The organism is Actinomycetospora sp. C-140, from assembly GCF_054796175.1.
The window spans coordinates 334,571-392,241 of record NZ_JBTWNF010000003.1; the positions used below are offsets into that span (position 1 = coordinate 334,571).

The 57,671-nt window shown below is 76.6% G+C and carries 46 protein-coding genes (2 of these 46 running past the window's edge); 21 read left to right on the forward strand and 25 right to left on the reverse strand.

Features of this window, described 5'->3' with window-relative positions:
* A protein-coding gene (locus ACR9E3_RS07285; RefSeq protein WP_460379524.1) for a hypothetical protein crosses the window boundary here: on the reverse strand, nt 1-103 show its start. The gene continues 725 nt to the left of window position 1, outside the view; 103 of the gene's 828 nt are visible here — the first part of the coding sequence; the start codon lies at nt 101-103; its stop codon lies beyond the left edge, outside the window.
* Nucleotides 104-311: 208 nt separating this feature from the next.
* Between ACR9E3_RS07285 and ACR9E3_RS07290 the strand changes: the two genes are divergently transcribed.
* The gene (locus ACR9E3_RS07290; RefSeq protein WP_460379526.1) at nt 312-1,040 is read left to right on the forward strand and encodes a hemerythrin domain-containing protein; all 729 of its coding nucleotides are present in this window, start codon (nt 312-314) and stop codon (nt 1,038-1,040) included.
* 8 nt (nt 1,041-1,048) lie between these two features.
* Here the strand turns inward: ACR9E3_RS07290 and ACR9E3_RS07295 are convergent, their stop codons facing one another.
* Nucleotides 1,049-4,177 (reverse strand): BTAD domain-containing putative transcriptional regulator, encoded by a 3,129-nt coding sequence (locus ACR9E3_RS07295; RefSeq protein ID WP_460379528.1) that lies wholly within the window; start codon nt 4,175-4,177, stop codon nt 1,049-1,051.
* Nucleotides 4,178-4,281: 104 nt separating this feature from the next.
* Between ACR9E3_RS07295 and ACR9E3_RS07300 the strand changes: the two genes are divergently transcribed.
* The gene (locus ACR9E3_RS07300; protein ID WP_460379530.1) at nt 4,282-4,947 is read left to right on the forward strand and encodes a hemerythrin domain-containing protein; all 666 of its coding nucleotides are present in this window, start codon (nt 4,282-4,284) and stop codon (nt 4,945-4,947) included.
* Between the two features lie 26 nt (nt 4,948-4,973).
* Here ACR9E3_RS07300 and thiD (ACR9E3_RS07305) read toward each other — a convergent pair whose 3' ends face one another.
* The 6 genes from thiD (ACR9E3_RS07305) to ACR9E3_RS07330 form a co-directional block, all read right to left on the reverse strand.
* Nucleotides 4,974-5,801, reverse strand: a complete 828-nt coding sequence (thiD, locus tag ACR9E3_RS07305) for a bifunctional hydroxymethylpyrimidine kinase/phosphomethylpyrimidine kinase (protein ID WP_460379532.1) — start codon at nt 5,799-5,801, stop codon at nt 4,974-4,976.
* Nucleotides 5,802-5,861: 60 nt separating this feature from the next.
* Nucleotides 5,862-6,689: a bifunctional hydroxymethylpyrimidine kinase/phosphomethylpyrimidine kinase gene (gene thiD / locus ACR9E3_RS07310; RefSeq protein WP_460379534.1), complete on the reverse strand. Its 828-nt coding sequence runs from the start codon at nt 6,687-6,689 to the stop codon at nt 5,862-5,864.
* Nucleotides 6,686-8,299 (reverse strand): phosphomethylpyrimidine synthase ThiC, encoded by a 1,614-nt coding sequence (gene thiC / locus ACR9E3_RS07315; protein WP_460379536.1) that lies wholly within the window; start codon nt 8,297-8,299, stop codon nt 6,686-6,688. The genes thiD (ACR9E3_RS07310) and thiC overlap by 4 nt, the downstream gene beginning before the upstream one ends.
* Nucleotides 8,300-8,441: 142 nt before the next feature.
* On the reverse strand, nt 8,442-11,687 hold the full coding sequence (locus tag ACR9E3_RS07320; protein ID WP_460379538.1) for a BTAD domain-containing putative transcriptional regulator: 3,246 nt from the start codon (nt 11,685-11,687) through the stop codon (nt 8,442-8,444).
* An 88-nt stretch (nt 11,688-11,775) separates the two neighbouring features.
* Nucleotides 11,776-12,684, reverse strand: a complete 909-nt coding sequence (locus ACR9E3_RS07325; protein WP_460379540.1) for a S1C family serine protease — start codon at nt 12,682-12,684, stop codon at nt 11,776-11,778.
* 59 nt (nt 12,685-12,743) lie between these two features.
* Complete coding sequence (locus ACR9E3_RS07330; protein WP_460379542.1) at nt 12,744-13,331, reverse strand: peptide deformylase; 588 nt, start codon at nt 13,329-13,331, stop codon at nt 12,744-12,746.
* A 148-nt stretch (nt 13,332-13,479) separates the two neighbouring features.
* Between ACR9E3_RS07330 and ACR9E3_RS07335 the strand changes: the two genes are divergently transcribed.
* Together ACR9E3_RS07335 and ACR9E3_RS07340 are read left to right on the forward strand one after the other, a co-directional pair.
* Nucleotides 13,480-13,779 (forward strand): DUF3263 domain-containing protein, encoded by a 300-nt coding sequence (locus ACR9E3_RS07335; RefSeq protein ID WP_460379544.1) that lies wholly within the window; start codon nt 13,480-13,482, stop codon nt 13,777-13,779.
* Nucleotides 13,780-13,833: 54 nt separating this feature from the next.
* Nucleotides 13,834-14,556 (forward strand): LytR C-terminal domain-containing protein, encoded by a 723-nt coding sequence (locus ACR9E3_RS07340; protein ID WP_460379546.1) that lies wholly within the window; start codon nt 13,834-13,836, stop codon nt 14,554-14,556.
* 65 nt (nt 14,557-14,621) lie between these two features.
* Here the strand turns inward: ACR9E3_RS07340 and ACR9E3_RS07345 are convergent, their stop codons facing one another.
* The 4 genes from ACR9E3_RS07345 to moeA form a co-directional block, all read right to left on the reverse strand.
* A complete protein-coding gene (locus tag ACR9E3_RS07345) occupies nt 14,622-16,886 on the reverse strand; it encodes an AAA family ATPase (RefSeq protein ID WP_460379548.1) in 2,265 nt (754 codons plus the stop codon).
* Entirely contained in the window at nt 16,883-18,040 is a 1,158-nt protein-coding gene (locus ACR9E3_RS07350) for a CDP-alcohol phosphatidyltransferase family protein (RefSeq protein WP_460379550.1), read from the reverse strand. The genes ACR9E3_RS07345 and ACR9E3_RS07350 overlap by 4 nt, the downstream gene beginning before the upstream one ends.
* Nucleotides 18,037-18,807 carry a phosphatidylserine decarboxylase gene (locus ACR9E3_RS07355; RefSeq protein ID WP_460379552.1) on the reverse strand — a complete coding sequence of 257 codons (771 nt, stop codon included), beginning with the start codon at nt 18,805-18,807 and terminating at the stop codon, nt 18,037-18,039. Before ACR9E3_RS07355 ends, ACR9E3_RS07350 begins: the two co-directional genes overlap by 4 nt.
* Nucleotides 18,808-19,166: 359 nt before the next feature.
* Nucleotides 19,167-20,381, reverse strand: coding sequence for a molybdopterin molybdotransferase MoeA (gene moeA / locus ACR9E3_RS07360; RefSeq protein ID WP_460379668.1), 1,215 nt, complete (start codon nt 20,379-20,381; stop codon nt 19,167-19,169).
* Between the two features lie 209 nt (nt 20,382-20,590).
* Here moeA and ACR9E3_RS07365 point away from each other — a divergent pair, with 209 nt between their 5' ends.
* Nucleotides 20,591-22,261, forward strand: coding sequence for a serine/threonine-protein kinase (locus ACR9E3_RS07365; RefSeq protein WP_460379554.1), 1,671 nt, complete (start codon nt 20,591-20,593; stop codon nt 22,259-22,261).
* Nucleotides 22,262-22,454: 193 nt separating this feature from the next.
* The gene (gene groL / locus ACR9E3_RS07370; RefSeq protein ID WP_460379556.1) at nt 22,455-24,089 is read left to right on the forward strand and encodes a chaperonin GroEL; all 1,635 of its coding nucleotides are present in this window, start codon (nt 22,455-22,457) and stop codon (nt 24,087-24,089) included.
* 442 nt (nt 24,090-24,531) lie between these two features.
* Here groL and ACR9E3_RS07375 read toward each other — a convergent pair whose 3' ends face one another.
* Together ACR9E3_RS07375 and ACR9E3_RS07380 are read right to left on the reverse strand one after the other, a co-directional pair.
* Nucleotides 24,532-25,917, reverse strand: coding sequence for an MFS transporter (locus ACR9E3_RS07375; RefSeq protein ID WP_460379558.1), 1,386 nt, complete (start codon nt 25,915-25,917; stop codon nt 24,532-24,534).
* 95 nt (nt 25,918-26,012) lie between these two features.
* Nucleotides 26,013-26,633: a TetR/AcrR family transcriptional regulator gene (locus ACR9E3_RS07380; protein WP_460379560.1), complete on the reverse strand. Its 621-nt coding sequence runs from the start codon at nt 26,631-26,633 to the stop codon at nt 26,013-26,015.
* Between the two features lie 97 nt (nt 26,634-26,730).
* On the opposite strand from ACR9E3_RS07380, the gene ACR9E3_RS07385 reads away from it, so the two are divergent.
* The 6 genes from ACR9E3_RS07385 to ACR9E3_RS07410 all read left to right on the forward strand — a co-directional run bounded on the left by ACR9E3_RS07385 (nt 26,731) and on the right by ACR9E3_RS07410 (nt 32,895).
* Complete coding sequence (locus ACR9E3_RS07385) at nt 26,731-27,567, forward strand: MaoC/PaaZ C-terminal domain-containing protein (RefSeq protein WP_460379562.1); 837 nt, start codon at nt 26,731-26,733, stop codon at nt 27,565-27,567.
* A complete protein-coding gene (locus ACR9E3_RS07390; RefSeq protein WP_460379564.1) occupies nt 27,567-28,385 on the forward strand; it encodes an alpha/beta fold hydrolase in 819 nt (272 codons plus the stop codon). Before ACR9E3_RS07385 ends, ACR9E3_RS07390 begins: the two co-directional genes overlap by 1 nt.
* Nucleotides 28,382-30,034 carry an AMP-binding protein gene (locus ACR9E3_RS07395; protein ID WP_460379566.1) on the forward strand — a complete coding sequence of 551 codons (1,653 nt, stop codon included), beginning with the start codon at nt 28,382-28,384 and terminating at the stop codon, nt 30,032-30,034. The genes ACR9E3_RS07390 and ACR9E3_RS07395 overlap by 4 nt, the downstream gene beginning before the upstream one ends.
* Nucleotides 30,035-30,044: 10 nt before the next feature.
* Nucleotides 30,045-31,061: a zinc-dependent alcohol dehydrogenase family protein gene (locus ACR9E3_RS07400; protein ID WP_460379568.1), complete on the forward strand. Its 1,017-nt coding sequence runs from the start codon at nt 30,045-30,047 to the stop codon at nt 31,059-31,061.
* Nucleotides 31,062-31,126: 65 nt separating this feature from the next.
* Nucleotides 31,127-32,425: an MFS transporter gene (locus ACR9E3_RS07405; RefSeq protein WP_460379570.1), complete on the forward strand. Its 1,299-nt coding sequence runs from the start codon at nt 31,127-31,129 to the stop codon at nt 32,423-32,425.
* A 35-nt stretch (nt 32,426-32,460) separates the two neighbouring features.
* Complete coding sequence (locus tag ACR9E3_RS07410) at nt 32,461-32,895, forward strand: YccF domain-containing protein (RefSeq protein ID WP_460379572.1); 435 nt, start codon at nt 32,461-32,463, stop codon at nt 32,893-32,895.
* Nucleotides 32,896-32,949: 54 nt separating this feature from the next.
* On the opposite strand, the gene ACR9E3_RS07415 is transcribed toward ACR9E3_RS07410, so the two are convergent.
* Both ACR9E3_RS07415 and ACR9E3_RS07420 read right to left on the reverse strand, forming a co-directional pair.
* Complete coding sequence (locus ACR9E3_RS07415; protein ID WP_460379574.1) at nt 32,950-33,477, reverse strand: cysteine dioxygenase family protein; 528 nt, start codon at nt 33,475-33,477, stop codon at nt 32,950-32,952.
* A gap of 10 nt (nt 33,478-33,487) precedes the next feature.
* Nucleotides 33,488-34,063, reverse strand: coding sequence for a GNAT family N-acetyltransferase (locus ACR9E3_RS07420; RefSeq protein WP_460379576.1), 576 nt, complete (start codon nt 34,061-34,063; stop codon nt 33,488-33,490).
* Nucleotides 34,064-34,408: 345 nt separating this feature from the next.
* Here ACR9E3_RS07420 and ACR9E3_RS07425 point away from each other — a divergent pair, with 345 nt between their 5' ends.
* A complete protein-coding gene (locus ACR9E3_RS07425; protein WP_460379577.1) occupies nt 34,409-35,632 on the forward strand; it encodes an FAD-dependent oxidoreductase in 1,224 nt (407 codons plus the stop codon).
* On the opposite strand, the gene ACR9E3_RS07430 is transcribed toward ACR9E3_RS07425, so the two are convergent.
* The 5 genes from ACR9E3_RS07430 to ACR9E3_RS07450 form a co-directional block, all read right to left on the reverse strand.
* Nucleotides 35,609-38,134 (reverse strand): helix-turn-helix transcriptional regulator, encoded by a 2,526-nt coding sequence (locus ACR9E3_RS07430; protein WP_460379578.1) that lies wholly within the window; start codon nt 38,132-38,134, stop codon nt 35,609-35,611. The genes ACR9E3_RS07425 and ACR9E3_RS07430 overlap by 24 nt on opposite strands.
* A gap of 26 nt (nt 38,135-38,160) precedes the next feature.
* The gene (locus ACR9E3_RS07435; RefSeq protein ID WP_460379579.1) at nt 38,161-38,622 is read right to left on the reverse strand and encodes a GNAT family N-acetyltransferase; all 462 of its coding nucleotides are present in this window, start codon (nt 38,620-38,622) and stop codon (nt 38,161-38,163) included.
* Entirely contained in the window at nt 38,622-38,999 is a 378-nt protein-coding gene (locus ACR9E3_RS07440; RefSeq protein WP_460379580.1) for a hypothetical protein, read from the reverse strand. The genes ACR9E3_RS07435 and ACR9E3_RS07440 overlap by 1 nt, the downstream gene beginning before the upstream one ends.
* A gap of 12 nt (nt 39,000-39,011) precedes the next feature.
* Nucleotides 39,012-40,163 carry an NAD(P)/FAD-dependent oxidoreductase gene (locus ACR9E3_RS07445; protein ID WP_460379581.1) on the reverse strand — a complete coding sequence of 384 codons (1,152 nt, stop codon included), beginning with the start codon at nt 40,161-40,163 and terminating at the stop codon, nt 39,012-39,014.
* 113 nt (nt 40,164-40,276) lie between these two features.
* A complete protein-coding gene (locus tag ACR9E3_RS07450; RefSeq protein ID WP_460379582.1) occupies nt 40,277-40,849 on the reverse strand; it encodes an OsmC family protein in 573 nt (190 codons plus the stop codon).
* Nucleotides 40,850-41,096: 247 nt separating this feature from the next.
* Between ACR9E3_RS07450 and ACR9E3_RS07455 the strand changes: the two genes are divergently transcribed.
* Together ACR9E3_RS07455 and ACR9E3_RS07460 are read left to right on the forward strand one after the other, a co-directional pair.
* Nucleotides 41,097-43,688, forward strand: a complete 2,592-nt coding sequence (locus ACR9E3_RS07455; RefSeq protein WP_460379583.1) for an ATP-binding protein — start codon at nt 41,097-41,099, stop codon at nt 43,686-43,688.
* A gap of 20 nt (nt 43,689-43,708) precedes the next feature.
* A complete protein-coding gene (locus tag ACR9E3_RS07460) occupies nt 43,709-44,143 on the forward strand; it encodes an ester cyclase (RefSeq protein ID WP_460379584.1) in 435 nt (144 codons plus the stop codon).
* A gap of 9 nt (nt 44,144-44,152) precedes the next feature.
* On the opposite strand, the gene ACR9E3_RS07465 is transcribed toward ACR9E3_RS07460, so the two are convergent.
* On the reverse strand, nt 44,153-44,668 hold the full coding sequence (locus ACR9E3_RS07465) for a pyridoxamine 5'-phosphate oxidase family protein (RefSeq protein WP_460379585.1): 516 nt from the start codon (nt 44,666-44,668) through the stop codon (nt 44,153-44,155).
* Nucleotides 44,669-44,813: 145 nt separating this feature from the next.
* Here ACR9E3_RS07465 and ACR9E3_RS07470 point away from each other — a divergent pair, with 145 nt between their 5' ends.
* Complete coding sequence (locus tag ACR9E3_RS07470; protein WP_460379586.1) at nt 44,814-45,329, forward strand: hypothetical protein; 516 nt, start codon at nt 44,814-44,816, stop codon at nt 45,327-45,329.
* Here the strand turns inward: ACR9E3_RS07470 and ACR9E3_RS07475 are convergent.
* Nucleotides 45,282-47,858 (reverse strand): ATP-binding protein, encoded by a 2,577-nt coding sequence (locus tag ACR9E3_RS07475; protein ID WP_460379587.1) that lies wholly within the window; start codon nt 47,856-47,858, stop codon nt 45,282-45,284. The two genes, ACR9E3_RS07470 and ACR9E3_RS07475, sit on opposite strands and share 48 nt — an antisense overlap.
* Nucleotides 47,859-48,020: 162 nt before the next feature.
* Between ACR9E3_RS07475 and ACR9E3_RS07480 the strand changes: the two genes are divergently transcribed.
* The gene (locus tag ACR9E3_RS07480) at nt 48,021-48,446 is read left to right on the forward strand and encodes a MaoC family dehydratase (RefSeq protein WP_460379588.1); all 426 of its coding nucleotides are present in this window, start codon (nt 48,021-48,023) and stop codon (nt 48,444-48,446) included.
* Here the strand turns inward: ACR9E3_RS07480 and ACR9E3_RS07485 are convergent.
* A complete protein-coding gene (locus ACR9E3_RS07485) occupies nt 48,443-50,152 on the reverse strand; it encodes a DNA repair helicase XPB (RefSeq protein WP_460379589.1) in 1,710 nt (569 codons plus the stop codon). The genes ACR9E3_RS07480 and ACR9E3_RS07485 overlap by 4 nt on opposite strands.
* A 492-nt stretch (nt 50,153-50,644) precedes the next feature.
* Between ACR9E3_RS07485 and ACR9E3_RS07490 the strand changes: the two genes are divergently transcribed.
* The 4 genes from ACR9E3_RS07490 to ACR9E3_RS07505 are packed head-to-tail and all read left to right on the forward strand — an operon-like array spanning nt 50,645 to nt 57,173.
* On the forward strand, nt 50,645-55,459 hold the full coding sequence (locus ACR9E3_RS07490) for a sensor histidine kinase (RefSeq protein ID WP_460379590.1): 4,815 nt from the start codon (nt 50,645-50,647) through the stop codon (nt 55,457-55,459).
* Nucleotides 55,456-55,878 (forward strand): roadblock/LC7 domain-containing protein, encoded by a 423-nt coding sequence (locus ACR9E3_RS07495; protein ID WP_285650819.1) that lies wholly within the window; start codon nt 55,456-55,458, stop codon nt 55,876-55,878. Before ACR9E3_RS07490 ends, ACR9E3_RS07495 begins: the two co-directional genes overlap by 4 nt.
* A 22-nt stretch (nt 55,879-55,900) precedes the next feature.
* The gene (locus ACR9E3_RS07500) at nt 55,901-56,590 is read left to right on the forward strand and encodes a DUF742 domain-containing protein (protein ID WP_460379591.1); all 690 of its coding nucleotides are present in this window, start codon (nt 55,901-55,903) and stop codon (nt 56,588-56,590) included.
* Complete coding sequence (locus ACR9E3_RS07505; protein WP_285650814.1) at nt 56,571-57,173, forward strand: GTP-binding protein; 603 nt, start codon at nt 56,571-56,573, stop codon at nt 57,171-57,173. The genes ACR9E3_RS07500 and ACR9E3_RS07505 overlap by 20 nt, the downstream gene beginning before the upstream one ends.
* A gap of 142 nt (nt 57,174-57,315) precedes the next feature.
* Here the strand turns inward: ACR9E3_RS07505 and ACR9E3_RS07510 are convergent, their stop codons facing one another.
* Nucleotides 57,316-57,671, reverse strand: the 3' portion of a protein-coding gene (locus tag ACR9E3_RS07510; RefSeq protein ID WP_460379592.1) for a helicase-associated domain-containing protein. The gene runs 1,990 nt beyond the window's last position; 356 of the gene's 2,346 nt are visible here — the last part of the coding sequence; its start codon lies off the right edge, out of view — the gene reads right to left on this strand; its stop codon occupies nt 57,316-57,318.

The following is a 57,671-nucleotide window of genomic DNA, read 5'->3' on the forward strand; positions in this document are numbered from 1 at the left end:
TCCACGTCAGGACGGCCACGTCCGCGACGAACTGGCGGGCGCGCCGCCGCGGGCGCTCGGCGTACACCGGCCAGCGGGCCCGGCCGCGGTCCAGAACGGGCAACGGTTCGGCGTCGCGGGGCACGGCCGGTGTGTGCCCCCGGACCGCGGGGGACACACCCCGACCCGCAGCGTGACGATCGACTTGCAGGACATCACCCGGACGGCCCATCGGCCGGTCAGTCGGCGACAAGTGGACGACAAGAGGTGACGGTCAGGCTGGGCGCATCCGACGCAGAGACCGCGCGATCCCCGAGAACCAGGAGCCCGGCGTGACCCTCGCCCCGCCGTCCCCGACCCCGGCCCCCGGCGGGCCCGCGCCCGAGGAGCCCGCCACGGCCGGCGACCTCGTGCCGTTCGGCGTCGTCGACCGCGTGACGCTGCGGGACGTCGGTCGACTCGCCCGGTTCGCCGACGGCCTGGCCGCGGGCACCGTCGCGGTGACCGAGCGCCGGGCGCTGGCCGTCGCGGAGCGGATCGAGCGGGTGTGCGAGGAGATCCACCACCGCCACGGCGCCGAGGAGACCCTGCTGTGGCCGCTGCTGGAGCGCCACGCCGGGCGGGCCCTGGACCTCTCGGGCCTGCGTGACGACCACGTCGCCCTGCGCGGGCTGCTGGGCGAGGTCCGCCGCCTCGCACGGGGCGTGCTCGCGGCCCTGCTCCAGCGCCCGACCGCCCTGGCCACCGCCGAGGACTTCGGCCGCATGCGCACGCTCGCGCGCCGTCTCGCCGAGCTGACCGACCTGCTCGACGAGCACCTGCGCGACTCGGCCCGCGAGCTCACCGACGCCGTCGCCGCGGTGCCGCGGGACGCCTGGCGACGTGCGACCCGTGCCCTGTTCGCCACCGCCCCCGACCGCGTGTTCACCGCCGTGCGCGCCCACGAGGCCGCGACGCCCGACGAGGCACGTCCCCTCGCCGCCGCGCTGGGCCGCGGAGTCGCCGGTCCCTTCGCGCGGCGCGCCGTGCGCCGCCACGACCGGCTGGTGTTCGGGGAGTAGGCGCGGGCTCAGGCCGCCGGCCACGGCGGTGACCCGAGACGGGCGCCGAGCGCGGCGGCCGCGGCGCGGTGGCGCGCGACGTCGTCGTCGGGGTGGCCCAGCAGCACGCCGAGGTCCGCGAGCACCCCGTCCACCGGGCCGAACGTCGCCGTGCCCGACATCAGCCCGGCCATCCGGCCCGCCCAGGGCGCCAGGTCGTCGTGGCACCGGGCCGCGACGTCGCGGTCGCCGAGGCCGACGGCGACCTCGGCGCGCATGGCGGTCCACAGCGTCCACCACCAGTCGCGGCGCACCGGTACCTCCGGGCGCCACACCGCCCGGGCGTCGGCCGGGCGGCCGGCGGCGAGCAGCGCGCGGGCGTACGGGTCGGCGACGACCGCCCCGAACGCACCGTGCAGGGCCGCCAGCGGCGCCACCAGCTCGCCCAGACGGCCCTGCACGCGCCGCACCCCGAGCAGGCCTGCGAGCCGCAGCGCCTCGCCGTTGGCGAGGCCGCGGGCCGCCATCCCGGCCGCCGCCGCCTCGTAGGCGCGCTCGGCCTCGTCGGGGTGGCCGGCCACGAGCAGCGCGACCGCGTCGAAGATCGCCGACCACTCCAGCGTCGCCGCGAGCTGGCCGGTCGGCGCCTCGGCCAGGGCCGCCCGGGCGTGGGAGCGCGCCGCGTCGAGCTCGTGGCGGTGGCAGGCGTGCAGGAAGCGCGCATGGTGGCCGACGGTGCGGTGGCCCCACGACCCGGCGCGCCCGGCGGCCTCGAGGAGCTCGCGGCCCAGCGCGTCGAGGGCGTCCCACCGCTCGGGCACGAGCAGGCCCCAGAAGCGGGCGTTGAGGGCGACCGGCCGCAGCGCCGTGCCGTCGGGGACCTCGGCGAGCGCCGCCACCGCGGCCTCCGCGTCGTCGGCGGCGTGCTCGGGCGGCCGGGCGAAGGTCCGGGCCGCGAGGAGCCGGACCCGGTCGGCGGGCGCTGCCGGGCCGTCGAGCAGCCGGTCGACGGCGGCGACGACGGCGTCGTCCGGTTCCCCGCCCTCGGACAGCGAGAACGACACCGGTGCGTCGAGGCAGGTCACGGCCGTCGTGAGCAGCTGCCGGGTATCGGCCTCCTCGATCGCCCGCCGCCGGGAGCGCACCGCCTCGACGGTGCTCCCGGCGTGCGCGGCCGCGGCCGCGTGGGCGGCCCGCAGCGCGACGCGGCGGGTGGGGTCCACGGCGGTCCCGTCGGTGACGTCGCGGCGGTCCAGCGCGGCCGCCAGCAGGTCGGCGGCGGCGCGCGGGGCGTCCTGCCGCCGGGCCCGCGCCGCGGCGGCCTCGACGTGGTCGAGGACGCGGACCGCGTCGACGGACGACCCCGCGGCCAGCGCGTGGTGGGCGAGGGCACCGTGGTCGCCGGGACGGCGGTCGGAGAGCACGGCGAGCACGCGGGCGTGCACCCGCCCGCGGCGCAGGGCCGGGACGTCGTCGTAGAGGACCTCGCGGACGAGATCGTGGTCGAAGCGGACGCCGTCCGGCCCGGTCTCCTCGAGCAGGCCGGCGTCGACGGCCGCGGACAGGGCGTCGAGGACGCGGTCGACGTCGCCCTGCTCGAGCTCGACGAGCACGCCGACGTCGACGTCGCGCCCGAGCACCGCGGCGTGGCGAAGCACCGCGCCCGTCGCGGCGGGCAGGGCGGCGACCCGGCGGCGCAGGACGTCGCGGACGCCGGCCGGGACGGCACCGTCGCCGCCGCCCGCCCACCACCGCGCGATCTCGCGGACGAACAGCGGGTTGCCCCCGGTGCGGTCCTCCAGGCGCCGCGCGGCGTCGGCGTCGAGCGCGGCGGGGCCGCCGTGGCGGGCGACCAGCGCGGCGCAGGCGTCGGGCGCGAGCCCGCCGAGCTCGAGGCGTTCGCCGGTGACGGCGACGAGCGCGGCGATGGCGGCGTCGAGGTCGTCGTCCACCTCCGCGGGCCGGTAGGCCCCGACCACGAGCACACGCTCGACGCCCTCGCCCGCGACCGCGCGCAGGAGCCGGGCGGTGGCGTCGTCGCCGCGGTGGAGGTCGTCGAGGACGACGAGGACGGAACGCTCCCGCGCCGCCTCCCGCAGGGCCGCGACCAGCGCCCGGCCGGCGCGGAACGGGTCGTCCTCGGGGAGGTCGACGCCGAGGGCGGCGGCCACCTCGGTCCACGCCCACGCCGGGGGCGCGCCGTCGACCTCGGGGCAGCGCCCGCGGATCGTGCGCCATCCGCCGGCCCCGAGCTCGCCGCCCAGGGCGTCGAGCAGGGTCGACTTGCCGGCGCCGGGCTCGCCGCCGATCAGCGCGAGCTCGCCGGGACCGCTCGCCACCCGACCGGCCGTCGTGCGGAGCCTGCCGAGCTCGCCGTCGCGGCCGAGGAGGTCGGGAGGGGCGGTGAGGGGGGAGGGGGCCGGAGCGGGCTCGAGCTCCGGGTCCTGGGTGAGCAGGGCCGTCTCGAGCCGGCGCAGGGCCGGCGAGGGGTCGAGGCCGAGGTCGTCGGCGAGGCGGCGGCGGGTCGTCGCGATCAGCGCGAGGGCGTCGGCCTGGCGCCCGCCCCGGTAGCGGGCCCGGGCGAGCAGGAGCACCGCATCCTCGTCGAGCGGGTGCTCGTCGACGTGCGCGGCGAGGCGTCGTTCGGCGGCGGCGGGGTCGCCGGCGGCGAGCTCCGCGGCCCCGAGCCGGCGCACCAGTTCGGCGCGCCGGGTGTCCAGCCGGGCCACGGCGGGCGCGGCCCAGGCCTCGTCGGCGAACTCGCCGAACGCGGGGCCGTCCCAGGCGTCGAGGGCGCGGGCGAGTTCGGCGGGGTCGTCGGTACCGGGCAGCTCCGTCATGGCCGTGAGGTCCAGCCGAGCGCGCAGCGCGTAGCCCGGCGGAACGCTGACCAGGACCGTCGCCGCGGCGCGGGGTGCGCGGTCGGGCTCGAGGAGGCGGCGCAGGTGGGAGACGTGGGCCTGCAGCGCGGCGACCGCCCGGGGTGGGGGCTCGCCGCGCCAGAGGTCCTCGACGAGGCGGTCGGTGGAGACGACGCCGCCCTGAGCGACGGCGAGCCGGGCGAGCAGCGCCCGGCGCATCGGGCCGCCCACGTCGACCTCGACGCCGTCGACGAGAACGCGCACGGGCCCGAGGACCCGGACCTCGACCCGCGTCACGGCGTCGATCTTAGGGCGCTTGCCGGCGAGGCAAGTCGTTCGCAAGTCCGGCCGCCGATGCTCACGGAGCGCCGACCACGGCCTCACGAACGGAGCAGCACATCATGACCACCGCCGTCCCCACCCGCCGGAACGACCTCCTCGGTATCACCCTGGGTCACCGGGCGATGTGCGCCGACACGCGCCGCCTCGCCGACCTGGTCGCGCGCATCGCGACCGGCGCCGAACGCGTCGACCGGGCCCGCGGCGTCGCCCTCGCCCGGTGGATCGGCCGGGTGGCCGACGAGATCCATCACCACCACGAGGCCGAGGACGACGTGCTCTGGCCGGTCCTCGAGCGGCACGCCCGCGACCGCGTCGACCTCGCCGCGCTCACCGACGACCACGCCGCCCTCGACCCGCTGCTCGCGCGGGTGCGCGCCGCAGCGGACGACGTCGCCGGGGGTGGGCCCGCCGACGCGTTGGCGCAGCACCTCGGGGAGCTGGCCGACCTGCTCGCCGAGCACATCGCCGAGGAGGAGCGCGAGGTCTTCCCGATCATCCTGGCGCACGTGCCGCAGGCGGACTGGCACGCCGTCGAGGCCGCGGTGCGCGACCGGGGCGGGGACATCGGGTTCGCGCTGCCGAGGGTCGCCGCCGCCGCGACCCCGGAGGAGCTGGCCGACCTGCGTCGCGTCGCCGGTCCGGTGCTGATGGTCCTGCTGCCGGTCACCCGCTGGCGCCTGCGCCGCGCGGAGAAGCTGGTCTTCGGGGGCCCGTCGCGTCTCTGAGGTGCGGCTGCGCGCCGCAGGCGCACCTAGCGGTGCGCGTCGACCGCCCACAGGGGCGAGACCGGGCCGACGCCGGCGCCGAGGGGGTAGGACTCGGCGACGGCGCGGCGGATGTAGCGCTCGGCGGACGCCACAGCGTCGGGCATCGCGAGGCCCCGGGCGAGCGCGGCGCAGGTCGCGCTCGCCAGGGCGTCGCCCGCGCCGTGGACGTGCGGGGTGTCGATCCGCGGCCCGCCGAATTCCCAGGTCTGCTCGCCGTCGAAGAGCAGGTCGATCACGTCCGGCGAGCCGCGCAGGTGCCCGCCCTTGATCAGCACGTACCGGGGCCCCATGGCGTGCACGGCGTCCGCGGCCTCGCGGGCGGTGGCGGCATCCGTGACGGTGATGCCCGCGAGCAGGCGGACCTCGTCGAGGTTGGGGGTCGCCAGGGCGGCGCGGGGGAACAGCCGGGTCCGGATCGCCTCCATCGCGTCCTCGGCCAGCAGCGGGTCGCCGCGCATCGACGCCGCGACGGGGTCGACGACGAAGGGCACGGCGTCGCGAGACCGGCCGATGCCCACCTCGTCGACGACGTCGGCGACCGCGTCGATGATCTCCCGTGTCGCGAGCATCCCGGTCTTGGCGGCGCCGACGCCGATGTCGGTGACGACGGCGCGGACCTGCGCGGCGACGGTGTCCGGCGGCACGAGGTGCACCCCCGAGACGCCGAGCGAGTTCTGCACGGTCACGGCGGTGACGGCGACGCAGCCGTGCACACCGCACGCCGTCATCGCCCGCAGGTCGGCCTCGAGCCCGGCGGCGCCGCCCGAGTCGGAACCGGCGATCGTCAGCGTGCGCGGCGGGGTCTCGGCCATCGCGCCATCATCGCCGTCGTCGTCCGTGAGCAGTTGGCGCCCCTAGGGGGCGCCAACTGCTCACACGGGTTCCCAGGCCGCCACCGACCACAGGGCCGAGACCGGGCCGTGGCCGGCGCCGAGGGGGTAGGCGTGCTCGACGGCGCGGGTGATGTACGCCTTGCCCAGCGCCACGGCGTCGACCAGCGCCATGCCCCGCGCCAGCCCGGCCGTGATCGCCGAGGCCAGCGAGTCGCCGCCGCCGTGGCTGTGCGTCGTCTCGCGGCGCGGCGAGGAGAACACGTGCTCGGTGCCGTCGGCGGTGAGCAGGAGGTCCCGGACCTCGGGGGATCCCTCCAGGTGCCCGCCCTTGACCAGCGCCGCGCCGGCCCCGAGCCCGACCAGCGCCCGCGCCGCCTCGCGCGCGGAGTCGTCGTCGACGACGTCCACGCCGACGAGCAGGCGGACCTCGTCGAGGTTGGGCGTGACGAGCGTGGCGCGCGGGATCAGCTCGCCCCGCACCGTGTCCAGCGCGTCGGGGGCCAGCAGCGGGTGGCCGTGCATCGACGCCGCCACCGGGTCGACGACGAACGGGATCCGCGTGCCGAGCCCGACCTCGTCGCCGGCCGCGACGACCGCGGCGATGATGTCGGTCGAGGCGAGCATGCCGGTCTTCGCCGCGTCGATCCCCATGTCGCCGGCGACCGTGCGGATCTGGTCGGCGACGACGTCGGGCGGGATCGCGTGGAAGCCGGAGACCCCGACGGAGTTCTGGACGGTCACGGCGGCGACCGCGACGGCGCCGTGCACCCCGCACGCGGTGAAGGCGCGGACGTCGGCGGTGATCCCGGCGCCGCCGCCCGAGTCGGTGCCGGCGATCGCGAGCGCGACGGGCGGCGACCCGGTCACGACCCGACCACCGGCAGGTGGACGCGGCCCCCGCGCTCGGCGAACTCCGCCGCCTTCGACGCCATCCCCGTGTCGATCGCCTCCTGGGTGGTCAGCCCGTGCTCCTCCGCGTAGGCGCGGACATCGTGGCTGATCCGCATCGAGCAGAACTTCGGGCCGCACATGGAGCAGAAGTGTGCGGTCTTGGCCGGCTCCGCGGGCAGGGTCTCGTCGTGGAACGACCGGGCCGTGTCCGGGTCGAGGGCGAGCCGGAACTGGTCGTGCCAGCGGAACTCGAACCGCGCCGTGCTCAGCGCGTCGTCCCGGGCCTGCGCCCGCGGATGCCCCTTGGCGAGGTCGGCGGCGTGCGCGGCGATCTTGTAGGTGATGACGCCGGTCTTCACGTCGTCGCGGTCCGGGAGACCGAGGTGTTCCTTGGGCGTGACGTAGCAGAGCATCGCGGTGCCGGCCTGGGCGATGGTCGCCGCGCCGATCGCCGAGGTGATGTGGTCGTAGCCCGGCGCGATGTCGGTCGCGAGCGGACCGAGCGTGTAGAACGGCGCCCCGCCGCACCACTCCTCCTCGAGGCGCACGTTCTCGGCGATCTTGTCCATCGGCACGTGGCCGGGGCCCTCGATCATCACCTGGACGCCACGGTCCCGGGCGATGTCGGTGAGCTCGCCGAGCGTGCGCAGCTCCGCGAGCTGGGCCTCGTCGTTGGCGTCGGCGATCGAGCCCGGCCGCAGGCCGTCGCCGAGGGAGAAGGTGACGTCGTAGCGGCGCAGGATGTCGCAGAGCTCGGAGAAGTGCTCGTAGAGGAACGACTCGCGGTGGTGGGCGAGGCACCAGGCGGCCATGATCGACCCGCCGCGGCTGACGATCCCCGTGACGCGATGCGCCGTGAGCGGGACGTGGCGCAGCAGCACGCCGGCGTGCACCGTCATGTAGTCGACGCCCTGCTCGCACTGCTCGATGACCGTGTCGCGGTACGTCTCCCAGGTGAGGTCCGCGGGCTCGCCGACCTTCTCCAGGGCCTGGTAGATCGGCACGGTGCCGATCGGCACGGGCGAGTTGCGCAGGATCCATTCCCGCGTCTCGTGGATGTCGGCACCGGTGGACAGATCCATGACGGTGTCGGCGCCCCAGCGTGTCGCCCACACCATCTTCTCGACCTCGTCGGCGATGCCACTGGTCACCGCGGAGTTCCCGATGTTGGCATTGATCTTCACCGCGAAGCCCTTCCCGATGATCATCGGTTCGGTCTCGGGGTGCCGGTGGTTGGCGGGGATGACGGCGCGGCCCGCCGCGACCTCGGAGCGCACGGTCTCGGCCGCGACCCCTTCGCGCACGGCCGCGAACCGCATCTCGGGCGTCGTCTCGCCGCGCCGGGCCCGCTCCAGCTGGGTGGCCCCGGAGCGCCACGGCGTCCGACGCGGGTCGAGCCCGCGCTCCACGTCGATCGCGACGGCGTCGTCGGTGTACGGCCCGGACGTGTCGTAGACATCCACCGACGCACCGGTGGTCAGCCCGATGCGACGGACCGGGACGTCGACCCCGTCGGGGCCGGGCAAGTACGCCTTCCCCGACCCGTCGATCGGGCCGGTGGTCACGGTGCTCGGCACGCGCGTCAACGCGATCTCCTCCCTACGCCGGCATTACCCGGTCAGGTTCGGCGGTCGGCGGCCCAGGTCCCGTGGGGACCAGCCGCCCTCTCAGCCCGCTGTCCGGCGAGCTCCCGCGAGGTGCCACCGGTGATCCGGTGACGCCCGGACGCTAACCGCGCGCCTCGACGGCCAGCAACCCGTGCTCGGCGTCGACCTGCGCCCGCCACGGTCCTTCGTCGCCGACCACGGTCGCCGCGCCCGCCAGGTGCGCCGTGACCGCGTCGTCGCCGTGGCCCAGCACCCGCGCCAGCCGCGCCAGCACCAGGTCGATCGGCGCGAACGCGAGGATCCCGGTGACGGACAGCCCCCAGCGACCCGCGAAGGGGGCGAGCGCGGCGTACGCCTCCGCCCCGCGCTCGCGGTCACCGAGGCGGGCCGCGACGAGACCCTGCACCGTGAGCAGGCCGCCCCAGCTCCAGTCCCGTGGCACCGGCAGGCCCTGCGCCCACACCGCGCGGGCCTCCTCCTCCCGCCCGGCGTCGAGCAGCGCGAGCGCGAGGAGGTCGTGGACGTACCGGGGGAACGCGGCGTCGATCTCCCGCAGCGCCGGCAGCGTCGGGGCGGTGTCACCGCGGGCGAGCGCGAGCGTGAAGCGGGCGACCTCGACGAGCACGACCGCGTGCGGCACCCCGGCCGCGGCCAGCCGCCCGCCCTCCTCGGCGTAGGTCCGTTCGGCGGCGTCGGTCCGGCCCGCGGTGAGCGCCAGCATCGCGTCGTGCAGGCCGACGAACGCGAGCGTCATCTCCAGCTGCCCGTCGGTGGCCGCGGCGAGCGCGGCGGCGGCCTGGCGGTGGGCCTCGGCGAGGTCGTCGCGGACGACGGCCGCGCAGAACAGCACGTGGTGGGCCTCGGCGCGGTGGTCGGTGTGCCCGCCGGCCCGGGCGACGGCGAGCATCTCCCGTCCGACCGGCTCGATGCGGTCCCACCACTCGGGCTGCGAGTTCACGAGGAAGACGGTGTTGAGCGCGCTGCACTGCAGCCGGGTGTGACCGAGAGCCCGCGCACGCTCCAGCGCCTCGTCGGCGAGGGCCGCGGAGCGGGCGGGCTCGAGGAACTCCACCTCGCGGGCCAGCGCGAGCAGCAGGCCCGTGCGGGTCACGGCGTCGGGGTGCCAGCCGTCGGGCCGGACGGGGTCGAGCAGCTCGTCGAGCACCGGGGCCAGCCGCCCGCCCGTGCCCCGGACGGGCCACGGCATGGGGGCGTCGAGGCTGGTCAGGGCCCGGGCGACGAGGGCCGGGTCGCCGGTCGCGCGCGCCGCCTCGACCGCGGCCCCGCGCTCGGCGTGGGCGTGCTCGCCGGCCCCGGAGGCGGCGAGGGCGGCGACGAGGTCGCACCGCAGCGCCACGACGGCGGGCGCCTCCGGCCCGCCGGCCACCCGGGCCAGCGCGCCCCGGCACAGCGCCACGGCCGCCCGGAACGCGCCGCGGGCCATCGCCGCGTCGGTGGCGGCCGCGACGTGGGCGAGCACGCGCTCCCCGGCGACGCGGTCGCCGGCGGCGAGGGCGTGGTGCGCCAGCTCCCCGGGCCCGGCGCCGTGGCGCTCGAGGACGTCGAGGATCAGCGCGTGGCGGCGGGCCCGACGCAGGCGCGGCACCTCGTCGGCGACGACCTCGCGCCACAGGTCGTGGCTGAAGCGCACCACCCGCGCGCTCTCGTCGTCGACGAGGACGCCGGCGGTGACCGCCGACTCGAGCCCGTCGAGGACGTCGTCCTCGGAGCCCTCGCCCGGCGAGACCTCCGCCTGCACCGCGACCACGACGTCGACCTCCGCCGCGCGCCCGAGCAGCGCCACGTGGGCGAGCACGGCCCGGGAGCGCCCGGGCAGGTCCCGCATGCGGCGGCGCAGCACGTCGCGGACCCCGGCCGGCACCGCGCGGCCCTCCCCGTGCGGTCCGGTCGTCGCCGCGAGCCGGGCGACCTCGCGCACGAACAGCGGGTTGCCGCCGGTCCTGTCGGTCACCGCGGCGGCCGCGGCCGTGTCGGTGCGCAGACCGTGCCGCGCCATCAGCGCGCCGACCGCGTCGACGTCGAGTCCCCCGAGCGCGAGGCGGTCGGCGACGACCGTGGCCAGGGCCGCCCAGGTCGCGGTGAGGGCGGCGGGGTCCTCCTCGGTGCGGTGGGTGCCGACGACGAGCAGCCCCGCGTCCGCGCCGGTCGCCACCATGCGCAGCAGGCGCAGGGTCTCGTCGTCGGCGCGGTGCAGGTCGTCGAGGGTGATCAGCACCGGGGCGCGGCCCGCGAGGGCGTCGAGCACGGCCCGGCCGCGCGCGAAGGGGGTGGCCGGGTCGCCGTCCGCCGGGAGCGCGTGGAGGATCTCGGTCCACGGCCAGGCGACCGGTGCGCCGTCGACCTCGGGGCAGCGCCCGCGCGCCACCGTCCAGCCCTCGGCGGCGCGGCGGTCGGCCAGCGCGTCCACGAGCGTCGTCTTGCCCGAGCCCGCCTCCCCGGCGACGAGCACGAGCTCGACGGCGCCGCCGGCCACGCGCGCCGACGCCGCGTCGAGCCGGGCGAGCTCGGCGTCGCGGCCGAGCGGGGCCTCCGCCGGCGTCCCCGCCGGCGTCCCCGACGGCACCCCCGCCGGCACCCCCGACGGCAGGGGCGCCGGCGCCTCCGGCGTCAGCACCTCGGTCTCCAGGCGGACCAGCGCGGGCCCGGGGTCGAGCCCCAGCTCGTCCCGCAGGCGTGCGCGGGTGCGGCGCAGCAGGTGGAGAGCCTCCGGTGCCCGCCCGCCGCGGTGCAGCGCCGTCGCGAGCAGGCGCACGCCCTCCTCGCGCAGCGGGTGCTCGCGGACGTGACCCTCGAGAGCGGGGACGACGTCGAGGTGGGCGCCGAGGGCGAGCTCGGCGGCGGCGAGGCGTTCGCGCGCGGTGAGGAGGAGCTCGGCGAGGCGCGCGCTCTCGGCCTGCGCCCAGCGCAGGTGCAGGAACTCGGCGTAGGCCGGACCGCGCCAGAGGGCGAGCGCGGTCCGCAGGGTCGCCGCGGCCGCCGCGGGCGGTTCCGCGCGGGCCCGGGCGACGAGCGCCGTGACCCGGGCGGCGTCGAGCGCCTCCGGGTCGTCGAGACGCAGCGCGTAGCCCGGCGGGGCGGAGACGAGCACCCGGGCGGGCGTCCGCGGCGCCCGGGTGGGCTCGAGGGCCCGGCGCAGGTGCGAGACGTGGGCCTGCAGCACGCTGAGCGCTCCGCGGGTGGGCACGCCCTCGGCGAGGTCGTCGAGCAGGCGATCGGTGGCGACGACCTCGCCCGCGGCCAGGGCGAGACGCGCGAGCACCGCGCGCCGTCCCGGCCCGCCGAGGTCCACGGACGCGCCGTCGACGGTCACGGACAGCGGGCCCAGCACCCCGATCGCGACGGTCACCGCGCGCGGCTCCGACGTACCCCCATCGGCCGAGCCTAGGTCGTTCCTCCGGCCCTCGGCACCCTGGACCGGGCGGGTGAGCGGGGTCTCAGGCGTCCGCGAGCTCCGAGGGCACGGCGATGACGTCGACCATCGCGGAGCCCCGCAGGACCGTCACCGGCATCTGCCGCCCGATCGAGGTCGCGAACAGTCGCCGCTGCAGGCCCTGGGCGTCGCTCACCGCCTCCCGGTCGGCGGAGACCACGAGGTCGCCGGCGTGCAGCCCCGCCCGCGCGGCCGGGCTGCCGGGCACCACCTCGGCCACGCGCAGTCCCCGCGGGCGCCCGAGGCGGGCGGCGATGTCGGCCGGCAGCGGCGCCGGGGCCCCGACGAGCCCGAGGTAGCCGCGGCGGACCCGGCCCTCGGCCCGCAGGGTGTCGAGGATGCGGCGCGTGGTCGCCGTGACCGGGACGGCGAGCCCGAGGCCCACCCCGGCGACGGCGGTGTTGATGCCGACGACGCGGCCCGACGCGTCGGCCAGCGCGCCGCCGGAGTTGCCGGGATTCAGCGCGGCGTCGGTCTGGATCACGTCCTCGACGACCCGGCCGGCCTTCCCGCTGCGCACCGGCAGCGCCCGCCCGAGCCCGCTCACGACCCCGGCCGTCACCGAGCCCGCGAGCCCCAGCGGGTTCCCGACGGCCACGACGAGCTGGCCGACCACCAGGCCGCCCGCGTCGCCGAGCTCGAGCGCGGGCGGCGTCGGGTCGGGCGTGACGAGCACGGCGAGGTCGGAGAGCGGGTCGGTGCCGCGCACCGTGACCCGGCCCTCGGTGCCGTCGGCGTAGGCCACGGACCCGTCGCGGTTCCCGGCGACCACGTGCGCGTTCGTCACCAGCACGCCGTGGTCGACGACCACGGCCGACCCGCTGCCCCGCCCCGCGCGCACCGCGGCGACCGACGGGCCCACGGCGGCCGCGACCGTGCTCACGGTGCGGGAGTAGGCGTCGAGCTCGTCCATGCTTCCGTGCTTACACCGTTGCACCAGCCCTGACTGCCGTGTCCGCTGTGGGCGGAACCTCAGTGGCCGAAGGGGTCCGGGTCGACGCCGGGGAGCCAGGAGTGGCCCGGGACGCCCCAGCCGTGGTCGCGGACGGCGCGTTTCGCGGCGCGGCGGTGCCGGCCGACGAGGCGGTCGAGGTAGAGGTGGCCGTCGAGGTGGTCGGTCTCGTGCTGGAGGCAGCGGGCGAGGTAGCCGTGCCCGCTCACGACGATCTCGGCGCCGTCGACGTCGACGCCCCGGACCTCGGCGTACTCGGCGCGCCCGGTCGGGAAGGACTCGCCGGGCACGGACAGGCAGCCCTCGTGGTCGTCGTCGGGGTCGGGCATGGCCTCCGAGGGGGCGCCCACGGTGAGCTCCGGGTTGACCACGACGCCGCGACGGTGCTCGCCGTCGAGCTCGGGATCCGGGCAGTCGTAGACGAAGACACGCCGGTCGTCGCCGATCTGGTTGGCGGCCAGCCCGACGCCGTTGGCGACGTCCATGGTCTCGAAGAGGTCGTCGACGAGGGTCTTCAGGGACTCCCCGCCCAGCTCCTCGGGCGTGACCGGGCGGGTGGGCCGGTGCAGCACCGGCTCACCGACGATGAGGATGGGCCTGACGGTCACGGCGGGCACCGTAGTGCCCCCCGCTCGCGGGTTCTCCACGGCTGGAGTCACCGCGCTGTCGGGGCCTCGTGCTGTAATGGACGGGCCCGAATGACAGGCGTGTCATTCGCGGTCAGCGGGACGCCGTGGTGGGCAGGAGGCGAGCAGCGTGGCGGACGCCGTACGAGCGCATGCCCCGCAGGACGAGCCGTCGGACGGTCTCGACCGTCGCGATCGGGAGATCCTCGCGTTCGAGCGTCAGTGGTGGAAGTACGCGGGCGCCAAGGAGCAGGCGATCCGCGAGCTCTTCGACATGTCCGCCACCCGCTACTACCAGGTGCTCAACGCCCTGGTCGACCGCCCGGAGGCCCTCGCGACCGACCCGATGCTCGTGAAACGCCTGAGGCGCCTGAGGCAGAGCCGGCAGCGCGCCCGTGCGGCGCGTCGCCTCGGTGTAGAGCCTCGTTGATGGTCTCCTGATCCCCGTCGCGGCAGCGATCACCGCCGCTGAGGGGAGCAGGAGATGACAGGGCCCGGGTCCGCCGACGCCTCGCGCATGCGCATCGCGGGCATCGTGCTGCTCGCCGTGGCGGGCGTGGCCGCCGTCATCGGCCTCCTCGCTCTCGGCGGGGAGGGGCCCGCGAGCCCCACGGCCGCGCCCGCGAGCCCCACCGCCGCGCCGCTCCCTGGCGCGAACGGCGCGACACCGACCCCCCCGCCGCCGAACCAGGCCGCCGTCCCCGGAGCCGGACAGCCCGGTGGCCCGGCGCTGGCCCCGGTGCCCGGCGGCGTCCCCGGCGCGGGCGCCGGTGCCCCCGCCGGTGGGGCCGGAGGTGGCGGGCCGCTCGTCGGCGCCCCGATCGTCCCCGGAGACGCCGGCGGCGCTGCCGGCTCGGGCGGCTCGGGCGGTTCCGGCGGCGGCTCCGGAGGGGGCGGCGGAGGCAGCGTGCAGTCCGCGGCCCAGGTCCGGGTGTTCAACAACTCGACCATCCAGGGCCTCGCCGACCGCGCCGCGAGCGAGATGCGCGGGCAGGGCTGGAACGTCGTCGAGGTCGGCAACTACCCGAACGGCGTGATCCCCGAGAGCACCGTCTACTACCGCCCCGGCACCGGCGAGCAGGGCGCCGCCGACGCCATCGCCGGCGAGTTCGGGCTGCGCTCGATGCCTCGCTTCGACGGCATCCAGAACGCCTCGCCCGGCGTCATCGTCATCGCGACCAACAACTGGGGCCAGAACCGCGGCTAGCGGGCGGTGCGCGGCGAGCGTGTGGCGTGACGGACGCCCGGTGTCAGCGGTGGCCCCGCTGACGGTCAGTTCCGGTCCGCGTAGGCCTCGAGCGCCGCGAGCTGGGCCGGGTCGAGCGACGGTCGCACGGCCTCGCGGGCCGTCGCCAGGTCGCTCGCGGTGACCTCGGTGGAGTCCAGCGAGGCGCGCATCGCCGTCAGCGCCGCCTCCCGGATCAGGGCCGCGCAGTCGGCCGCCGAGTAGCGGTCGAGGTCCTCGGCGAGCGCGTCGAGGTCGACGTCGTCGGCGAGCGGGGTGTCCCGGGACGACGCCCGCAGGATGTCCGCGCGGGCCGCGGCGTCCGGTGGCGGCACGTAGACGCGCCGTTCCAGGCGCCCGGGCCGCAGCAGCGCGGGGTCGATGAGCTCGGGGCGGTTGGTGGCACCGAGGACGACGACGTCGCGCAGCGGCTCGGCACCGTCGAGCTCGGTGAGCAGGGCAGCGACGACGCGGTCGGACACCCCGGCGTCCGTGGAGCCGCCCCGCCGGGGCGCGAGGGCGTCGATCTCGTCGAGGAAGACCAGCGCGGGCGCCGCGGCCGCGGCCCGCCGGAACAGCGCCCGCACCGCGCGCTCGGACTCGCCGACGAACTTGTCCAGCACCTCGGCGCCCTTGACGACGAACACGTTCAGCGCGCCGGTGCCCGCCAGCGCCCGCACGAGGAACGTCTTGCCGCACCCCGGCGGGCCGTAGAGCAGCACGCCGCGGGGCGGGTCGACGCCGAGGCGGGCGAACGAGTCCGGGTAGCGCAGCGGCCAGAGCACGGTCTCGGTGAGCGCCTGCTTGGTCTCGACCATGTCGCCGACCCGCTCCAGGGTCAGCCCGCCGGACGACAGCGTCTGCGACCCCGACGACAGCGACGTCGGGCGCACCGACGTCACCGCGCCGAGCAGGTCGTCGGTCTCGAGCGTCGGGTCGCCGTCCGCGTCGGGGCCCACCCGCAGCGCCGCGCGGACCGCGGCCTCCCGCCGCAGGGCGACGAGGTCGCCGGCCACGAACCCGGGCGTCCGCGCGCCGACCGTGTCGAGGTCGACGTCCTTCGCGAGCGGCACGCCGCGCAGGAGCACCCGCAGCAGCTCGGCGCGTTCCCGGTCGCCGGGCGCCGGCAGGGTGAGCTCGCGGTCCACGAGGTCGGCGCCCCGGATGCGGGGGTCGAGCGCCTCGGCCCGCGACGAGGTGACGACGAGCGCGACGCCCGCCGTGTTCGCGGCGCGGCCGAGCGCCTCGAGCACGAGCGTCGACAGCGGCGGCGGGTCGGCCGCCGGCAGGAGCACCTCGGCGTCGGTCACGAGCAGGACCCCGGGGGCGGTCGACATCGCGTCGTCGACGCACTCGCGCACGCGCGCCGCCGCCGCACCCGCCTCGATCGCGGCCGCCGCGGGCCCGTCGAGGCGGACCACACGGGCGCCCGCCGCCGCGGCCACCGAGCGCGCGAGGGTCGTCTTCCCGACGCCCTCGGGGCCGCTGACCAGCACCCCGAGCCGGGCCGCGGCCCCGAGACGTTCGAGGAGCTCGGGCCGGCGGAAGACGAGGTCGAACCACTCGCCGAGGCGCCGGGCGGCGTCGCCGTGCCCGACGAGGTCGCCGACGGCGACGGCGGGCTCGGCCGGGGTCTCCTCCACGGCGGGACGTGCCGCGGCGACCGGGGCGGCGGCCACGCGGGGGGACGTGACGGCCGGCGTCGCGGGGGGTGCGGTGGTGCTCGCCCCGTTGCGCCAGCCGACGACCGTGGTCGGCCCGACGGCGAGGGCGGCGTGCGGCTCGGCGCCCGCGGGCGGGTCGGCGGCGGTGACGGTGACCAGCTCGGTGGTCCACGTGCCACCGAGCGCGGCCGCGAGCCCGCGCCGCGCACCGGCGGCGTCGGCGCCCGGGACCGGGGACAGGTCCTGGGGCAGCAGCGAGAGCGTGTCGCCGGGGAGCAGGACCTTCCCGGTCAGGGCCAGGCGCAGCGTCTCCGGGGCGAGCGCGGCGGTCGCCAGGCGGGATCCGGCCAGCTCCACCTGGCGGGCGAGGACGACGGGCGCCGCGGTGACCCCGACCGTCGAGCCGTCGACCACGCCCGCGTTGACCATCGTCGTCTCGTCGAGCACCGCCGTGCCGGGCCCGGCGGGGTCGGCGGCCGGGGCGACGAGCGCGGCGGTGGTGCGCACGCCGGTGACCCGGACCGCGTCCCAGGACTGCAGCCCGAGCGCGGTGATCACCTCGGGATGCAGGCGCACGACGCCGCGGCGCGCGTCGCCCGCGGACGTGCCCAGGCGGGCCAGGAGGTCGACGCCGGTCGGGGCGCTCACGGGCGGTCGTCCCGCGGTCGGTCCTCGCGCGGTCGGTCCTCGCGCGGCCGGTCGTCGCGCTGGCGGCGCAGCCCGAGCCGTCGCGACCCGCGGGGGCGCGGGCGGCCGTCACCGAGCCTGTCCGCGGGGCGGCGGCCGTTGCGGTCGCCGGTGCGGCCGCCGGCGCGTTCGGGGGACCGGTCGGCGGGACCGGTCGGCGGGCCCGGCGGGGGCAGCGGCGCGGTCGGCTCGCCCATCTCGCCGGCGCGCCGGTCCCGGTCGCGGCCGATGTTGCGGGCGGCGGTGCCGGCCCGGGCGGCGGCGCCGGCGACGCGGCGGCGCAGGTTGCGCCGGGGCGGGGCCAGGCCCAGCCGGCGGTGGGCGCGGCGGACCGCGCGGCGCTGGCGCGGCGGCACGTGCCACACCTCGGGGTGCCGCCCCAGCCAGCGATACCGGCTGACCGCCCAGGGGATGTGCACCAGGTAGACCCCCACGGCGACGGCGTAGACGACGAAGGGGAACGTCACGAGCGCCGCCGCGGCGAACGCCACCGCGACGAGCAGGGGCGCCACGAATCGCGACGGCACGCGGACGCTCTTGAGCGACGCGGTCGGCACGCGGCTGATCATCAGGGTGCCGACGAGGACGGTCCACACCGCGACGACCGCGGGCAACGACCAGAAGCCCGGACCGAGCTGGATCTCGAGGGCGAGGGGCGCCAGGGCGACGAGCGCGCCGGCCGGGGAGGGGACGCCGACGAAGAACTCGCCGGCGTAGGGCGGCGCCTCGTCGTCGTCGGAGAGCGTGTTGAAGCGGGCCAGACGCAGCGCCGCGGACACGACCATGACGAGCGCGACCACCCACCCGATGCGGATGTCGTGCAGCGTCCAGAGGAAGAGGATCAGCGCGGGCGAGACGCCGAAGGACACGCAGTCCGACAGCGAGTCGAGCTCGGCGCCCATGCGGCTCGTCGCGTCGAGCAGGCGGGCGAGTCGGCCGTCGAGCGCGTCGAACACCGCCGCGAGCGCGATCGCGGCGAGGGCCGCGACGCGGTTGTCCGAGATCATGAACTGCACGCCGGAGAGCCCGGAGCACAGCGCCAGCACCGTCACCGCGTTGGGCAGGAGCCGCACCCCGCGGCCCCCGCCGCGTCCCGCCGCGGTCTCGGGCGTCATCGTGTCCCAGTTTCGCCCGGAATGGGCAGATCGGCCAGCACCGTCTCCCCGCCGACGGCCCGCTGCCCGGGTTCGACGTGGATGGTGCTGCCCGGGGGCAGCAGCAGGTCGACGCGGGAACCGAAGCGGATGAGGCCGTAGACGTCGCCCGCGCGGACCTCGTCGCCGGGGGCCGCGTCGCAGACGATCCGCCGCGCGACGAGCCCCGCGATCTGCAGGACGGCGAGGTCGTGGCCCTCGGTGCCGTGCACCCACATCGCGGTGCGGGCGTTGGTGTCGCTCGCGGCCGGGAGGTCGGCGGACAGGTAGCTGCCGGGGCGGTGCTCGACCGCCCGGACCTGGCCGTCGACCGGGACCCGCTGCACGTGCACGTCGTAGACCGAGAGGAAGACGCTCACGCGCGGGCGCGGCCCGGGCGGCAGGCCACGGGCGACGAGGTCCTCGGGCGGCTCGGCGGTGTCGACGAGGCTCACGGTGCCGTCGGCCGGGGCGACGGCGATGCCGGCGCGGCGCGGCGTGGTGCGGTGCGGTGCGCGGAAGAACGCGGCGACGCCCGCCGTCACGGCGAGACCGCCGAGCGTCCCCCGCCCGCGCAGCGCGCGCAGGCCGAGGGCCGCGGCGGCCACCGCGCCGATCACGGGAGCGCCGCCGGGGTGCAGCGGAGGAAGGGTCTCGCGGACGAGGGCGAGCGCGTGGCGCACGGTGCCGCCGGGCGGACCGTCGTGACGACCCGGAGCCTGCGTGGGGGAGTGGTCGGCCTGGACCATCGTCGGTGCGGTTCCCTCTTCTCGACGGCGCGCGCGGGCAACCTATCGGCCGGACCGTGTGGGCGACGAGGTGGGAAGGACCGGGATGGGGCCGGGGCCGCCAACCCCCGAGTCGGCGACCCCGGCCGGGAACCGCTCGTCCGCTCCCCAGCGACAAGCGGTTGGTCCTGTGAGAGGCCCACCCGGGGAGGTGCTCTGCGGGCGCGTTGCGTCGCCCCATGACACCTGTCACACATGGTGCCCGATGACGCGCGAGGGCGGAAGCCCGGGTCGCCCCAACGGCGCAACGGGGCCGCTCGACAGGACGGACATCGGGGCCTCGATCGGGCCGTGAGGGGCTCCATCGAGCCCCTCGGGCATCACCCGTCCAGGAGCCAGACCTCGACGGACTCCCCGGCCTCGACCCGGGTCACGTCCTCGTCGACGACGACCAGGCAGTCGGCGTGGGCGAGCGCGGCGAGCAGGTGCGACCCGGCCGCACCGACCGGCGCCACCGTCCCCGCGACCGCGTCGATCCGGCCGCGCCGGAACTGCCGGCGCCCGGCCGGGGACGTCAGCGCCTCGGCGACGCGTGCCCGCACCCGCGGGCGCTCCGGCTGCGGATGGCCGAGCACCCGGCGCAGGACGGGACGCACGAAGACCTCGAACGACACGAGCGAGCTCACCGGGTTGCCGGGCAGCGTCACGACCGCGACGTCGCCCGTCGGGCCGCGGTGGTGCCCGACGCCCTGGGGCATCCCCGGCTGCATCGCGACCTTGCCGAAGGTGACGCCGCGCCCCGAGAAGGCGTCCTTCACGACCTCGTACGCCCCGGCGCTGACGCCGCCGGAGGTGAGGACGAGGTCGACCGGGTCGTCGGACCGGGCCGCCAGCGCCTCGTCGAGGGTGCGGGTGAACTGCTCGACGTCGTCGGGGACGAAGCGCAGCAGCTCGCCACGCGCGCCCGCGTCGTCGACCGCCGCCGCGAGCATCGGCCCGTTCGACTCGTGGATCTGGCCGTGGCGCAGGGGCTCGCCCGGCGCCACGAGCTCCGAGCCGGTGGAGAGCACGAGCACGCGCGGGCGCCGCCGCACCGCGAGCGAGCCGGCCCCGACGGCGGCGGCCAGGCCGATCTGGGCGGGACCGAGGAGCGTGCCGGCCGTCAGCACCACCTGCCCGGGCGTGACGTCCTCGCCGGCGCCGCGCACGTTCTGGCCGGCGTCGACGGCCCGGTCGACGCGCACCTGCTCGGTGCCGGCGTCGGTCCACTCGACCTGCACCACCGCGTCGGCGCCCTCCGGCATCGCCGCGCCGGTCATGATCCGGTGGGCGGTGCCCGGCGCCAGCGGCGGCCCGTCGGTGCGCCCGGCCGGGACGTCGGCGGCGACCGGGAGCTCGGCGGGGACGCCGGTGAGGTCGGCGCTGCGCACGGCGTACCCGTCCATCGCGGAGTTGGCGAACGGCGGCAGCGCGTGCGGCGAGACGAGGTCGTCGGCGAGCACCCGACCCCGCGCCGCGGCGAGGGGGACGGTCTCGGCGGGCATCGGGGCGAGCAGGGCGGCGACCGCCGCGGCGTGCTCGGCGACCGGCCGCATCGCCGACGGGTCCCCGTGGTCGTGCCCGTGACCCTCTGCCTGGCCGTGCCCGTGTCCCGTCACGGCGGGCATCGTGCCGCCCGCCGGTCCCGCGCGCATCGGAGCCCTCGGCGGACGTCTCGGGCGGTCGATCGTCACCGGGTCGCCGATCTCGTGAGGCCGCCGCGTTCCGCCCCGATCCGGGTGATGTGCGGCGTTAGGGTTCCCGCGTGGGTGACCGGAGCGCGCAGGACCTGACCGGGCAGCGGCTCGGTCACTTCCGCGTCGACGGTGTCATCGGGCGCGGCGGCATGAGCGTCCTCTACCGCGCCACGGACACCCGGCTCGGCCGCCGCGTCGCGCTGAAGGTCATCGACGAGGCGCTCGCCGCCGACCGCGAGTTCCGCGAGCGCTTCGTCGACGAGGCCCGCAACACCTCCGCGGTCGACCACGCCCACGTCGTCCCGCTCTACGACTTCGACGAGACCGACGGCCACCTCTACATCGCCATGCGGCACGTCGAGGGGCCCGACCTCGCGAGCGTCATCGACGGCAGGCCGCTGACGGTGGCGCGCACGCTGCGGCTGCTCGGCCAGGTCGCCGACGCGCTGGACGCGGTGCACGCGCGCGGTCTGGTGCACCTCGACGTCAAGCCGGCCAACGTGCTGGTGACGACGCGGGAGTCGGCGGGCGAGCACGTCTACCTCGCCGACTTCGGCCTCACCCGCCGCGGCGCGACCGGTCACCGCACCTCCGGCGGCGACTTCCTCGGCTCGCCCACCTACGCCGCCCCCGAGCACCTGCGCGGCGAGCCCGTCGACGCCCGCACCGACGTCTACTCGCTGACCTGCGTCCTCTTCACGTGCCTGACGGGCCGGGCGCCCTACCTGGGTTCGGTCACCGAGGTCATCGACGGCCACCTGGCGGGCGACGTCCCGTCGGCCGCCGACCTCGCCGGGCTCGACCCGCGCATCGACGACGTCGTCCACCGCGGCATGGACCCGGACCGGCCGCGCCGCCACGAGTCCGCGAGCGCGGTCGTCGAGGCCGCCCGCGGCGCCCTCACCGGCCCGGCCCTCGCCCCCCTCGTCGGGCCGGGCCCCGCGACGGGTGTGCCCTCGGGGCCGTTCGCGGCGCCCGGGTCCGGGGCGACCGGACGGACCGGACGGCCCGGACGCCCGGTGGGGCGGGCGCCGGGGGCGCCGCGACGCCCGGTGCCGCCGGTGCCACCGGCCGGTCCGGTGCCGCCGGCCCCTCCGGCGCCGCGCGTCGGCCCGGTGGCGCCCGTGGCCCCGGTGAGCGGGTCCTCCCCACCCTCCCCGGTGCCGCCCGTCGGCGCCGTCACGCCGGCCGGCGGGGTGCCGGTCGAGCCGCGCGGCCCGTCGCCGCAGCACGCCGATCCGCCCTCCGCCGCCGCGCCCGGCGCGGAGGAGCGCGCCGGGGAGACGTCCGGGTCGACGAGCAACGGGACGAGCGCTCCGCCTGCTGCCGTGCGCGGGCCCGGGACGCCGCCGACGACGCCGCCACGGGGGGTCGACGGGGCGGGAGTCTCCGCGGACCCGGCCGCTCCTCGGAGACCCGGTGCGCCGGGTCCGCCACCCGGTCCTCCGCCGTCGGGCCCGTTCCCCGCACCCACGGTGAGGCCGTCCGGACCGTTCCCGACGCCGTCGGGGCCGTTCCCCGCGCCCGGACCGCCGACCGGACCGCAGGCCGGCCCTCCGCCCGGTCCGCTGACGCGCTCGTCGGTCGCGCCGCCCATGCGCCTGCGCGACCCGATGCCGCCCGACCGCGACGGCTCCTTCGAGCGGAACGCCGGCGGCGTCTCCGCGCGGGTGATCCTGATCATCGCCGGGGTGGCCGCCGTGGTGCTGATCGTCCTGCTCGTGCTGCTGCTGGGCTGAGCGGCACCGGGGGGCCGACACCCCGGTGGGGGTTCGGTTGCACTCCCCTGACCCGAGTGCCAACATGGATTTGGCACTCGGTATCGTCGAGTGCCAGGTCGGGACGGTGAGGCCGGCGGTCTGGATGCCGGTCGTCCGTCGCGGGCACCGCGCCTGGCCGAGCACACGTGTCTCTCATCGGAGGACCACCCGCATGGCCAAGATGATCGCGTTCGACGAGGAGGCCCGCCGCGGCCTCGAGCGGGGCATGAACAGCCTCGCGGACGCCGTGAAGGTGACCCTCGGCCCCCGCGGCCGGAACGTCGTCCTGGAGAAGAAGTGGGGCGCGCCCACGATCACCAACGACGGCGTCTCGATCGCGAAGGAGATCGAGCTCGAGGACGCCTGGGAGAAGATCGGCGCCGAGCTCGTCAAGGAAGTCGCGAAGAAGACCGACGACGTCGCCGGTGACGGCACGACCACCGCGACCGTCCTCGCCCAGGCCCTGGTGCGCGAGGGTCTGCGCAACGTGGCCGCCGGTGCCAACCCGATGTCGCTGAAGAAGGGCATCGAGAAGGCCACCGAGGCCGTCTCGCAGCAGCTCCTGAAGTCGGCCAAGGAGGTCGAGACCAAGGAGCAGATCGCCGCCACCGCGTCGATCTCCGCCGGCGACGCCCAGATCGGCGAGCTCATCGCCGAGGCGATGGACAAGGTCGGCAAGGAAGGCGTCATCACCGTCGAGGAGTCGCAGACCTTCGGGCTCGAGCTCGAGCTCACCGAGGGCATGCGCTTCGACAAGGGCTACATCTCGCCCTACTTCGTCACCGACCAGGACCGGATGGAGGCGGAGCTCGATGACCCCTACATCCTGCTCATGTCCTCGAAGATCTCGTCGGTGAAGGACCTCCTCCCGCTGCTGGAGAAGGTCATGCAGTCCGGCAAGCCGCTGGCGATCATCTCGGAGGACGTCGAGGGCGAGGCCCTGGCCACCCTGGTCGTCAACAAGATCCGCGGCACCTTCAAGTCGGTCGCCGTCAAGGCCCCCGGCTTCGGTGACCGCCGCAAGGCGATGCTGGCCGACATGGCCATCCTCACCGGCGGCGAGGTCATCTCGGAGGAGGTCGGCCTCAAGCTCGACACCGCCGACCTCAGCCTGCTGGGCCGCGCCCGCAAGGTCACCGTCTCCAAGGACGAGACCACGATCGTCGACGGCGCCGGTGCCGCCGACCAGATCCAGGGCCGCGTGCAGCAGATCCGCTCCGAGATCGAGCGCAGCGACTCCGACTACGACCGCGAGAAGCTCCAGGAGCGTCTCGCCAAGCTGGCCGGTGGCGTCGCGGTGATCCGCGCCGGTGCCGCCACCGAGGTCGAGCTCAAGGAGCGCAAGCACCGCATCGAGGACGCGGTCCGCAACGCCAAGGCCGCGGTCGAGGAGGGCATCGTCGCCGGCGGTGGCGTCGCCCTGCTGCAGGCCTCGGTCGGCGACGTCTTCTCGGGCCTCGGGCTCGACGGGGACGAGGCCACCGGCGCCAACATCGTGCGCACCGCGCTCGAGGCGCCGCTGAAGCAGATCGCCCACAACGCCGGCCACGAGCCCGGCGTCGTGGCCGAGAAGGTCCGCGGCCTGAACACCGGTGAGGGCCTCGACGCCGCCACCGGCGAGTACAAGGACCTGATCGCGGCCGGCATCATCGACCCGGCCAAGGTCACCCGCTCGGCGCTGCAGAACGCCGCGTCGATCGCCGCGCTGTTCCTGACCACGGAGGCCGTGGTCGCGGACAAGCCGGAGAAGGCCGGCGCCGGCGCCGGTGCTGACCCGACCGGCGGCATGGGCGGCATGGACTTCTGATCCACCGCTGGCCAGCAGCGAAGGGCCGCATCCCCTCGGGGTGCGGCCCTTCGTCGTTCGCGGGAACCGGTGCGCGGACGAAGATCTGGAGTTGGTGAGCGAATGCTCCGGTGAGCGGAGCGTCCGCTCACCAACCCCAGATCTTGCTGCGGGCGGCCGCCGACCCGGGCGTGTGCCGAGATCACGGGCACCTGGTCCACCGGCGGCGCGCCGTCGAGGTGCATGACGCGCTCGTGATCTCCGTCGAGGGAACCGCGCCGCCCCGACGCACCGACCCCCGCCGAACCGCGCTGCCCCGACGCAGCGAGGGACGCCTTCGCTGCATCACACGCAGCGAAGGCGCCCCTCGCTCCCCAGGACCCGCCCCGCGCCCCGACGCGAACGGGGAGTTCGTACGCATAGAAGCAGCGAACAGCCCGTTCGCTGCGACAGACCCCGGGCCTCAGCCGGTGGGAGCGGAGGCGGAGGTGGAGGCCGGGGCGGGGGTGCCGGCGTCGACGCCGTCCGAGGTCTCGTAGAGGTCGCGGCGGAAGCGCTCGTGGATCGTGATGACGGCGACGAAGGTCAGGGCCGCCGTGCCGATGATGTAGAGCGAGACCGACCAGGAGGCGCCGGTCGCGGCGAGCAGCGCGGTCATGACGAACGGCGCGAGGCCGCCCGCGAAGACCGAGGCGAACTGGTAGCCCAGCGAGGCGCCGGAGTACCGGACGTCGGCCGGGAACATCTCGGAGTACAGCGTCGCCTGCGGCCCGTACATCGTCGCGTGGATCGTGAAGCCGACGAGCAGGGCGAGGAAGACGAGCGGGACCGAGCCCGAGTCGATCAGCCAGAACAGCGGGAAGGCCCAGATCGCCATGCCGACGGTGCCCATGAGGTAGAGCTTCTTGCGCGAGCCCATCCGGTCGGTGAGCGCGCCGAAGAACGGCATCGTGATCACCTGGGTGAGCCCCGCGCCCATGACGCAGAGCAGGATCGAGGTCCGCGACATCCCGACGGTCTTCGTCGCGTAGTCCAGGACGCCGGAGATGAGGATGTAGAAGGTCGCGTTGACGACGAAGAACGCGCCGGTCGCCTGGAGGATCTCCTTCCAGTACCGGCGGACGGCCTGGAGCAGCGGTGCCTTGCTCAGGCCGGCCTCGCGCCGGGCGGCCGCCGAGCTCGCCGACAGTGCCTTGAACACCGGCGTGTCCTCGATCCGCATCTGCACGTAGAGCCCGATCAGCACGAGCACCAGGCCCGAGAGGAACGGCACCCGCCAGCCCCAGCTCGTGAACTGCTCGTCGGACAGGGTCGCGGTGAGGATGAGGAAGAACAGGTTGCCGGCGACCGCGCCGAGCACGGCGCCGGTCTGCACGAGGCTGCCGTAGAACCCGCGACGCTCGACCGGCGCGTGCTCGGTGAGCAGCAGCGCCGCCCCGCCCCATTGCGCGCCGACCCCGAGGCCCTGCACGAGCCGGGCGACGACGAGCAACACCGGCGCCCAGATGCCGATGGTCGCGTAGCCGGGCAGCACGCCGATCGCGAACGTCGCGAGACCCATGACCAGCATCGCGACGACGAGCGGGGGCTTGCGGCCGTACCGGTCGCCGGCATGGCCCGCGATGATCCCGCCGAGGGGCCGGGCGACGAAGCCGACCGCGAAGGTCGCGAACGACGCGAGCGTCCCCGCCACGGGGTTCGACGACGGGAAGAACTGCGGTCCGAGCACCAGCGCGGCCGCGGTCGCGTAGATGAGGAAGTCGAACCACTCGAGCGTCGTCGCGAAGACGGCCGCGGTCGCGAGCCGGCCCATGCGCGGGCTCCCGTCGGGATGGGTCTGGGTGTCCACGGCGGCTGCCCCTCTGGTCGCGTCGTCGCGAGGTCGATACGAACGATCGTTCGTACCGTAGAAGGGCGGGGCCGCCCGCGGCAAGGAGGACGGCGTCAGCGCGCGAGCGGGCTCTCGAGCAGCGCCAGCGCGTACCGCGCCTGCTGCTCGGCGAGCTGGCCGCGGCCCAGGCGGCCGTCCGCCCGGTACCAGGCGGCGACGCCGGCGAGCCCGGAGAGGATCGTGCGCGCGGCGTCGGCAGGGTGCGGCGTGCGGAACTCCCCGGACGCGACGCCCTGGGCGACGATGTCCTCGAAGACGGCCTGCGTCGCGTCGCGGTCGGCGACGAGGCGCTCGCGGTCGTCGCCCTCGAGGTAGCGCACCTCGTTGGTCGACACCACCATCGCGAGCTGGTGGTCGACGACGAACCGCACGTAGGCGCGCACCGCCTCGCGCATGCGGGGCGCGGCGTCGTCGCCGGCCTCGTCGAGCGCGACGTGGATGCGTGTGACCAGCTCCGCGTTCGCGTGGCGCAGCACCTCGGCCAGCAGCCGGGACTTCGAGGGGAAGTAGTTGTAGAGGTTCGACAGGCTGGTGCCCGCGCCCTGGGCGATGTCGCGCATCGAGGCGCCGTGGAAGCCCTTCGCGCCGAACGCCGCGAGCGCGGCGTTGAGGATCGCCGCTTCGTTGCCGCGGCCGGTGTCGCCGACGAGCGCGGTGGTCGAACGGGCGTTCATGTCACCCACCCTAGAGGCGTGGCCGACCCCGGCTTGACGACGCGGCGCCACGGGTGATGGATTGATGCACGAACAGTCGTTCGTGTGAAGGAGACCCGTGACCGATCTCGGCGAGCGGACGGGCGCCCCGCCCCTCGACCCCGCGCACGGCCGCTCCTTCGAGGACTTCGCCGTCGGCGAGCGCTGGACCGCCGGCCCGCGCGTCGTCACCGCCGACGACCTCGCGGCGTTCACCCGCCTGTCCGGCGACGACCACCCGCTGCACACCGGGCCGGACGCGATCCTCCAGGGTCCCTTCGGCGTCGCGATCGCGATGGGCCTGCTGCAGGGCCTGGGCATCCATGGCGACGCGGTGCTCGGGCTCCTCGACACCCACTGGGCCTACCGCCGCCCGGTCCGCGTCGGCGACGCCCTGCACCTCGAGGTCACGATCGTGCGCTGCCGGCGGACCTCGCGCGGCGACCGCGGCGTCGTCACCCGCCACCTCCGGCTGCGCGACGACGCCGGCGCGACCGTCCAGGAGGGCACCACCACCGCGCTGCTCGCCGCGCGGGGCCCGGGCCCCGACCCGGCCGGACGGGCGTTCGGCACCGTGCCGTGGGCCGAGGCGCTGGTCGCGCGGCTCGGCGACGGGCTCACCGAGGACCTCGCCACCTGGGACGGCACGGTCGCGCTGCGCAGCGGCGACGACGAGGTCGCCCTCCGGATCTACCGGGGCCGGGTGCTGGAGACCGTCACCCGGACCCCCCGCGGCGCGACCTTCGTCCTCGGCGCGGACCCGCTCACCTGGCTGGAGCTGGTCGAGAGCCCCGACAACCCGTTCATGCGCCTGGCGATGGCCGGCCGGTTCACCGTGACCGGCGACGGCTACGAGTACCTGCGCCTGACCGGTGCGCTCCACCGCCTCGCCGACGCCGCCCGGGAGATCGCCTGATGCGTGCCGACTACCTGACACTGCGCGGCAGCCTCGCCTTCGTCGAGCAGCACGGCGACGAGACCGCACCGCCCGTGCTCTGCCTGCACACCGCGGGCCAGAGCGGCGTGCAGTGGCGCCACGTCGCGCCCGCGCTGGCCGCGCGCGGGTACCGCGTCGTCGTCCCCGACCTGCCCGGGCACGGGCGGTCCGAACCGGCGCCGGACGGGCCCGTCCAGGACCTCGGCGACTACGCCGCATGGTGCCTGGAGCTGATCCGGACCCTCGGGCTCCGGACGCCCACCGTCGTCGGCTGCTCGATCGGCGGCAAGATCGCCCTCGACGTGGCGGCCCGGGCGTCGGACGAGCTGAGCGGTGTCGTCGCGATGGCCGCCGACGCCCACACCGGCGGCCGACCGTCGGCGAAGGGTCTGCGCCGCGAGCTCTCCGACGTCGCGGCGCCCGCTCGCACCGACCGCACCCACCTGGGCACCCTGGCGGTGCTCGGGCGCAGCGTGCCGCCGGCGCGCGCCGAGCTGATCGCGACGATGCACCGCCGGGAGGACCCGACCGTGTCCACCTCCGACCTGCTGGGCTGGACCGCCCACGACCTGCGGGAGTCCCTGGCCCGGATCACCTGCCCGGCGCACCTCGTCGTGGGCGACGACGACCTGTGGCTCGACGTCGACCGCGTGCGCTGGGCCGCCGCGCGGATCCCGGGCGCACGCTGCACCGTGCTCGCCGGCGTCGGGCACTACCCGATGGAGGAGATCGAGGGCTTCGACGCCGTGCTCGACGGCTGGCTCGCCGAGCTCACCTCCGTCCCCGCGGCCTCGTGAGCGAGCGTCCCGCGGTCGTGCCGCACCCCGTCAGCGCCTTCCCCGCGCCGGGCGAGCGGCCCGCCGACCTGCCCGACCTCGTCGCCCGTCTCGCCCGCCGCGATCAGGACGTCACCGCCGTCATCGACACCCTGCCGGACGGGACGACGCGCCCCGTCGGCCGCGGCGAGCTCTGGCGGCGCACCCGCGCGCTGGCCGCCGAGCTGGCCGGGCACGACCTCGGACCGGGCGACGCGGTCGCGGTGTGGATGCCGAACTGGAGCGACGCGCTGGTCTGGCAGCTCGCCGTCGCCGCCCGCGGCGCGCACGTCGTCGGGATCAACACCCGCTACGGGGTCGAGGAGGTCTCGCACGTCCTGGAACGGGCGCGGCCCCGGCTCGTCGCGCTGGCGCAGGGCTTCCACGGCCTGGACCTGCTCGACCGGCTGCGCGCGGCCGTCGAGCACTCGGGCGTGGTGCCGCAGGTCGCTGTGGTCACCGGTCCCGGCGGCCCGTCGCCGGACGTCGGGCCGTGCGACGTCGGCGGGGGCGTGTGGACGCCCACGCGCGACGACGGGCCGGAGCCGGCGCGCTCCGACCCCGACGCGCTGGCCGTCGCCTTCACGACCTCGGGGTCGACCGGGCTGCCCAAGCTCGCCGCGCACTCCGCCGCCGCGGTGCTCGGCCACGCCGTCGCCGACGCCGCCGTCCTCGGTCTGGCCGAGGGGGACGTCGTGCTCGGCGCGCTGCCGCTGTCCGGCGTCTACGGCTACAACGCGGTGATGGCCGGCCTGGCGGCGGGCGCGGCCGTGCTGCTGGAGCCGGTGTTCGACGCCGACCGGGTGCTCGACCACGTCGCCGCCCACCGCGTCACGCACGTCGGCGCCGGGGACGACATGGTGCTGCGGCTGCGGGAGGCGCACGAGCGGCGTCCGCGGGACCTCTCCAGCTGGCGGTGGTGGGGCGTCGCGGACTTCCAGGGCCGCTCGCACGAGCTCGCCGCGTGGCTCACCGCCGAGGCCGGGACACAGGTCACGGGCGTCTACGGCTCGTCGGAGGTCTTCGCGCTCACCACCGCCTGGCCCGCGGACGAGCCCGCACCGGGCCGGTGGGCCGGTGGCGGGCGCGTCGTCGGTCCGGACATCGCGGTCCGGGTGGCCGATCCCGACACCGACGCCGTGCTCGAGCCCGGCCGCGAGGGCGAGATCCAGTTCCGGGGGCCGAACGTCGTCGACGCGTACCTCGGTGCGGACGCCCCGGACGTGGTCACGGCGGACGGCTGGTTCCGCTCCGGAGACCTCGGCGTGCTCGTCGACGAGGGCGCGTTCGTCTACGTGTGCCGCCGGGGCGACGCCCTGCGCCTGCGCGGGTTCCTCGTCGACCCGGCCGAGATCGAGCGGCGGCTGGCCGCGCACCCGGACGTCGCGACGGCCAAGGTGGTCGGCGTGCCGGGCGAGGACGGGGCGACGCGGGCGATCGGGTTCGTGGTCGGCGCGGCGGGACGGGCGCCGACGGGAGAGGATCTGGTGGCCTGGTGCCGCGAGGCGCTCGCGGGGTTCAAGGTGCCGGCGGCGGTGCACGTCGTCGACGCCATGCCGACGACGTCGGGCACGAACGGGACGAAGATCAAGGCCGCGGAGCTGCGGCGGTGGGCGGCCGAGAGGGGCTGACGTGCGAGGCGTGTACCTGCCGGGTGGACGGCGCGTCGACCTGCGGGAGGTGCCCGATCCCGAGCCGGGCCCGGGGCAGGTCGTCGTCGGGATGCGCGCCTCGACGATCTGCGGCAGCGACCTGCGCGCGATCTACCGCGAGCACCTCGGCGAGGGCCCGGAGGCCTACCAGGACGTCATCGGCGGGCACGAGCCGTGCGGCCAGGTCGTCGCCGTCGGCCCGGAGGTCGAGCGCATCGGCGTCGGCGACCGCGTCGTCGTCTACCACATCAGCGGCTGCGGCCAGTGCGACGAGTGCCGCCGCGGCTACCAGATCAGCTGCACGTCCCCGCGCCGCCGGGCGTACGGCTGGCAGCGCGACGGCGGGCACGCGGAGCAGCTGCTGGCCGACGAGCGCGACCTCGTGCCGCTGCCCGACAGCCTGACCTTCCTCGACGGCGCCTGCGTCGCGTGCGGCTTCGCGACCGCGTACGAGGCCCTGTGCCGGGTCGCGCTGGCCGGCGGTGAGCAGGTGCTGGTCACCGGGCTCGGGCCCGTCGGGCTCGCCGCCGGGATGCTGGCCGCGGCCATGGGCTCGCCGTGGGTCGTCGGCACCGACCCGTCGCCGGAGCGCCGCGCGCTGGCCCGCGAGCTCGGGGCCGTGGACGTCGCGGTCGAGGGCGACGACGAGGAGCTGCACGACCTGCTCGGCGACGGCGCCGAGGTCACCGTCGACTGCTCCGGCGCGGGCGTCGCCCAGCTCACCGCGCTGCGCCACACGCGGCGCCACGGCCGGTGCGCGCTGGTCGGCGAGGGCGGGACGCTGACGGTCGACGTCAGCGAGGTCCTCATCCACCGCCAGCTCACGGTGCACGGCTCGTGGGTGGCGCCGACCTGGCGGATGGCGGAGCTGCTCGAGCGGCTCGCGCGCTGGGACCTGCACCCCGAACGGGTCGTCACCGACCGGTTCGCGCTCGACGACGCGGCCCGCGCCTACGAGGTCGCCGACGCCGGCGCCCGCGGCAAGGTGGGAATCGTCCGCGACTGATCCTGTACCCGGAGCACCCGGTCGCCTACGGTGCGTGGCACCGGGGGCGAGCGGAAGGAGCGCGGATGAGCCAGGTGTCCGATCCGGCGAGCACCGAGCGCCACCGGCTGCCGGTGCGCACGCTCGTCGCGGCCAGCATCGGTAACGCGATCGAGTGGTTCGACTGGACGATCTACGCGACGTTCGCCGTCTACTTCTCGTCGCAGTTCTTCGACAAGTCGAGCCCGACGCTCGCGCTGATCGGCACCACCAGCACCTACGCGCTGGCGTTCTTCTTCCGCCCGCTCGGCGGGATCCTGCTCGGACGGCTCGCGGACCTGCGCGGACGCCGCTGGGCGATGCTCGTGACGATCCTGCTGATGGCGGGCGGCTCGGTGATCATCGCCGTGCTGCCGACCTACCAGGCCGTCGGCTGGCTCGCCCCGATCCTGCTGCTGCTCGCGCGCATCGCGCAGGGGCTCAGCCTGGGCGGCGAGGTGTCCAACGCGAGCGCCTACCTCGGCGAGATCGCCCCGTCCGCCCACCGCGGGCGGTACTCCAGCTTCTTCTACATCTCCACGGGTGTCGCGCTGCTCGCGGCGAGCCTGCTCGGCCTGCTGCTGACGACGACGCTCACGCGACCCCAGCTCGAGTCCTGGGGCTGGCGGATCGCGTTCCTCGTCGGCGGCCTGCTGGGTCTGGTCGGGCTCTGGCTGCGGCGCACGCTGACCGAGACCGAGCAGTTCGCGGAGAACGTCGAGCGCGCCCGCGCCGTGCGCAACCCGCTGCTGCTGACCCTGCGCGAGCACCCGAAGGCGGTGCTGCAGCTCTTCGGGTTCACGCTGCTCTCGACGCTGTGCTTCTACACGTTCTTCAGCGCGCTGACGCCGTTCGCCGTCCAGTTCCGTGACGCGTCGGGCGGCGACGTCTTCCTCGCGCTCTCGATCGGCACGGTCGTGTTCATCGCCCTGCAGTACCCCATGGGCATCGCGGCCGACCGCTTCGGGCGCAAGCCCCAGCTGCTGATCTGGTCCGGGCTGATGACCGTGATCACGGTGCCGATGAGCCTGCTGATCGTCGAGCGCACGCCCCTGATCAACCTGATCATCGTGTTCGTCGTCGGGCTCGGGCTCTACACGTTCATGTCCTCGATCGCGCCCGCAATCATGAGCGAGCTCTTCCCGACCGAACTGCGGGCCCTGGGCATCGGCGCCTGGTACAACCTGACGGTCGCGCTCTTCGGCGGCACCGCGCCGCTGCTGATCTCGGCGCTGTCGGCCGCGGACCGCCCGCAGCTGTTCTTCTGGTACGTCTCCGGCGGCGCGCTCATCGCGTTCCTGATCATCCTGACGCTGCCCGAGACCAAGGGCCGGGAACTGACGTAACGGACGTACCACCGCGGTGGTGGCATTCTGGTGTCATGGAGCTGCTCCGGACCCTGCTCAACCTCGTGTGGCTCGTGCTGGCCGGCGTCTGGATGGCGCTGGGCTACGTCGTCGCGGGGATCCTCTGCTGCGTCCTCATCGTCACGATCCCCTGGGGCATCGCGTCGTTCCGGATCGCGCTGTTCGCGCTGTGGCCGTTCGGCAGCCGGATCGAGCGCCGGGCCGACGCGGGCGTGGGGTCCACGCTGGGCAACGTCATCTGGTTCGTCGTGGCCGGGTGGTGGCTCGCGATCGGGCACATCGTCACCGCGATCCCGCTGGCGATCAGCATGGTCGGCATCCCGTTCGCGTGGGCGAACCTCAAGATGATCCCGGTGTCGCTGACGCCGCTGGGTCGCCGGATCGTCGACACCGACGACCCGGGCTTCGCGGTCGGCGACCACCGCGCGGCGGTCCCGGCGCGCCGGTGATCGAAGTACCGATACGGACGCTCAGTGTCTGCGACGGCACTTCGCTGACAAACCTCAGCCGCGGACGGGGAGGTCGTAGCGCCGGCGGATGCTCGAGCCGAGCCTGCGGACGTCGACGCCGTAGACGTGCAGCGAGATGGTCGTGTTCGGCGCGGTGTTCGTGACCCGGTGGATGTCGCCGGGCGGGAGCAGGCCGGTGACGGTGCCCGGCCCGGCGACGTCCTCGCCGTCGACGACGAGGCGGTCGGCGACGCGCCGATAGCGGGTCTCGTGCTCCTCGCCGGTGTGCACCCCGACCACGCACCACGAGAGGTGGTCGTGGATCGGGGTCGACTGGCCGGGCAGCCACACGAGCGCCACCAGCGAGAACGCGCCGTCGTCGGCGACGTGCAGCAGGTGCTGGCGGTAGTGCTCGGGGTCGCCGACGCACTGGGCAGGCGAGAGCAACCGCGGATCGCCCAGGTACGGGGCCAGGGCCTCGCCGACGGCGTCGACACCGGCGAGCCCGGGTGCGGCGTCGCGGACGGCGGCGTCGAGGTCGGCGGTCAGGGCGGCCAGCGGGGTGATCAGGGCGGTGGTCATCGGAGGCTCCTCAGGCGGCGGTGCGGGCGGGGACGGCCTCGGTGAGGTCGGCGACGAGGGTCGTCTCGTAGCCGTCGGTCTCCACCGAGAGGATCGGGAGCACCGACGCGAGCAGGGCGCGCATGCCGGTGTTCTCGGTCAGCACGTCGGCGACGAGGCGCGAGTAGCGCTCCTCGCGGCCGCGGGCGGCGACGGCGGTCAGCAGCCGGCGCCCGACGCCGCGGCCCTGCCAGGCGTCGACGATCTCGATGGCCAGCTCGGCGTCGCGCAGACCCAGGGAGACGAGCCGGGCGATGCCCACGGGCGCGCCGTCGGGGCCGAACGCGGCCACGGCGATGTGCCGGCGGCCGTCGACCGCGGCGAGGGTCCGGCGCACCGCGCCGGTCAGGCGCGGCGTCGCGCCGTGGAAGCGCAGGTAGCGACTCTGGTCGGACAGGCCGGCGAAGACGGCGTCGAGGACGTCGGTCTCGTCGGGGCCCAGCTCGCGCAGGGTCACGGTGGGTGGGCGACCGGAGGCCCGGAGCCCGGGCGGTCGGCCCGGCGCCACGAGGGTCACCGGGGTCGGGCGCAGCGTGGTCGTCGTCATGGTGGGTCCTTCCCCGCGGCACCGGACCCGTCGTCCGGCGACGGGATCGAGCCTGGCTCGGGACCCCACGTCGCCTCGTCGGTGAGACCTCCCCATCTCGGGTGCCGGCGGTACCCATGCCGCGCCGCCCAGCCCTGGGCGCCCCGGCGATCACGAGCGCGTCGTCCACCCCGGTCGCCTCTCGGAGATGCACCGCACGCCCCTGATCCACCGCCCCCGTCGCGCACACCACCACGGACCCCGACCTGGGCAGTCGCCCCGCCCGGATTGGGCAGGCGACGCCGATGGGCGCGGCCGCAGGTCTCCCTAGCGTCGTCGGCGACGACGAGGACGAGGAGTGCGGCGATGGACGTGATCGTGATCGGTGCGGGTCAGGCCGGGCTGGCGATGAGCCGGTGCCTGCGGGAGCGCGGGCTCGGGCACGTGGTGCTCGAGAAGGGGCGGGTCGGCCAGCGGTGGCGCCACGAGCGCTGGGACTCGTTCACGCTGCTCAGCCCCAACTGGCAGACGCGGCTCCCGGGCCGGCAGTACGCCGGCGACGACCCGGACGGCTTCATGACCGGCCGGGAGGTGGCCGCCATGCTCGCGGACTACGCCGCCGAGACCGGTGCCGACGTGCGCGAGGGCGTCACGGTGCGGGCCGTCGACGCCGACGCCGACGGCTGGCGCGTGCGCACCGACCGGGGCGAGCTCACGGCACCCGCCGTCGTCGTGGCCACCGGCGACCTCGACCGCCCCGTGGTGCCCCCGGTCGCCGCCGAGCTGCCCGCCCGGATCCACCAGCTCCACACCCGCGACTACCGCAACCCGGGCGCATTGCCCCCGGGCGGCGTGCTCGTCGTCGGCGCGGGGCCGTCCGGCCAGCAGATCGCCGCCGAGCTCGCGCGCGCCGGCCGGACCGTGCACCTCGCGGTCGGGCGCCACAAGTGCCTGCCGCGCCGCTACCGGGGGCAGGACACCTACTGGTGGATGGACCGCATGGGCACGCTCGCCCGCACCCGCGCGTCGCTGCCCGACCCCTCGGCGACCCGCACGCCCAACGCCGTGCTGACCGGCGGCACCCGGGACCTCGACCTGCACCGTCTCGTCGCCGACGGCGTCGCCCCGCACGGGCGGCTGCTCGGCGTGCGGGACGGGTTGGCGACGTTCGACGGCTCGTTGCCGGCGACGGTTGCCGAGGCCGAGGACAACGCGGTGCGGTTCCGGGCGAAGGTCGACGGCTTCGTCGCGCGCACCGGGCTCGACGCGCCGCCGGAGCCGGCCCGCCTGCCGCGGCCGGCGCCGTGGGCCGGGGACGCCGCCGCGACGCTCGACCTCGACGGCATCGGGTCGGTCGTCTGGGCGACCGGGTTCCGGCGCGACTTCTCCTGGGTGCACGCGGACGTCCTCGACGACACGGGCGAGCCGATCCACGACCGCGGGGTCACCGCGGCGCCGGGGCTGTGCTTCCTCGGGCTCAAGTGGCAGCACCACCGCTCGTCGAGCTTCCTCGACGGGGTCGGTGCCGACGCCGCGTTCCTCGCCGACCACCTGGCGGAGCTCGCCTCACCCGTCCTGGCCGTCGCCTGACGCCTTCGCCGCCGCCTCGGCCCGCGACCCCACACCGAGCTTGTCGAGCACCGCGGAGACGTGGTGGTCGACGGTGCGGACCGAGAGCACGAGGCGCTCGGCGATCTGGGCGTTGGTCAGCCCGTCGGCGAGCAGCGCGAGGATGTCGGCCTGGCGCGGGGTCAGCCCGTCGGGGTGGGCGCGCGTCCCGGCCTGGGGCCCGCGGGGGATGCGGCGCACCCCGCGGGCCTGCAGCAGACGGCGTGCCCGGCGCGCCGCGGGCGCGGCCCCGAGGTCGTCGAGCGTGCGCAGCCCGGCGAGCACGGCCTCCTCCTCGCCGGCGTCGACCAGCTCCAGGGCCCGTTCGTAGGGCTGGTCGTGCCAGTGCGCCGAGGCGGCGAGCGGGTCCCCGGCCAGCGCCAGCGCATGCCGGGGCCAGAGGTCGGGGTCGGGCTCCACCGCCACCCCGCACCGACGGGCCTGCCGCAGCAGGTCACCCCGCGCGCCGGCGAGGCCCGGGCGTCGCGAGCGCGCGAGCAGCGACGCGATCCGGGCCTGCTCCCGCCCGCCGTCGCCGTCGAGCCACGCCTTCTCCGCCAGCGCCGCACCCGTCGACAGCAGCACCGGCAGGCTGTCCGCGCGGGAGGCGAGCTCCCAGGCGCGGGCGAGGACGTCGTCGGCGTCGGGATCCCCGCGCCGCGCGAGCAGGCGGCCCAGCGGCGGCAGCGTCTCGCGGGCGAGGATCCCGGCCTCGGGCACCGCGGCCACGAGACGGCGCAGACCCTGCTCGGCCGCGTCCCAGCGCCCGTCGTCGATCATGAGCTGGAGGCCGAACGCCTCGAGCGAGTAGCCGTGCGAGAGGAAGTCGCCCGAGCGCGTGCGCTCGAGACCCTCGGCGACGACGGCGGGGACCTCGGCGTCGCGCCCGAGGCGGCGCAGCGCCTTGACCAGGCTGGTGTAGCCACGGGCGACGTGCTCGCCGGCGCCCGCGGCCTGCGCGGCGGCGATCCCGGCCCGCACGAGGTCGGGACCCTCGGGGTCGCCGAGGAAGGCGCGCCCGAGGCCCCGGTAGATCGTGCCGAGCGCGGCCAGCCCGGGCCCGGCTCGCGCGGCCACCTCCGTCAGCTCCGCGATCCCGGCCTCCTCGTCGTCGGCGAGCACGGCCAGCACCCCGCGGTGGGTGCGGGCGAGGGTCGAGGAGGGTTCGAGCGCGACGGCGCGGTCGAGCGTCGCCCGGGCGTCGGCCACGTCGCCCCGGATGTAGAGGTGGCGCGACAGCCCCACGAGCGCGCGCACGGTGGCGGGCACGTCGTCGCCGTCGGTGCGCAGCGCCACCGCGTGCCGGGCCGTCGTGACGGCCTCCTCGACGCGGTGGGCGCAGTAGAGCTCCCAGGCGTGCTCCTCCGCGATCGCCGCCTGCTCGGCCTCGGGCAGGCGCCCGGTGTGGGGCCGCAGCAGCTCGTGGACGGCGAGGGCCTGCTGGTGTGCGCCGGCCGCGGCGGCGGCCCGCGCGGCGACGGGGGCGTGGGCGAGCACGGTGTCGACGTCGCCGCACCGCGCGGCGTGGTGCAGCACCCGGGCGTGGTCCACGGGCTCGCGGCCCCGTACCCACGCGAGCACCGCGTGCTCCAGGGCGATCCGGCGGGCCGCGGACAGGGAGACCTCGACGGCCTGGCGCGCGAGCTCGTGGCGGAAGGCGACGGCGTCCCCGGGCATCTCGACGATGCCGCGGCGCTCGGGGGCCTCGACCGCCGCGGTCCAGTCCGGCGCCAGCGCGTCGAGCAGGTCGCGCTCGGCGCGGCCCGGGACGACGGCGAGCAGCTCGAGCAGCGCGCGGGACTCCGCGGGGAGGTCGGCGACGCGGGCGAGCACGGCGTCGCGCACCGACACCGGCAGCCCTTCGCCGCGGGCCGCGACCAGCTCGGTGACGAGGAACGGGTTGCCCCGGGTCGAGGCGTGGACGCGCAGCCCGCCGTCGCCCGCGAGCTCGGACACCGCGGCGACCGAGAGGGCCGGCAGCGGCGGGCGGCGCGTCGCGCGGGCCGGCAGGCCGCCGAGCAGCCGTTGGAGGCGCGAGCCGGGGTCGACCTCGTCGTCGCGGTAGGTCATCACGAGCACCGCGGGGAGGCGGTCGATCCGGGCGGCGGCGACGGCGAGGGCGTCGAGGGTGGCCTCGTCGGACCAGTGGACGTCCTCGACGGCGAGCACGGTCACGGGGCGGCCCAGCTCGTCCAGCACCGCGTCGTGCACCGCCCCGGCGTCGCCGGACCGCAGCGCGTCGCGCAGGCCGTCCGTGCCGACGTCGTGCAGCGGGCCGAACGGGCGCGCGGTGACGAGGTCGTCGCAGGCCCCGGCGAGCAGGCGCACGCCGTCCAGCTCGTCGGTCCACGCGCGCAGCACGGTGGTCTTGCCGATGCCGGCCTCGCCCGCGAGGAGCACGACCCGGCCCGTGCCGGCGCGGGCGTCGGCGAGCGCCGCCCGCAGCTCATCCAGGGCGGCGTCCCGCTCGAGGACCGGCACCACGGCTCGACGGTAGACACCGGCGGCGGTCACGTCAGGTCCATGTCCATGCGGATCGCCGGCCCGAAGCGCGTGGGCGCCTCGCCGATCGTCCGGAAGCCGCACCGCACGTAGAACGTCTCGACGCGCGGGTTGGCGGTGACGACCAGGCGGGGCGCGCCCGCGTCCCGCGCCCGGGCCACGACGTCGGCGACGAGCCGGGCGCCGATCCCGTGGCGCATGTGCGCGGGGCGCACGAAGAGGCCGTCGAGCTCGGCGTCGCCGTCGGGCAGCGGCAGCACGGCCGCGAAGCCGGTGACCGCGCCGTCCTGCTCGTGCACCCGGATGCCGGGCGAGCGGACCTGCCCGCGCGGCACCTCGATCGCCTCGGGGTGCGCGAGCAGGTCGGCGCGGTACTCGTCCCAGATCAGCGAGGCCTCGCGCTGGACGTCCTCGAGCACCGCGACCTCGTCCTCGCGCGCCCAGCGCAGCAGCCCGTCCCCGGTGCCCATCACACGATGGTGCTGGCCGTGTCGAGGAGGTTCAGGGCCACCGAGAGGCGGTGGCCGACCCGGCGGTGGTCCTCGGGGCCGGGGGCCCCGGGGGGCGCCTCGGCGGGGGCGACGGCGTCGAGCACGGCCGCGAGCCGGTCGCGCTCGGCGGCGGTCGGCGGCTGCAGCGCGAGCGCGGTGACGATCTCGGCGGACGGGGCGGTCGGCGCCCGGCCGACGGCCCGCCAGTGCAGGCCGCGCGCCACCTCCAGGGCGTCCTCCTGGGTCAGCCGGCGCCAGAGGAACGCGGCGGTGGCGTAACGGTCGATGCGGGCGACGTCGTCGGGGGACAGCGCGCCAAGCCGGACGGTGAGCTCGGGGTCGATGATCGTGCTCATGGTCGTGCCTCCTCAGGCGGCGTGCGGTCGGTCGGCGGGGGTGTCGAGGGCGAGCAGGGCCGCGACCTCGGGGCGCATGGCCTGGCTCAGGGCGGGCAGGAGGTCGCGCAGCTCGGCGACGTCCCAGGCGTACGAGGCGATCCGTTCGGTGATCGCGGCGACGTCGGCGGAGAGCCGGTCGCGGGTGTCCTGGTACGCGCGCAGCGCGTCGCGGCGGGCCGGCCGACCCGCCGGTGCGGAGATCACCGCGCGAGCGAGCAGCTCGGCGTCGCGCAGCGCGTCGGTGATGCCGTGCGCGGTCAGCGGGTCCTTGAAGTAGCCGGCGTCGCCGACGAGCGCCCAGCCCGGCCCGCTCGCGGTGCGGACGAACCCGGGGACGCCGGGGAAGCCGCGGACCGGCCCCTCGACCGTCGCCGCCGCGAGGTCGGGGGCGGCCTCGGCGAGCAGCCGGCGGTGACCGGCGTCGAGGTCGCCGCGCAGCGCGTCGAACCGGGCGGTCGGCGCGCCCGCCCACAGGCAGGCGCGGCCGTCGTGGGTGGGGACGACCCCGGCCGTCACGCCCGGCCGGTAGCACCAGCGGTAGCGGTCCCCGGGGAGTCCGGTGGCGTAGGCGTAGAGGACGGCGCTCGCGGCCTCGCCGGCGTGCTCGACCGGGGCGTCGACCGCGGCGGCGACCGTCGAGCGGCGCCCGTCGGCCCCGACGGTCAGCGGGGCGTGCGCCACCCCGGCGGCGCGGCTGCCGCGCTCGACGTACTCCACGCCGGCGACGGCGCCGCGCACGTCGCGGCGCAGTCCGGTCACGCGGGCCGAGAAGCGGACGTCGGCGCCGGCGTCCCGCGCGGCGTCGATCAGGATGCGGTCGAGCACCGTGCGGCGCGGCGCGACCAGCGGGTGCCGGCTCGCCACGGTCAGGGACTCGTCGCCGTAGTGGAACTCGGTGTGCGTGATCGCGGGGGCGCCGCTCTCGCGGACCGCGGGCAGCAGGCCCCAGCGGTCGAGCGCGACGACGGCGCCGCGCATCAGCGCGTGCGTGGACAGGGTGTCGGTGCCGCGGCGCCCGGACTCCAGGACCAGGACGTCGAGCCCGGCGCGGGCGAGCAGCAGCGCCGTCGCCGCCCCGGCCGGTCGGCCGCCGACGACCACGACGTCGTGGGACGTGTTCATGGCGGTTCCTCCTTCGGGGGTGGTGCCGCCGGTGGCCGGGCGGGTCGCGCCCGGCCACCGGGGGAGTCGGGGGCGGCCGCGGGCGGATCGCGCCCGCGGCCGCTCGTGCGGGGTCAGTCGGTGATCACGTCGACGACGACGGGGACGCCCTGGGTGATGCTGTCGAACACCACGGAGCGGTCGGTGCCGCGCCGGACGACCTCGCGGAGCTTCTCCTCCGAGGCCTCGCCGGCGATCCGGATGGTCATGCGGATCTGCTGGAAGCCGTTGCGCACGCGGTCGTCGAGGCCCATCGCGCCCATGACGTCGAGGTCGCCCTCGAGCGTGGAGGAGACGGCGGTCAGCTTCACCTTGCGGGCGGAGGCGGCGTAGACGAGCGAGGTCGTCACGCAGGCGGCCAGCGCGTGCAGCAGGAACTCCGCCGGGTTCGGGCCGTCGTCCTCGCCGATCAGGATCGCGGGCTCGCCGGCGTCGAGGGTGAACGCCTCGGCCCGCGAGGTGTCCTCGCCGCCGGCCGCGTAGAAGTCCTTGATCGTGCTGCGGTTGTGCGAGCCGCCCATCCACGTGTTGTTCGCGCGGAAGCGGAACTTCGCGAGGTCGGGCTGGCCCGTGAGCACGTCGAGCGTGGCGAAGAGGTTGGTGGTGTCCACGCCGTTGCGGACGGTGTGGGCGACGGTCTCGGTCATGGTGTGACTCCTGGGTGTTCGGGGTGGTTCCCGGTGCCCCACCACGGTCGGGCGCCGCCCCCTGCCGGGGCATCGGCATCACCTGCCCATCCCGGCGCGCCGGGTGCCCACGTCACCCGTGCCGTCACCGACACCGGACGGGGCCGGGCGAGAGATGGGCAGCAAGGCGCGAGATGTAGGTGGTCGGGTCGCTTCACCGCCTCCCGCCGCGTCCCTAGCGTCGCTCGCGAGACCGGGAGGTGGACCGATGACCGACCTGATGGAACGTGCCGACGAGCAGGACGTGCTCGCCGCCGCGCTGGACCGGGCGGCCGCGGGCACCGGGTCGGTCGTCCTCGTCGCCGGGGAGGCCGGGATCGGCAAGACGAGCCTGGTCCGCGCCTTCGTCCGCGGCGCCGCCCGGGCCCGTGTGCTGATCGGCGCGTGCGACGACCTCGTGACGCCGCGGACGCTCGGGCCGCTGCGCGACGCGGCCCGCGACGGTGCGCTCGGGCGCGCGCTGGCGACGGGGGACCGCGACGACGTCATGGCCGCGGTCCGCACCGCGCTGGCCCATCCGCCCACGGTGCTGGTCGTCGAGGACGTCCACTGGGCCGACGGCGCCACCCTCGACGTGCTGCGCCACCTCGGGCGGCGCATCGAGGCGCTGCCGGCGGTGCTCGTGCTGACCTACCGCGACGGCGAGGTCTCCGACGAGCTGCAGCGGGTGCTCGGCGCCCTCGGCGGGCCCGCGGTGCACCGCCTGCGCCCCCGGCGTCTCTCCCGGGACGCGGTCGCCCGCTGGGCGGGCGGCACGGCCGTCACGTCCGCCGAGCTGTACCGGCTGACCGGCGGGAACCCGTTCTACGTCTCCGAGGTGCTCGCCGGGGACACCTCGGACCCGGCCGCGGTCCCGGTCACCGTCGTCGACGCGGTGCTCGCCCGCCTGCACCGGCTGCCCGCCGACGTCGCGGCGGCGCTCGAACAGCTCGCGGTCGTGCCCGCCACGGTCGACCTGGCGCTGGCCCGCGAGCTGCTCGGCGACCTCGCGGTCCTCGGCCCGGCCGAGGCGGCGGGCGTCATCGAGGTCGGGACGCAGACCGTGTCGTTCCGCCACGAGCTCGCCCGCCGCGCCGTCGAGAGCGCGCTGACCACGACCGCGCGCATGGGCCGCCACGCCCGCGTCCTCGCCGCGCTCGGCGCCCGCGACGACGTCGACCCGGCCCGTCTCGTGCACCACGCGGTGGGGGCCGGGGACGACGCCGCCGTCGTCGCGCACGGCCCGGAGGCGGCACGCCGTGCGTACCGGGCGGGTGCGCTCGCCCAGGAGATCGCGCTCTACGGGCACGTCCTCGAGCGCCGCCACCTCGTCGCCCCTGCCGACCGCGCGGCGATGCTCACCGCCTGCGCCGCCTCGCACTTCACCCGCAACCAGCTCACGCTCGCCCTGGTGACCGGCGAGGCGGCGGTGCGCCTGCGGGAGGAGCTCGGCGACCCCGTCGCCCTGGGCCAGGCGCTGGTCCCCCTGGGACCGACCCTCTGGGGGCTGACCCGCCACCACGACGCCGTCGCGGCCGCGCGCCGCGCGGTCACCTGCCTCGAGCAGGGCGGCGAGGGGCCGTCGCTGGCGTTCGCGCTCGCCTACGAGGGGCTGCTGCTCTCGACCGTCGACCGCTACGACGAGGCCCTGGCGGCCGCCGACGCGGCGGCGTCGACGGCCCGGCGCGTGGGCGCGCCCAGCCTCGAGGCGCTCGCGCGCATCCTGCGCGGCCGCACCCGGATGCTGCTCGACGACCCCGGCGGGCTCGCCGAGCTCACCGAGGCCCGGCGGGCGGCACAGCACACCGGCGAGCACGTGATCGCGGTGCAGGGCTACGTGCTCGGGGTCCAGGACCTCTGGGAGGTCGGCCGGTTCGCCGACGCCGCGGCGCTCGCCGACGAGGGCCTCGCCTACGTCGAGGAGCTCGACCTCAATCTCTACCTCGAGCACTTCGTCGCCCACCGTCTGCGGTGGCGCGCGGTCGGCGGGGCCTGGGAGGAGGCGGAGTCCGGCCTGCGCCGGCTCGCCGGCCACCCCGACGGGGGCGAGACCGCGGCGACGCGGTACTCCCTGCCCGCCCTCGCCCGCCTGCTCGTACGCCGCGGCGCCGACGACGCCGACGCGGTGCTCGCGTGGGCCCTCGACTACGCCGGGCGGGCCGACAGCCGCTACGAGCTCGTGCCCGCCCTGCTCGCCGAGATCGAGCACGCCTGGCTCGCCGGCGACGCCGACCGCGCCCGGGCGGCGCTGGACCGCCTCGCCGCCCGCGTCCGCGGGCCGGGCCCGGCCCGGCAGCGCGCCGAGCTGCTGCGCTGGCGGCGGCGCCTCGGCGAGGACGTGACGCCGTTCCCGGGCTGCCCGGAGCCGCTGGCCGCCGGCATCCGGGGGGACACCCCGACCGCCGCGGCGGGGTGGCGCGACCTCGGCGCCCCCTACGAGCAGGCCCTCGAGCTCGTCGACTCCGGCGACGTCGCCGCGACCCTCGACGGCCTGGCGCTGCTCGACGGGCTGGGCGCGGCGCCCGCGGCGGCCCTCGCGCGGCGCCGGCTGCGCGAGCTCGGGCTGCGGTCGGTGCCCCGCGGACCCGTCCCCGCGACCCGGACCAACCCGGCGGGGCTCACCGAGCGCCAGCTGGTGATCCTCGGCCGGATCGTCGCCGGGCGCACCAACGCCGAGATCGCCGCCGACCTCGTGCTCTCCGTGCGCACCGTCGACCACCACGTCTCCGCCGTGCTCGCGAAGCTCGGCGTCACCGGCCGTCGCGAGGCGGCCGCGGAAGCCGCACGACTCGGCCTGGCCGCGGATCTCGCGCAGGCCTGACGACCCACCGGGAGGACCCCGTGACACGCACCCGCACCGACCTCGTCGACCGCCTCATGGACCTGTGGTCGACCCCGCTGCCCGACGACGACGCGGCCGCGCTCGCGGCGTTCGGCGCGCTCTACACCGACCCGGTGGAGGTCAACGGCGCGAGCCTCACCCTCGCCGACCTGCTGGCCCGCGCCCGCGCGATCCAGGCCGCCTACAGCGACATGGACCGCGTCGTGCTCGAGCGGGTGGAGGTCCCCGGCAAGCTCGTCGTCGCCTTCCGCATGCTCGGGACCCACACCGGCCCGCTGCCGACACCGCTCGGCGTCGTGGCCCCCACCGGCGGTCCGGTCGACCTGCGCGTCATCGACGTCCTCACGCTCACCGACGGTCGCATCAGCGGGATCGTCATGGTCGGCGACGAGCTCGGGAACCTGCTGCGCCTCGGCGCCGTGACGCTCGCCTGAGCGGGACCCTCAGCGCTCCCGCCACGTCCGCAGCACCACGCCGCCCGGGCCCACGGTGCGCACCTGCACGCGCCACGGGTCGAGGCGCAGCACGACGAAACCCGGCGCGGTGGGGCCGTCCCAGCCGGGCACACCGATCGCGCCCGGATCGAAGCCGACCGGGGGCGGGGCGGCGGCCAGCAGCTCCCACACGCGCGTGCGGGCGGCGTCGTCGGTCACGCGGACGGCGCGGCAGTCGGCGACCGCGGCGACCCACGGCCCGTCGTACGCGGCGCACGACGCGGACGGGACGACCTCGAGGTGGCGCAGCTTCGGGCTCGGCGTCGTCGCGATCCACCCGACCAGGGCCGTGCCGTCCCATTCCCAGAACGGATGCACGACGCGGGACCGGGGGCGCCCGGCGCCGTCCACCGTCGCGAGGGCGGCGTAGACGACGGCGTGCGCCCGGGCCACGAAGTCGGGGGCGAGCGCGGCGAGGTCGGTGTCCATGCGCCCGAGCGTCGTCCCGGTGACGGCGCCGCTCATCGGCGCGAGGTGCCCACATCACGGCCGCGGCTGCCCACCTCCCGCGGTCTGGGCAGCCGCCCCGCGCGATGTGGGCGTGCGTGGCCGATGACCGGGCGACGCCCCGGTCCGACGCTGGTCGCACCGACGACCCGGAGGAGTCCCGATGAGCGCCGCCCTGAGCTTCTACCAGCTGCTGACCACCGTGAGCTTCACGCTGCTCTCGCTGTGGCTCGTGGTCCTGGGCCTGGACCAGCGCTGGCGTCACGACGTCGCCCGGCACCGGGCCACGCTGCACACCACGCTGATGTTCTTCCTGCCCGGGGCGATGGGGCTGGGCTCGGTGCTCTCCGGCGGCGACGCCGTCGTGTGGCGGGTGTTCTTCGTGCTCGGCGGCCTCGTCGGGCTCGCGGAGTCGGTGACGTACCTCCGCGTGGGGGACGCAGGAGAGCCCCTGCTGCGGGCCGTGTCGCCGTGGCCCTACGCCGCGGTGATCGCGGCCGCGCTGCTCCCGGGGCCGGTCCTGGGCCTCGTGCCGCTGCAGGTGGAGGGCCTGGCCACCGGGCTCGTGTTCGGCACGGGCATGGTCGCGCTCTGGCTCGCACTGACGAGGACGCGCGAGACCGTGACCCGGTCAGGCCAGCCCGAGGCGCCCCGCGGCCGCCGCGGCGTCGCGTCGTGAGCCCACGCCCAGCTTGGCCAGGACCGCCGAGACGTGGTGGTCGACCGTGCGCACCGAGAGCACCAGCTCCTCGGCGATCTCGGTGTTGGTCCGGCCCCCGGCGAGCAGGCGCAGGATGTCGAGCTGGCGGTTCGTGAGCCCGGCCGGGTTGGTGCGGGTCGCCTCCTGGGGCCCGCGAGGCGGCCGGACGCCGCGCTCGGCCAGCCGCCGGCGCACGAGCGCCGCCGCCGGGGTCGCGCCGAGGTCGTGGAGCACGTCGAGGGCCCGGAGCAGGGGCTCCGCCTCGCCGGACTCCGCCAGCTCCAGCGCCCGTTCGTAGGGGGCGCCGACCCGCTCCCAGGCCGCCGCGGCGGTGCTCGTGTCACCGTCCAGTCCCGCCGCGAGCTCCTCCGGAGCCCCCGCGACCGGGACCACCGGGCCGCCCACCCGCCGCAGCCAGCGGGCGAGCTCCGCGAGGTCGCGCCAGCGCCCGGTGGTCGGGCCCTCGCGCAGGAGCGCGGCGGCCTCGTCCACCGGGCCCGATCCGCCGGTGAGCCACGCCTGCTCGAGGCGCGCGGTGAGGACCGCCGCCGACAGGACCACGCTCGGGTTGCGGACGGCCAGCTCGCGGGCGCGGTCGACCAGCGTCGCCGCGTCCCCGGCGCCGCGGCGGACGGCGAGGCCGGCCAGGTAGGGCAGGGCGAACCGGTCGAGCACGCCGCCGTCGGGGCGGTCGTCGACGAGACCGCGCAGGCCCGTCTCGGCGGCGTCCCACTCGCCCCGCAGCGCGAGCCGGCGCAGCCGGTAGGTCTCCCGGATGCGCTCGTAGGAGGCGAAGTCGCGGTCCGCGCCGTACCGGGCGGCGTCAGCGAGGACGTCGTCCATCTCCTCGAGGTCGCTCGTCTGCCACAGCGACAGCACCAGGTTGAGGTACGCGAGCATCGCCGGTTCGTGGTCGCCGCCCGCCCGGGCGCGCCGCAGCCCTTCCCGGACGTCGTCGAGCCCGTCGGTGTCGCCCCGCTGGAACCGGGACTGGCCGCGGAAGACGAGCACGGTCGTCCGCACGCGGCTGTCGCCGAGCCGCTCGGAGGCGGCCAGTGCGGCGTCCAGGACCGGCACCGCCTCGTCCTCGCGCCCGACCGTCGTGAAGAACGCGCCCAGGTAGCTGTACGCGGCGGCGTACTCCCCGGCCGCGCCGGCGCCGTCGAGCAGCGTGACGGCGCGGCGGGCCGACGCGAGGGCGTCGTCGGGGCGCAGGTCGGACCACTGGTGCGTCGCGGCGGAGGCCAGCGCGCGGGCGAGGGCGGCGGCGTCGCCGCGGTCCTCCCGCCCGCGGACCGCCTCCGCGCTCGCCGCGGCCGCCTCGGCGTACCGCCCGGCGTGGAAGAGCGCCCAGCCGTACTCCTCGTGGATCTGCGCATCCTCCTCGGGGGTCAGCACCTCGCGGCGGCGCACGACCTCGGCGAAGAGCTGGACGGCCTGGCTCTGGGCGCCGGCGCGCACGGCCCGCCGGGCGGCCTCGGGCGCGTGGGCGACGACCGCGGCGTCGTCGCCCGCGCCGACCGCGTGGTGGACGAGGCGGTCGGGGTCCGGTGCGTCGTCGTGGTGCAGCGCGGCGAGCACGCGGGCGTGCAGGTCGAGCCGTGTGCTCGTCGGGATCGCGCCCTCCAGCGCCCGCCGCGCGAGCTCGTGCCGGAAGGCGACGGCCTGCGGGGTCACCTCGAGCAGCCCGGCCCGCTCGGCGTCGTCGAGCACGGAGCGGTCGCCGATCACCGCGCGGACCAGCGGCATCTCGACGCGGGCCGGGACGACGGCGAGCTGGTCCAGCGCGCGCCGGACGCCGGGGTCGAGCCCGCGGGCGCGCGCGAGGACGGCGTCGACGACGGTGGCCGGGACCGCGGCGTCCGGGGCCGCGAGCACCTCGGAGAGAAAGAACGGGTTGCCGCCGGTGAGGGTGTAGAGCGGGGCGGTGGTCACGTTGGTGCCGCCGGCCCACTGCGCCACCGCGGTCCGCGAGAGGGGCCGGAGCGCGAGCCGGTGTGTGGGGGCCGTCGTCAGCGCGCCGAGCGCGCGCCGGAGGCGGTCCTCGCCGTCGATCTCGTCGTCGCGGTAGGTCACCACGAGCACGGCGGGGACGTCCGCGATCCGGCGCCCGACGTAGCGCACGACGTCGAGCGTCGCGTCGTCGGCCCAGTGCAGGTCCTCGACGACCAGCACCGTCGGACGCGCCGCGAGCTCGGTCAGGGCGGCGGTGAGCACGTCCTCGGCGGCGTCGGGGCGCAGCGCCGCGGCGAGGGGGCCGTCGCGGCCGGCCACCGCGTCGCGCAAGGGCCCGAGCGTGCGCGGGGCGACCAGGTCCTCGCACGCACCGAGCAGGACCCGGGCGCGCGTCGACGCCGTGCGCAGGAACTCCCGGACCACGGTGGTCTTGCCGATGCCCGCGGGCCCGGCCAGCAGCACGGCCTCCCCGGCGCCGGCGACCGCGGCGTCGAGGGCGGCGGTGAGCACGTCGAGCTCGGCCTGCCGTTCCCACAGCCCCGCGGCCCCCACGGGGTCGATGGTGCCCCGCCGATCGGGGGTCCGACAGGACCGAGCGGAGCAGCGCACGGACCCTGACCTGGGCATCGGGGTCCCGGAGATGGGTGGTGGTTCCCGACGACGTCGCCGGGCGGCGCGCCGAGCATGGTCGCTGTGCAGAACGGAGGCAGGACCATGACCATCGACGAGCAGACCGCGCAGACGCCGCGCGTGGGGCAGAGCGCGAGCCGGTCGCGCCTGGTGACCGCGCGCGACATCGAGCTCTTCACCGCGATCTCGGGCGACCGCAACCCCCTGCACTACGACGCGGAGTACGCGGCGGCGACGCGGTTCGTGGGGATCGTCGTCCAGGGCGGCGTCACCACGGCGGTGCTCAACGCCGTCGTCGCCGAGGACCTCCCGGGTCCCGGGAGCGTCTTCCTCCAGCTCGACCTGCGCTTCCTCGCCCCGGTGCGCCCCGGCGACGTGATCACCGGGACCGTCGAGGTGACCGCGGCGCGGACCGACAAGCCGATCACGACGCTGGACGTGCGCGTCACCCGCGACGACGGCATCACCGCCGTCGCCGGCACCGCGGTCTGCTGGACCGAGCGCCCCTAGTCGGGGCCCTGCCGCTCACTGTCCGGCTCGCCCTCGGACTCGACATCCGGGATCACCGGCCCCAGCAGGTCGTCGGCGTCGACGATCCGGTAGGCGTAGCCCTGCTCGGCGAGGAACCGCTGGCGGTGCGCGGCGTACTCGGCGTCGACGGAGTCGCGGGCGACCACCGAGTAGAAGTGCGCCTGCCGGCCGTCGCCCTTGGGGCGCAGCAGGCGGCCGAGGCGCTGGGCCTCCTCCTGGCGCGAGCCGAACGTCCCGGAGACCTGGATGGCCACCGAGGCCTCGGGCAGGTCGATCGAGAAGTTCGCGACCTTCGACACGACCAGGACCGGGATCTCGCCCCGCCGGAACTGGTCGAACAGGACCTCGCGCTCCTTGTTCTTCGTCGAGCCCTGGATCACCGGGGCGTCGAGGGCGACGCCCAGCTCGTCGAGCTGGTCGAGGTAGGCCCCGATGACGAGCGCGGGCTCGCCGCGGTGCCGCTCGAGGATGCTGCGCACCACCGGGATCTTCGTCTTGGCGCAGGCGCAGAGGCGGTAGCGCTCCTCGGCCTCGGCGGTGGCGTAGATGATCCGCTCGTTGTCGGTCATGGTCACGCGGACCTCGACGCAGTCGGCGGGCGCCACCCAGCCCTGGGCCTCGATGTCGCGCCACGGGGCGTCGTAGCGCTTGGGCCCGATGAGCGAGAACACGTCGCCCTCGCGGCCGTCCTCGCGCACCAGCGTCGCGGTGAGCCCCAGGCGGCGGCGTGACTGCAGGTCGGAGGTCATGCGGAACACCGGCGCGGGCAGCAGGTGCACCTCGTCGTAGATGATCAGACCCCAGTCGCGCGAGTCGAACAGCTCCAGCGCGCGGTACTCGCCCTTCGTCTTGCGGGTCATCACCTGGTAGGTCGCGATGGTGACCGGGCGGATCTCCTTGCGCTCCCCGGAGTACTCGCCGATCTCGTCCTCGGTCAGCGACGTCCGCGCCACCAGCTCGCGCTTCCACTGCCGGCCCGCGACGGTGTTGGTGACGAGGATCAGCGTCGTCGCGCCGGCCTTCGCCATCGCGGCCGCGCCCACGAGCGTCTTGCCCGCGCCGCAGGGGAGCACGACGACCCCCGAGCCCCCGTGCCAGAAGCCCTCGACGGCGTCGGCCTGGTAGTCGCGCAGCTCCCAGTCGCTCTGGTCGAGCTCGATGGGGTGGGCCTCGCCGTCGACGTAGCCCGCGAGGTCCTCGGCCGGCCAGCCGACCTTGAGCAGCGCCTGCTTGAGCCGCCCGCGCTCGGAGGGGTGCACCGCGACGGTGTCGTCGTCGATGCGGTCGCCGAGCATCGGGACGATCTTCTTGTTGCGCAGCACCTCCTCGAGCACCGCGCGGTCGTTGGACAGCATGACCAGGCCGTGCACGGGGGAGTTCGTCAGCTGCAGCCGCCCGTAGCGGCCCATGGTGTCGACGACGTCGACGAGCAGCGCCTGCGGCACGGCGTAGCGGGAGTACTGCACCAGCGCGTCGACGACCTGCTCGGCGTCGTGGCCCGCGGCGCGCGCGTTCCACAGCGCCAGCGGGGTCACGCGGTAGGTGTGGACGTGCTCGGGGGCGCGTTCGAGCTCGGCGAACGGCGCGATCGCCTGACGAGCGGCGGGCGCGTCGTCGTGGTCGACCTCGAGCAGCAGGGTCTTGTCGGACTGGACGATGAGCGGTCCGTTGCCGGGGTGGCTCAACCTCTCGACCTCCGGGCGCGTCGACGGGTGGTCAAACTCATTGTCCCCCGTCCACGGCCTGCACCGTCGGGCGGAGCGGGGGCACCGCTCGGGGAGCGCTGCGGCGGTCCCGGGCATTCCGCGGGGCACGACGGATACAGTGGGCCCGCTCGACCCCGCCCACGAGGAGTGACCGACCGAACCCGAGGGGCTCACGGCGCGAACGGCGTCGGAGCCCACCCGCAGCGAGGTGTCCGCCGGGCCCGCCCGTCGAGGACCTCGCGCCGACCGCTACGGACGCCTGACCACCCTGATGCTGCCCGCCCTGCACCTCGATCGTCGTGTCGCCGTGTCACCGGCCGCGCGCTCGGCGTCACCCGTGTGCCACCGCGCTGTCCGGTCAGTCCCGACCCTAGCCCATCCCTGGTCACCCAGCGTGGACCAGGGACGCGTTCGGCGCGTGGGCGCGCCGGGCGACGTCCGACCGACCGGCGGAACCGGGAGGACCCGTCCGTGACCACATCCGAGCGAGCACCCGAGCGCACGCCGGACCGGGCGTCGGTCCGCTACCACGAGGAGCCCTCCGTCCGCCCCGCCGGCGACGACGGCGGTGACTGGACCGAGCGGCTGGCCCTGCGCAACTGGAGCCTGCCGGTCAAGCTCGCCGCGGTCCTGCTGGTGCCGACCCTCTTCGTCCTCACCCTCGGCGTGCTGCGCATCGTCGAGCAGACCGAGGAGGCCGCCTCCTACGACGGCGTGCAGCAGGCCGTGTCGCTCGAGGACCGCACGGCCCGGCTGATGGGCGACCTCGCCGCCGAGCGCTCGGCGGGCGCGGTGTTCGTCGCGGCCAACCGTGCCGGCGGGTCCGCGCCGGTCGACCAGCGCGTCGAGGCCACCAACCGCGCGGTCACCGAGCTGCGCGAGGCCGACGGCGGCGCCGACTCGCTCGACGGGCAGACCCGCCTGTCGTTCGACCAGGCCAACGCCGAGCTCACCCAGCTCGACCGCATCCGCGACGACGTGCTCAACGCCCGCGTCGACGCCGCCGGCGCCATCGGCCGCTACACCGAGTCGATCGACGCGCTCGAGGTCTTCGACCGATCGCTCTCCCGCGAGGCCGCCGACCCGAGCGTCGCCGGGCTCTCCTCGGGCCTCTACTCGCTCGCGGTGGTGCGCGAGGAGGACGCCTACGTCCAGGCCGTCGTCGCCGCCGGCATCGCGGCCGGGCGCATCGACGCGCCGTCGATCGACCAGGCCCGCAACGCGACGCTGCGCCGCTCGATCGCCGTCGACGACTTCCGCTCCGCGGTCGGCACCGACAACGCCGAGCTCGCCGACGCGGTCGTCGGCCCGGACGTCGACAACCGCGACCTGCTGGCCCAGGTCGTCCTCGGCCGCGGGGCGGCCGGGCTGCCGCTGCAGGTCTCGGGGCCGGACTGGGAGCGTGCGTCGGCGGCCGTCGAGGACCGTGACGCCACCACCGCCCAGCAGCTGCGCACCGAGCTGCAGGACCAGGCGGGCGCGCTGCAGGCCTCCGCGCGCAGCGGCGCCGGCGTCGCCTCGGTGATCCTCCTGCTGGCGCTCATGGCCGGCGCGGCGGTCGTCTTCTTCGTGACCCGCTCGCTGCTGCGCCCACTGCGCCTGCTGCGCCGCACCGCGCTGGACGTCGCCGAGCGACGCCTGCCCCAGGCGGTCCGGAGCCTGCGTGAGGGCGAGGCGCCCGACACCACGATCGTCCCCACGCCGATCAGCACCCGCGAGGAGATCGGTCAGGTCGCCCGCGCGTTCGACCAGGTGCACGAGCAGGCGGTACGCCTGGCCGCCGAGCAGGCGGGGCTGCGCTCCGCGTTCAACTCGATCTTCGTGAACCTGTCGCGGCGGTCGCAGGCCCTGGTGGAGCGCCAGCTGCGCCTGATCGAGCAGCTGGAGAACTCCGAGGAGGACCCGGAGGCGCTCTCCAACCTCTTCCAGCTCGACCACCTCGCGACCCGCATGCGCCGCAACTCGGAGAACCTGCTGGTGCTCTCGGGCACCGACCTCTCCCGGCGCGGCAGCCGGCCGGTGCCGCTCGTGGACGTCCTGCGCGCCGCCGCGTCCGAGGTCGAGCAGTACCAGCGCATCGACCTCGCGCCCCCGCCGCAGGCCCAGCTCCTCGGGCGCACCGCGAGCGACGTCGTGCACCTCGTCGCCGAGCTGCTGGAGAACGCCACCACGTTCTCCGCGCCGGACACCCGGGTGCAGATCCGCGCCACGCAGAACGGCGACGGCTCGGTGCTCGTCGAGATCCTCGACTCCGGTGTCGGGATGAGCGAGGAGGACCTGCACGAGGCCAACGTGCGGCTCGACTCGCCGCCCACGGTCGACGTGTCGGCGTCGCGGCGCATGGGCCTGTTCGTGGTCGGCCGCCTCGCGACGCGTCACCACATCGCGGTCGAGCTCCGCAACCGTGACGAGGGCGGCGTCGTCGCCACCGCCGTCATCCCGGCCACCGCGGTCCTCGCCTCCGCCGGCGGGGGCGCGGCGCCCGCCGCCGCGGTGGCGGCCGGTCCGCCGCAGGACACCGAGGCCCGCAACGGCGCCACCGGCGTCGTCCCCCAGCAGTCCCGCAACGGAGGGGCCGCGCTGCCCCAGCGCGGCCGGCGCCCCGTGGGCGCGCCCGGCGCGTTCTTCTCTCCCGGGGTCGATCCGGCGGAGCAGGGCGGGGGCGACGCGGCCGCCGCCCCGGCGCGCTCCGACGCGCCGGCGGAACGCCGTCCGGTCCTGCCGCAGCGCGGGCCGTCGAACGGGGCGCCCGGCACCAACGGGCACGGTGGTCACGGGGATGCCGGGGGGCCTGCGGGTCCCGGTGGCGCTCCCGGGTCGCGCGGCCCCGGCGGCCCCCTGGGGCCCGGGGGACGCGGGATGCGCCGCCCCGAGCGGGCGCCGGTCGAGGAGACCCCGGTCGGGGCGGAGCCGGAGTCCGCCGAGCCGGTCGAGCAGGGCCCGGGCGAGCAGGCGCCGACGGCGCTGCACCGTCCGGAGGGGTCCGGGGCGGACGCCCCGCAGGCTCCCGAGACCGACGGCGAGCAGGACCAGGGACAGGGACGCCACGGGCTCATCGGTGGCGGTGTCGCCGCCGGTGCCGCGGCGCTCATCGGTGCCGCGGCCGCTCGCCGGCGGGGTCGGCGTCCCGACGAGGACGGCGGGGACGGCGAGGTCGGCGGGGACCCGGAGGCCCGCGAGGAGGAGTCGCCTGGCGACGCCGCCGAGCCGGCCGGGGCGCCCTCCGAGGCACCGGCCGAGCACGACGCTCCGGAGATGCCGGCCGCCGCCGGTCCCGACGGCGCCGAGCCCGAGGGCTCCGCGCCCGAGGAGGGCCCCGAGGGCCTCGCCGGGCGGCCGCCGGGACGTCCGGCGGGCCCGCCGCAGGGTCCGTTGCCGGGTCGCCCGGGTCAGCCCGGCGGCTACGGCGGCCCCGGTGCTCCCGGGGGGCCGTTCGGTCCGGGTGGGCCGGGTGGCCCCGGCGGGCCGGCCGGTCCCGGGGTCCCGCAGGGCCCGGTGTGGGGGCCGCCGGACGGCCGTCGCGGGGGTCCGCCCCCGGGGTGGCGCGGGCCCGGCGCCCCGCCCGGTCAGGGGCCGGGCGGTCCCGGTGGTCCGTACGGGCCGCCGCCGCAGGGCCCCCCGCAGGGTCCGCCGCCGGGCCGGCCCCAGGGTCCGCCCGCGGACCAGCCGCAGGGCCGGCCGCAGCAGCCTGCCGCCGGTCCGCCGATGTGGAACGGCGCGCCCGTCGTGCCGCCGCCCGGCCCGTCCGACGCCGAGGAGGCCGGCGAGGTCAGCGAGGGCGCCGAGGGCGTCGAGGGCGCCGAGGAGCGGGTCGACGAGCCGGTCGGGGACCAGGTCGCCCCGCCGCCGGAGGCCGCCGCGGCGAGCGTCGACTCCGCGGACGGCGCCGCGCCGTCGACCACGACGGACGCCGAGCCGTCGGACGAGGACGCGGCACCCGCGCGGCGCGGCACGCTCCCGCTGCGTCCGCGCGTCCTGCGCCCGCAGCCGCGCACCGCACCCGCCGGAGCGGAGGGGGACACCCCCGCCGAGACCGGCGGTGCCGCTCCGGGTGTCCCGGACGCCGCCGGCGAGGAACCGGCCGTCCCCGGGGCCGAGGCTCCGGCCACCGACGCGCCGGCGGACGAGACTCCCGCGCCGGTCGCCGAGGAGACCCCGGAGGTCCCGGAGGCGCTGGACGCCCCGGAGGCGCCGGGCGAGGGTCGCGGGCTGCGCCCCACGGGCCGGCGCCTGTCCCCGGGCGGCCCGGCGCTCTCGCCGGGCATGGCGCCGCGACTGCGGCCCCGTCGGTCCGCCGGCTCCGCCGAGGAGCCCGGAGAGCCCGGTGTCGCCGGGGACGCCGGAGCCACGGAGACCGCCGGACCGGGCGCGCCCGGGGCGCCGGCGGCGTGGTCCGCGCCGATGCGTCCGGAGGCACCCGCGACGCCCGAGGCGCCCGGGTCGCCCGAGGCACCCGCCGCGACGGCCGAGCCGACGGATCCGTCGGCACCGTCGGCACCCGGGGAGCCCGCCCCGCAGGGCTTCCGGCCGCCGCCGGGGTCGCCCCTGCCGCGGCGGTCGGCCGAGCCGACGCCCCCGCCGGCCGCCGGCGACGCGCCGGCCCCCGAGGCCCCGCAGGGTCCCGAGGGTCTCCAGCCGCCGGCGGGGCTGCCGCGCCGGTCGGGTCAGCGGTCCGCGCCCCCGGCCGCGTTCGGTACGGAGACCGGCGACGGCGGGCGTCTCTTCGACGCCCCGCCGGCGATCCCCGACAACGGCAACGGGCACGCCCGCAACGGCGGCGCCGCGAACGGTGCCAACGGTGCCAACGGTGCCGCCGCACCCGGGCGCGCGGTCCCCGAACGTCTCCCGGGCCGGGCGGGCACGCCGCGGCGGGAGCGGACGCCGATCTACGACGAGGTCGCCTCCGCGTGGTTCCGCGAGGCGCCGCCGTCGGCCGGGCCGGACGACGCCGAGTGGGCGTCGACGTCCGGGGACGAGGGCTGGCGGGCGGCCGCGGCGACGGCGGACGCGCTCGACGCCGGCACCAGCGCCGGCGGCACCACCGAGTCGGGTCTGCCCCGGCGCCGCCCCCGGGCCCAGCTGGTGCCCGGCGCCGCCCGGACCGCCGCTGCGGGTCCCGGCGAGGGCGCGGCCGGTCCGCGGCGCAGCGCCGAGGCGATCCGCGGACGTCTCGCCAGTTATCAGCAGGGTGTGGCCGACGGGCGCACCACCCGCCGGGGCCGACCGGCCGACACCGCGGACGAGCCGGCGCACGGCGACCGTCTCGGGGACGAGGAGGAGCAGTGACCGAAACCCAGTCGCAGCCGAGCCGGTTCGGCTGGTTGGTCTCGAATTTCGCCGAGCGCGTGCCCGGCGTCGCCCACGCCGTCGTGGTGTCGGCCGACGGCCTGCTGCTCACCGCGTCGAACCGGCTGCCGCGTGACCGCGCCGACCAGCTGGCCGCGGTCGCGTCCGGGCTGGTCAGCCTCACGCAGGGCGCGGCGCGGTGCTTCGAGGCGGGCGACGTCGTGCAGACCGTCGTCGAGATGGAGCGGGGCATCGTCCTGCTGATGTCCATCAGCGACGGGTCGTGCCTGGCGACTCTCGCCGCCCCGAACTGCGACATCGGGCTGGTCGGCTACGAGATGACCCTGCTGGTCGACCGGGTGGGCCAGCTCCTGACCCCCGAGCTCCGTGCCGAGCTCCAGGGGTCGGCGGTGCGATGACCGCGCGAGGGGGTGACGACCGGTGAGCGATGACCCCGGCGAGTCCTTCGCCGACATCCTCAACGGGATCAACGGGCCGGCGCCGCGAGGGCCGCGCGGCGAGCGGCGCGGGCTCTTCCGCCGTCGCCGCACCGACGCGCCGTCCGACGGTCCCGACGCCGCCGACGGTCCGGGGCCGACCGACGAGCCGGCGACCGGCCCGGAGAGCGGCGGCACCGTCGCCCCCGACGGCTATCTCTACGGCGACGGGGCGCCCGACGGCGCCCACTCGTGGTCCGGGGGAGAGCCGCAGACCGCGCCGTACGGCACACCCCAGGTGGGGCCGCCGCGGCATGAGCTGCCCGAGCCCGAACCGCCCGCCGAGCGCGCCGAGGACGTCGCGATCGTCCGCCCCTACGCCTGGACCGGCGGGCGCACCCGCCCGGTCTACGACCTCGCCATCGAGACCCTCGTCTCGGTCGGCACCGCGGGCCGCGACCCGTCGCGGATCCCCCAGTACGAGCACCGCGCCGTGGCGGAGCTGTGTCGCGAGCCCCGGTCGGTCGCGGAGGTGGCGGCGTTGCTGACGCTGCCGCTCGGCGTCGCCCGGGTGCTCATCGGCGACATGGCCTCGCAGGGCACCGTCGTGGTGCACCAGACCGCCTCGACCTCGGGCGACGTCCCGGACATGGCGTTGATGGAAAGGGTGTTGAGTGGACTTCGACGGCTCTGACGCGGCCGTGGCCGAGCCCGCCCCGACCACCACCTCAGCCAAGATCGTCGTGGCCGGTGGGTTCGGTGTCGGCAAGACGACGTTCGTGGGTTCGGTCTCGGAGATCGACCCGCTGACCACCGAGGCCGTGATGACCGACGCCAGCTCCGGCGTCGACGACCTCTCGGCGGTGCCCAACAAGCGCACCACCACGGTGGCGATGGACTTCGGCCGCGTGTCGCTGGACTCCGACCTGATCCTCTACCTGTTCGGTACCCCCGGGCAGGACCGGTTCTGGTTCATGTGGGACGACCTCGTGCGCGGCGCGATCGGCGCGGTCGTCCTCGCCGACACCCGCCGGCTCGCGGACTGCTTCGCCGCGGTGGACTTCTTCGAGGACCGCCGCCTGCCCTACGTGCTCGGCGTGAACTGCTTCGACGGCGTCCTGCGCCACGAGCTCGAGGACGTCCGCGAGGCGCTCGCCATCGACCCGGCGGTCCCGATCCTCACCGTCGACGCCCGCGACCGGGAGTCGACGAAGCAGGCGCTCATCGCCCTCGTGGAACACGCCATGCAGGTCTGGGCGGTCGGCGCCCGGGCCTAGCGTGTTGTTGCAGCGAACGCGCTGTTCGCTGCTTCTATGCGCTGGTTCTCCCCGTTCGCATCCGGCGTAGCGAGTGATCAACGGGGACTTCGCGCGCATAGAAGCAGCGAGATACCCGTTCGCTGCAGGAGCCCGGCGAGCCTCAGCGGTCGGCGAGGACGCTGACCGAGGTGATGCGGTGCAGCGCGAAGGACAGCGGGGCGGCGCCGACCGTCTCGCCGTTGGTGTCGCCGTCGTCCTCCACGCCTTCCAGCACGCCGCCGCCGACGCGCAGGGGACGCACGACGCGCTGGGACGCCGTGCCGTGGGCGTCGACGTAGCCGATCCACACGCTGCGGCCGGTGCGGGCGGCCTCAGCGAGCACCGCGACCGTCGCCGACGTGGCCGTGCGCCCGGAGCCGGCGCCCGTGGCGCGGCCGCGCGAGGCGGTGGCGGCCCGGTCGCCCGCGCGCAGCTGGGCGACGAGGGCGACGACCTGGTCGGAGGACAGCGACGGCG

Excerpts from the sequence above, each read along its gene's own strand:
- ACR9E3_RS07450 (WP_460379582.1), bottom strand. The coding sequence starts at position 40,849 with ATGACCGAGACCGTCGCCCACACCGTCCGCAACGGCGTGGACACCACC.
- ACR9E3_RS07465 (WP_460379585.1), bottom strand. The coding sequence starts at position 44,668 with ATGAGCGGCGCCGTCACCGGGACGACGCTCGGGCGCATGGACACCGAC.
- ACR9E3_RS07420 (WP_460379576.1), bottom strand. The coding sequence starts at position 34,063 with ATGACGACGACCACGCTGCGCCCGACCCCGGTGACCCTCGTGGCGCCG.
- ACR9E3_RS07455 (WP_460379583.1), top strand. The coding sequence starts at position 41,097 with ATGACCGACCTGATGGAACGTGCCGACGAGCAGGACGTGCTCGCCGCC.
- ACR9E3_RS07355 (WP_460379552.1), bottom strand. The coding sequence starts at position 18,807 with ATGGTCCAGGCCGACCACTCCCCCACGCAGGCTCCGGGTCGTCACGAC.
- ACR9E3_RS07325 (WP_460379540.1), bottom strand. The coding sequence starts at position 12,684 with ATGGACGAGCTCGACGCCTACTCCCGCACCGTGAGCACGGTCGCGGCC.
- ACR9E3_RS07415 (WP_460379574.1), bottom strand. The coding sequence starts at position 33,477 with ATGACCACCGCCCTGATCACCCCGCTGGCCGCCCTGACCGCCGACCTC.
- thiD (WP_460379532.1), bottom strand. The coding sequence starts at position 5,801 with ATGGCCGAGACCCCGCCGCGCACGCTGACGATCGCCGGTTCCGACTCG.
- ACR9E3_RS07390 (WP_460379564.1), top strand. The coding sequence starts at position 27,567 with ATGCGTGCCGACTACCTGACACTGCGCGGCAGCCTCGCCTTCGTCGAG.
- ACR9E3_RS07340 (WP_460379546.1), top strand. The coding sequence starts at position 13,834 with ATGACAGGGCCCGGGTCCGCCGACGCCTCGCGCATGCGCATCGCGGGC.
- ACR9E3_RS07435 (WP_460379579.1), bottom strand. The coding sequence starts at position 38,622 with ATGGGCACCGGGGACGGGCTGCTGCGCTGGGCGCGCGAGGACGAGGTC.
- ACR9E3_RS07300 (WP_460379530.1), top strand. The coding sequence starts at position 4,282 with ATGACCACCGCCGTCCCCACCCGCCGGAACGACCTCCTCGGTATCACC.
- ACR9E3_RS07445 (WP_460379581.1), bottom strand. The coding sequence starts at position 40,163 with ATGAACACGTCCCACGACGTCGTGGTCGTCGGCGGCCGACCGGCCGGG.
- ACR9E3_RS07480 (WP_460379588.1), top strand. The coding sequence starts at position 48,021 with ATGACCATCGACGAGCAGACCGCGCAGACGCCGCGCGTGGGGCAGAGC.
- ACR9E3_RS07410 (WP_460379572.1), top strand. The coding sequence starts at position 32,461 with ATGGAGCTGCTCCGGACCCTGCTCAACCTCGTGTGGCTCGTGCTGGCC.
- ACR9E3_RS07405 (WP_460379570.1), top strand. The coding sequence starts at position 31,127 with ATGAGCCAGGTGTCCGATCCGGCGAGCACCGAGCGCCACCGGCTGCCG.
- ACR9E3_RS07470 (WP_460379586.1), top strand. The coding sequence starts at position 44,814 with ATGAGCGCCGCCCTGAGCTTCTACCAGCTGCTGACCACCGTGAGCTTC.
- ACR9E3_RS07380 (WP_460379560.1), bottom strand. The coding sequence starts at position 26,633 with ATGAACGCCCGTTCGACCACCGCGCTCGTCGGCGACACCGGCCGCGGC.
- ACR9E3_RS07440 (WP_460379580.1), bottom strand. The coding sequence starts at position 38,999 with ATGAGCACGATCATCGACCCCGAGCTCACCGTCCGGCTTGGCGCGCTG.
- ACR9E3_RS07425 (WP_460379577.1), top strand. The coding sequence starts at position 34,409 with ATGGACGTGATCGTGATCGGTGCGGGTCAGGCCGGGCTGGCGATGAGC.
- ACR9E3_RS07350 (WP_460379550.1), bottom strand. The coding sequence starts at position 18,040 with ATGACGCCCGAGACCGCGGCGGGACGCGGCGGGGGCCGCGGGGTGCGG.
- moeA (WP_460379668.1), bottom strand. The coding sequence starts at position 20,381 with ATGCGGCCGGTCGCCGAGCACGCCGCGGCGGTCGCCGCCCTGCTCGCC.
- groL (WP_460379556.1), top strand. The coding sequence starts at position 22,455 with ATGGCCAAGATGATCGCGTTCGACGAGGAGGCCCGCCGCGGCCTCGAG.